Raw genomic sequence first — 57,293 nt, 5'->3', positions numbered from 1 at the left:
ATTCGGATCGTGTGGAGAGCAGTGAGCAGAGCGGCGTTCCGTACGCCGGCCCCGCGCTTGCAGCCGGCAAGCGCTACTTCTGGACGGTGCAGACGTTCGATGGCCTCGGCATCGCCTCCGCACGGTCGGAAGTCACCTGGTTCGGAACCGCACCAGGGGCTGCGTGGGAAGGCTCGCAAGCGATCTGGACCTCGAATCAACTCCCGGGCTCAGATGATGAGTCGACCCCGAACCCGTGGACCGATTACACCCTCACCGCTGACGTGACGGTGGCACAGACCGCTCTCGGGGTGTACTTCCGCGCAACCGGCACCGGTGAAAGCTACATGTGGCAGTTCCGTGCCGATACCAACGAACTGCGTCCGCACATATGGACCGGCGGAGCGTTTACGCAGCTCGACCCAATAGCTCTGCCCGCGGATGCGGTGCGCACGGGCGTCCCGTTCACCCTCGCAATCTCAACGTTGGGATCCACGATCACCACCTCGATCAACGGCACCGAAGTTGACCGCCGCGAACTCTCCGACCACGCCACCGGCACGATCGGGTTCCGCACCGGCCGCTCGGAAAGCGGCTCGGTGACCCACCTCTCGGTAGTCGGCACCGACGGCACCGCGCTCTTCTCGGATCCACTCACCGGGGCTAACCCGTTCCGTTGCGGCACCGTTGCCGGCGGCGTACTCCAGGTCGGCAATTCGACCGATTGCGCACTCCCCGCCGACCCCTGGGCCGATTACGCGCTCGATGCGAACATCACCATCGACCGTACGGCGCTCGGCGTGTACTTCCGCGCGGCGAGCGATCAGAACGCCTACATGTGGCAATTCCGCGCCGACACGAACACGCTCGTGCCGCACACCCGCATCAACGGAACGTTCACTGCGCTGCCATCCGTGGCTCTTCCGTCCGGCACGCTGCAGACCGGCAAGCAGACGGCCATTCGCATCTCGGCGACTGGCAATACGGTGACGACCGCAATCGGCGGCGTGCAGGTTGACACGCGCACCCTCTCAAACTTCGCCGCCGGTACTGTCGGATTCCGCACCGGCAACTCCGAGAGCGGGTGGGTGCACGACATGACGATCACCCGCGCTGGCGGCGGCGTTGTACTGGCCAACGATTTCTCCGCAACGCATCCATTCCCCTGCGGCACACTGAACAACGGTGCCTATATCGTGAGCACCGCCCAATCCTGCGTCATCGCCGCAGACGCGAGCGTTTCGACGGACTGGGCGTTCCTCCGTACCGAGATCTCCCTCCCAGCGAAAGAAATCGCTTCAGCAACGCTCTTCGCCACCGCAGGCGACTTCCGCGCGCACCTGCAATACGCCTACAAGGCCTACGTGAACGGGGCATTCGTCGGCCTCGGCCCGACCAATCGCATCCACTCCGAAAACCGCTACGACGGGTTCGATGTCACAGCACTCGTCACCGCGGGTGAAGCGAACGCGGTGTCGGCGCTCGCCTACACGAGCGGATCGAACCGTCAACGCTTCATCGCACAGCTACGGGTGGAGTACACCGACGGCTCCACCGATGTCTTCGGCTCAGGAGACTCATGGAAGGGAATGCCTGGCGCTCTTGCGTTCCCCGCAGCCGGCAGCATCGGCACCGGGTACTTCTCGGCTCCGAAAGAGAATTGGGACGCGCGCGCCTACCCCCACGGTTTCACCGAGGTCGGGTTCGACGATTCGAGCTGGGCACCGGCAGTACCCACAACGGCCTTCGCCGATCTACAGGCCACGCCGATGGCGAAGGTGGCGGAACAGACCCCCGCACCGGTGTCAATCGTCGATAAGGGCAACGGCAACTACTTCGTCGACTTCGGTCGCACCTGGGTCGGCGGCGTGCGGTACGACATCGCGAACGGTGTGTCGGGCGCGAAGGTCGACATCAGATTCGGTGAGGTGCCTTCGGCGGAAAACACCGTCAAGTACCAACTCAACACCGGCAACGTCTACCAAGACATCGCCACGCTCACTGATGGGCAGCAGACCCTCGAAACGTGGGGCATGCGCGTGTTCCGGTACGTCGAAATCGTCGGGGCACCGGAACCCGTCACTGTCGAGAACCTCTCGGCGCTCGCACTGGTCTACCCGTTCGACGCCGAGGATTCGACCTTCGTGTCATCGGATACGAACCTCAACCAGGTGTACCAGCTCTCAAAGAACACCATCGAGTCGCTGAATGTGAACTTCTATACCGACTCGTGGACCCGCGAACGCACCAACTACGAGGCGGACGCGTATCTGCAGCTGATGTCGACGCTGTACCTGATGGACGATCTCTCACTCGGTCGTTACTCGATGAACTATTTCGAGGCAAACCGAACCTGGCCCACTGAATGGCCGTTCTACGTGGTGCTCGCCGTGCACGATGCATGGCGCCAGACGGGTGATACCGAGCAAGTCGAGGCCTACTTCGACAACCTGGAAAGCAAGATGCCGACCAAGTGGATCGACGAGTCGACCGGACTCGTTCGAAAGACGAGCGGCTCGAACGGCTGCTCGAGCCAGACCGACTGCGACATCGTCGATTGGCCGACGAGCCAGCGCAACGGGTACCAGTTTCGACAGGTAAACACTGTCGTGAACGCGCTCTCATATCGCGCGATGCGCGACATGGCTGCAATGGCCGCGGAGATCGGGCGCGATGACCGCGCAGCCGCCTACACGGAGCAGGCCGATCGTCTGCGCGACGCGATGAATGAGCGACTGTACAACGCCGAGACTGGCGCGTACGACGACGGCATGGCCGCCGACGGCACGCTGACCGGCCACTCCGCGCTGCACGCGAGCGCATTCGCCCTCGCGTTCGGCATTCCCGAGGCCGATCAACAGTCGCTAGTCGCCGAGTACGTTGCGTCGAAGGGCATGGCATGCAGCGTCTACTGCGCTGGCTTCTCGATCACCGGCCTCTTCAATGGCGGCGCCGATGACGCCGCCGTGGCGCAGCTCACAGACACGGGTACCTCAAGCTGGATGAACATGATCGCGCTCGGTGCGGGATCGACTGCGGAGGCCTGGGATCCGTCGCAGAAGTCGAATCTGACCTACTCGCACCCGTGGGCCGCCTCGCCGGCGTTCCACGTTCCATCGGGACTCTTCGGCATCAAGCCGATCGATGCGGGGTACGCGACGTATTCCGTGCGCCCAGCGCCGGGCGGCGTCGACTTCGCTCGAATCACCGTACCGACGGTGAAGGGCAGCATCGGCGCCGCTTTCAGCCACGCGGCTGATGATGCGTCGTCGATGCGTCTGGTAGCTCAGGTGCCGGGCAACACGCGCGCCGACCTCTCGATCCAAGCCCCGGCCGGCACGACGACCGTATATCTGGATGGTGTCGCCCGCGAGGTCGAAGAAACGGGAGGGTACGTGACCGTACCTTCGGTGACCGCAGGGTGCCATCTCGTCACGCTGGATGATGGGAAGTCTGCACTCGCGGACACGAATCTCACTGCGCTGTGCACCCCGGCCCTGGTGAACGACGCTGAAGCCGAGTCAGAGGGTGCGGCCACCGCAGACGCCGATGCCGCGGGCGCGGGCGCTTCGACCGAGGGCAACGCGGGCGCTGGCGCAACGAGCGCTGACGGTACGGGAGCTGACGCAGACGCCGCGGCGACCGGTGCGGAAGCCGGTGCCGCAGGAGGCTCGAACGGCACCGCCGCTGGCGGATCCGGCGCCAATGCGAATGGTGCCGACGCAGGTGCGGTGAGCGGCGCGGATGGCACTGACTCCACCGCAACGGGCACCGCCGCCGAAGCAGGCGGCGGGAATCGCACCGATGCGCTGAGCCGCACCGGCAACAGTGCCGTGTGGGGATTCGGGGTGCTCGCACTCGTGCTCATCGTCGCCGGCCTGGGTGCACTGCACCGTACTCGGGGCGCCCGACGCCACTAGGCGAACCTCGATCAGGCCAACCGGGAGCGGAAATCTCACGCTCCCGGTTGGCCCGTTCGCGCGGGTTACGCCGCGCGCGCGATCCTGCCCATCACCCCGCCTGCCCGACGCGGTGCGTTGCCCTGACGCACCCCACGCACCAGCTCCACTACGGACGCCCGTGTGAGGGGACGCCCCTGTCGCACCAGCTGCCAGCACCCGTCGAGCACCTCGTCACGCTCCGCACGCGTGAGCGGGGTGAAGAGTTCTGGCCAGCGGGCCTCGATGTTCGTCTCTTGCATGAGCAGCACCTCTTTCTCCGGGGAGGCTCACGCTACGGGCAGCCACCGACATTGATGCGCTGGTGCCCGCAGAGCTGCCCGAAGCCGAAAGCCGCTACGAAAAGACGCTGAGACCGTAGAGCACGAACACGAAGAGGTGCGCGGCCCCGTGGAGCGCAGTCACGCGCCGGGCGCTGAAGGTTGTCAGGCTGAGCAGCAGGCTGACCCCGAGCAGCAGCAGATTCACCGGGCTTTCCGCGAGCACCACTGTCTGCCCGGTGAACAGCCCGATCGCGAGCACGACCGGCAGGGTGAGCCCCACGCACGACACCAGCGCACCGTGGGCGAGGTTGGTCACCCGCTGCGCTTCGCCCAGCCATGCGGCCCTGACCGTCGTGATCGCTTCGGGAAGGAACACGATGAGCGCAATAATGATGCCCGAGAGAGCGACCGGGGCGCCCAGGCGGTCGAGGGCGTCATCGAGAAACACCGCCATGTCGTGCGAGAGCAGCACGATCGGCGCGACCGTGACGAGCAAGACGAGCACGCGCGTGATGACCTCCGCGCGGTGCGCTCGCAACACATTGCCGATGCTTTCGCGCGCTGCGGGCGCACCGGCCGCGCCGCCCGTTGCTTCAGCCCCGACGACCTCCTGGAAGTCGGCGCTCTGGGCGCCGGTCTGCCGAACCAGGAAGAAGGCGTAGAGCAGGATCGTGAGTACCAGGATCGGTACCGCCTGGCCGGCCGTATACGCCCCGCCCTCGCCGATGACGGCGGGGAACGCGAAGGCGACTGCGATGAGCACGACCAGCAGGGAGAGGTACGACGAGACACCGGTGCGATTGACGCGCAGGGTGTTGTGTCGAAGGCCACCGACGAGCAGCGCGGCGCCGATCACAAGGGTGAGCACGATCATCGTGGCGGCCATGACCGAGTCGCGGGCGATCGTGGCGTGTTCGCCCGGGCCGAGCATCACCGCGGAGATCAGGATGACCTCGATGAGCACGATCGAGAGGGTGAGCACGAGCGTGCCGTAGGGATCGCCGAGTCGGTGCGCGAGATGCTCGGCCTGGGTGACGACGCCTCCGGCGCAGACAATGATCACCGCGACGATCGCCGCGAGCACGAGGAAGAGCACCGGAGTGGGCAGGTACCCGGCAAGCAGCGGCTGGGCGAGCGTCAGCGCGAGGAAGGCCGCCCAGCCGAGCACGATGCGGAAGACGACCGCGGGGGTGAGTACCGATCGCAATGAAGACGTGTGTGGCACAGAAGTGACCAGTTCTGCAGGGCCGTCCCGGCTTGTGAATTGATGTCGCACAGGTCGTCCAGGCGGCACGTTCAGACCTCGTCATCGTATCCGACTCTGCATTCTTTGGCGAGCGGATCCGCATGATTCCGCGGATGTTGGTGCCCGCGAAAACTTTTTCGAGCAATTTCCCATCCGCCTCGCACACGGCTCCGAAGACGTTCACAAGCCGCGGGAATCTGCGGAACATCATCTGAGGAGGAACCCCATGTTCACCAAGAAGAAGACCCTCGGCGCCGCATTCGCACTGACGCTGGTCGGCGCCGCCATGCTCACCGGTTGCTCGATGGGCGCCAACACCGCCGACTCGACTGCTGAGGATCAGACGACTGAGACGCAGGAGACGACGCCCAACGACGATTCGGCAATGGAGACGACTGATCCGGCAGCGAACCTCGTCGGCCCCGGTTGCGCGGCCTACGCTGAAGCAGTGCCGGATGGCGCGGGCTCGGTGCAGGGCATGTCGCAGGATCCGGTTGCGGTCGCCGCATCGAACAACCCGCTGCTCAAGACTCTCGTCTCGGCAGTGAGCGGCCAGCTCAACCCTGACGTCAACCTCGTCGACACCCTGAACGGTGACGAGTTCACCGTCTTCGCCCCGGTGGATGACGCCTTCGGCAAGATCGACGCCGCGACCATCGACACGCTGAAGACCGACAGCGATCTGCTCACCAAGATCCTGACCTACCACGTGGTCCCCGGCCAGATCGAACCCGCTGACATCGACGGCACGCACACAACCGTTGAGGGCCAGGACCTCGAGGTCACCGGTTCGGGCGACAACCTGAAGGTCAACGACGCCAACGTCATCTGCGGCGGCGTGCAGACCGCCAACGCGACCGTGTACCTGGTCGACTCGGTGCTGATGCCCCCGGCCGAGTAATCTCGCCGGCTGAATAACCCGGCGATCTCCCCGCATCGCAGCGGCCGATCGCCTGCACGACCAACGTGTCCGTCACTCGCACAGGGGTGGCGGGCACGTTGCTATACCGGAACACCCGCGACTTCACTCGGATGAGGGTCGCGGGTGTTTCGCTGTGCAGGGCGCGTCAGGCGCGGGATCGCACAGCGCTATCGGCTCAGACGCGCACGAGCATCTTGCCCGTGTTGGCGCCGCGCATCATGTCGAGGAACGCGTCGACGGTGTGCTCGATGCCGTCCACGATCGTCTCGTCGTACGCAATCTTGCCGGCGGCGAACCACTCGCCCATGTGCTGCTGGAACTCGGGGGCGAGCTGCAGGTGCTTGCCGATCGTGAATCCTTCGAGCTTGAGCCCACGGGTGATCAGGTTGGCCATGTTGTCGGGGCCGGGCACCGGCGCCGAGGTGTTGTAGCCGACGATGGCGCCGCACAGCGCCGCTCGCCCGCCGTCGTTGAAGGCGTCGAGCGCGGCTTCGAGGTGGTCGCCCCCGACGTTGTCGAAGAAGACATCGATGCCCTCGGGTGCTGCGGCGGCGAGCTGCCCGCGCACGTCGCCATCCTTGTAGTTGAACGCCGCGTCGTAGCCGTACTTCTCGGTGAGCAGCGCGACTTTCTCGGCGGATCCCGCAGACCCGATAACACGGCCCGCCCCCAGGAGTTTCGCGATCTGACCGGCGGCCGTGCCCACGGCGCCGGCGGCGCCCGAGATGAACACCGTCTCGCCGGGCTGCAGGGCGGCGATGGCGGTGAGGCCGGCGTACGCGGTGAGACCGGTCATGCCCATGATGTGCAGGCGCAACGACAGCGGTACCCCGTCGATCTCGGGCACCACGCGGAAGGTCGCAGCGTCGGCCTGCACGAGATCCGACCAGCCGTGCTGGTGCAGCACGACGGCCCCCTCCGGCACCTCTTCAGAAGCCGAGGCGATGACGCGGCCGATCGCGCCGCCCTGAATCTGCGCACCAAGCGCGTAGGGCGCGACGTAACTGCGCACGTCGTTCATGCGGCCGCGCATGTAGGGGTCGACCGACACGAACTCGTTGCGCACGCGCACCTCACCCGGCTGCAGTTCACCGAGCTCGACCTGCACCGTACGAAAGTCGTCGTGCGTCGGCCAGCCACTCGGGCGGGCGGCGAGGTGAATCTGGGTGCTGCTGGCTGCGGTCATGGGCTTCCTCCTAGGGTGTGGGCGATCCTGCGCCCCGGCGATCGACTCGTGGTCAAGCTTTCGGGAACGATCGTTCCAATATATACTGGAACGACCATTCCCGAAAGGCGCACCCATGGCACGCACAGCTTCGTTCGACCGCGACGCCGTCGTGGGCGCCGCCATGGATGTGTTCTGGAACGTCGGCTACGAGGCCGCCGCCATCCCCGACCTCGAGCAGGCGACGGGGTTGAGCCGATCCAGCATCTACAACAGCTTCGGGTCGAAACGCGGGCTCTTCGACGCCGCGGTGCAGCAGTACCTCGACACGGTCATTCGGCCGCGCCTGCAGCCGCTCCTCGCCGACCCCGTCGCCCCCGACGCGATCACCGAGTACCTCACCGGACTGCGCGACGCCCTGGCCGACCGCGCCACGCTCGCGGCCCGCAGCGGGTGCCTGCTGATCAACTCGGCCGGCTCGCCGATCGGCGAAGACTCCGCGGTCGCAGCGACCATCGCGAGCTACCGTGCCGGATTGCGGGCGACCATCGGGCGCGGCATCGGCGCACGACTGCCCAGGCTCGACACAGCGGTGGCGGATCGCCTGGCCGACGCCTGCACCGGCCAGGTCGTGGCCGCACTCGCCCTGGCCCGCATCGACGCGCCAAGCGCGGGTGCAGCGATCGACACGGCACTCGCGCTCATCGCCGCGGCGTAGGGCCGGCGGGCCCCGGCCGGCAGCACTGCGTTTGCTTGCGAGCGGGGTCACTTCTGGAGGGTGTTGTTGGCGCCACACCGTCCGAAAGCGACCCCGCTGCCATGGGGCGAGCGCCCTACAGCGGGCGCAGCGTCACCTGCTGGTCAGCGGCGAGCGCGAGCAGATCTTCGTCGTGACTGATGAGGATCACCACCGCCCCCTCCGCCGCCACGGCACGAATGTGCTCGGCGATCGACTGCAGGTGCCGGCGGTCGACGCCCGAGCTGGGCTCATCGAACACGACCACGCGCCGCCCGGCGACGCGAGCCGCCGCGATGACGAGCCGCTGCTGCTGCCCGCCCGAGAGCGAGAGCGGGTGGCGGTCGGCGAGTGCGTCGAGATCGAGGGATCGCAGCAGCGCGTCGAGCTCTGCAGCGTCGGGCGGGGAGCCGTCGCGCAGCTGCGCGGCCAGTTCGAGCTCGGCGGAGACGCTCTCGGTGAAGAGCTGCCGCTGCACGTCTTGCATGACGATCGCGCTCGCTCGCTGCCGGGCGCGGGCGCTGAGCACCCGCCCGTCGAGCGAGATGGTGCCGCTAGCCCGCTGCAGCCCGACGATGGCGCGCACGAGCGTCGACTTGCCCGAGCCGTTGATGCCGCGGAACGCGGTGACCGATCCTGCCGGAATCGCGAGCCGGTCGATGTCGAGCACGGTACGCGCACCGAAGCGCACGCGCACGTCGTCGAGCACGAGCGCGCCATCGGATTCGGGAGCGTCCGTGCCCACCGACGTGGTCGCGACGCTCCGACCCGACGCCGCAAGCACCGGAACCTCGGCGAAGCGCACACGCCCCCGCAGCCCCTCCGAGGCGAGCGTCTCGTCGGAGACAGCGCGGAACTCTGCGGCGCTCCACTGCGCGTCGATGCGTCCGGATCGCATCACGACGACGCGATCCACCAGCTCTTCGAGATAGCGCAGTCGGTGTTCGGCGACGACGATCGTGACCCCGCGCTGCTTCAGTTCGGCAAGGGTTGCCGCGAGGCGCGCCACCGCGTCGGTCGAGAGGTTCGCGCTGGGTTCGTCGAGCAACAGCATCTGCGGCGCGTGCGCCGTGGCGGCGACGACGGCGACCTGCTGCTGCTGACCTCCGGAGAGTCGCTGCAGGCGTTCGCCGACGGGCACGAACCCGTCGATGCGCGCGAGGGCGCGGCCGACACGCGTGCGAATCTCGGCGGGCGGAAAGCCGAAGTTCTCCATGGCGAACGCGATCTCTTCGGGCGCGGAGTCGGTGAAGAACTGGCGGCGCGGGTGCTGCAGCACGGTGCCGGTCACGAGGCCGATCGCGTCGAGCTCGACGGCGACCGTGTCGAGGCCCTGCACGGTGACCTCGCCGCTCAGCGCGCCCTCATCGTGGAAGTGGGGCACGAGCCCGTTGAGCAGGCGCAGCGCGGTCGACTTGCCCGATCCGCTGGCACCGCAGAGCACCACGAACTCTCCTGGGGTGATCTGCAGCGAGAGCCGGTCGAGCGAAGGGGTGTCGGCGTGCGGGTACGTCCACGTCGCCTCGGTGACCTCGGCGGCCGACGCGACTCCCGAAGCGGGCGCACTCATCGCGCACCTCCCGGAAGGCCGACGAGCGTTGCCGCGACGAGAGCTGCGACCACCAGCACCAGCACCGCATCCGCGATGCCGAACCGTGGCGGGTGCATCGCTGTCGGCGTACGACGCGAACCGAGGCCGCGCAGGATCGCCGACGCCGACAGGTCTTCGCTCGCCCGCAGACTCGCGGCGATCATCGGCACCGTGAACCGTTCGACGGCGCGCACCGGGTGGCGCACGAAGCCTGCGGCCCCGGCGAGCCCGCGCAGGCGCATCGCGTCGAGCACGGCGCGCGCTTCAGCAGCGACGAGCGGGAAGAACCGCAGCATGACGGCGAGCGTGACGGCCAACGCGCGCGGCGCGTGCCAGGCGCGGAGTGCGGCAGACAGTTCGGTTGGCGAGGTGGTCGCGATCAGGTGCATGCCGATGCCGGCGATCACCGTGAAGCGCAGGAAGTACGTGCCGCCGAAGGCGAAGATGGCGGTGACCGCGTTCGGCCACCACGCGGGCAGCCCCCAGCCGAGCACCGCGAGCACGGCGGCGGTCACCACGAGACTGAGTGCGCGTCGCCGCGCACCCTCCCAGAGGGCGAGGCCGACACCGAGCGCAAGAAACGCGGGCACGAAGCGCAGGCCGGCCGGGCTCATCGCGGTGATGCTCACGGCGACGACCAGCAGGATCTTCATGCGCGGGTCGAGGCCCCGTCGCTCGCCGCGCGCGGTGGCGCGATCGAGCGACGGGGCGACCGCGACCGGCGGCGAGGTGCGCAGCTCAGGCAAGACCGGCCTTGCGGAAATGCTTGCGCAGCACGGCACTGCCGAGCAGCCCGCCGAAGAACCCGAGCACCACGGTGGCGCCCCACATGATGAAGAGGGCCGGCAGCGACACGATCTGGTCGAACGCAGCGACGTACTCGGGGCCCATCTCGGTGAGGCCCGCCGACTGCAGGTACGCCGCACGGTCGAGAATGAGCGGGATCCACGGGCCCAGGAACCAGGCCGAGAATACGGTGTAGGTGCCGATCGCGGCCCACTTCGAGCGGTACTTGCCCGCTGCGAGCACGAACTCGGCGGCGACCGAGCACAGAATCGTGAAGAGCAGGCTCTGCCACGGGTGCCCCATCATGAAGTAGATGAGCGCGTTGACCGTGCCGAAGAGCGTCACCATGCCGGCGTGCTTCACGCGCGTCAGGAACAGCATGTACGGGATGCCTCCAGCAAGCGCGCAGAGCGGCACGATGATGAGCATCACGAGTGGGCTGATCGCTCCGATCATCGTGATCGCGACGATCACGATGAAGTAGATCACGACGAAGATCGCCACGTTGAGCAGGTCGCGCGCCGAGAAGCGGGCGCCGGTGCGGCGTGCGGCGGCCGGGCGATCCGGGGCCGCAGCAGCGGGCTGCGTTTCCGCCACAGGCTGCGCCGCAGGCGCTGCGGCAGTGGGTGAGATGGGTTCGGTCATGGAGTCGCTTTCTGGTGAGCGGTGATGGGGTCTGAATCTGGCGCGGGATCGCCGGCGAGCTGCCATCCCGAGGCGTCGACGCGCTCGTTCCAATAGCGCGCGTACGCCCCGCCGGCCTCGAGCAGTTCGGCGTGCGTGCCGGTCTCGCCGATGCCACCCGCGCCGTCGAGCATGACGATGCGGTCGGCGGTCATGATGGTCTGCAGACGATGCGCGACGACGACGAGGGTGCGGCCCGGACGAATCGAGTCGATGGCCTCGCCGATCGCGATCTCGTTGCCGATGTCGAGGGCGGCGGTCGCCTCGTCGAGCAGCACGATCGGCGCGTCCTTGAGCAGGGCGCGCGCGATCGACACGCGCTGGCGCTCACCGCCCGACAGGTTGGTGCCGCCCTCTCCGACGCGCGCATCCCACCCGCCGGGCAACCGCTCGACGATCTCGTCGACGCGCGCTCGAGAAGCAGCCGCGATCACCTCGTCGCGCGACAGGTCGGGGTTGCCGACCCACACGTTGTTGAGAATCGTGTCATCGAACAGGTACACGTCCTGGAACACCGGGGCGACCGCGGCCTCGACCGTGGCGGTGCCGAGTTCGGGAATGGGCACGCCGCCGATCGACACGGTGCCCGATTCCGCGTCGTAGAAACGCGCCATGAGCTTGGTGATCGTCGTCTTTCCCGACCCCGACGGCCCGATGATCGCGGTCATCTGACCCGGTTCTGCCGTGAAGGTGAGGCCGTCGAGCACCGGCGATCCGCCATACCCGAAGGTGACGTCGTCGAACGCGAACCCCCAGTCGGCAGGAACGGCGGGAGAGGCCGGCTCAGGCAGTCGGGTCTGCGACGCGAGATCGTCGAGCTGCTGCAGCGTCGTGCGCGCGACGGCGATGCCGCCGCCGAGGTCGCCCGCCGTGACGATGGGTTCGTTGAAGCGCACCCCCAGCACGAGCAGCGCGAGCAGTGTGGCAACGTCGATCGTGCCGCCGATCGCGAGCGTCGCTCCCACGATGAGCAGCACCGTGAGTGAGAGCTGCACGAGGCCGGCAAAGGTCGCGATGCCGGCACCGCCCGAGATGAGCATGCCCCGGTACGCGCGATGCTGATCTTGCAACGCCGTCTCGACCAATCGCTCAGCGATCGAATCATCACCCGCCGTGCGCAGCGCCGGCTGCACCCGCGCGAACTCGATGACGCGGTTCGACGCGTCGGCGACGGCATCGCTGTGCACCGCATCGCTGCGACCGATGCGCGCGCTCAGCCAGCGGTACCCGATGACGAGCACGGGCACCATCACGGTCATCGCCAGCGCGAGCCGCCAGTCGAAGAAGTACATGCCGACGAGCACTGTGCCCGGCGTCAGGAACCCGGTGATCACGGGGCGAATAAACGAGTAGGGCGTGTTCGAGACGAACATCGCGCCCTGCGTGGCGATGCCCGAGACCAGCCCGGTGCGGCTGCCGGCGAACCAGGCCACCGGAATATCGACGAGGCGCTGGCCCAGTGAGCCCAACAGCGAATCGAGAATCTCGGTGCTGGCGCGCATCGCGACCTGGCTCGCCGCCCAGAAGACCGCGGCGTACGCCACCGCGATGCCGGCGAGCCCGAGCAGCCAGCGGCCGGCGGTATCCGTGTCGCCGCCGAAGAGTGCGCGCAGCAGCGGCACGAGCACGAGGAAGGCGAGGCCCTGCAGAATCGCCGTGGCGACGATGCAGCTCAGCTCGACGACGAGCAGGCGGCGCGCTGATGGGGAGGCGTAGCTCCAGAGACGGCGGATCATGCGCGGGCTCCTTCGGGCAGTGAGCGGTCGTGATTCTGCTGATAGTCGTGCCACATGGTCGCGAACCGGCCGCCCTGGGCGACGAGCTCGTCGTGCGTGCCGCGCTCGATGACGCGGCCCTCGTCGAGCACTAGGATCTGGTCGGCGCCGACGATGGTGTGCAGTCGGTGCGCCACGACGAGCACGCTGCGCCCTGCGGCGAGCGTGCTGAGGGCGCGCTGGATCGCCGCCTCCGAGTCGGGGTCGGCGAACGCGGTGGCCTCGTCGAGCACGAGAATCGGCGCGTCGGCGAGCAGCGCCCGCGCGATCGTGACGCGCTGCGCCTCACCGCCCGAGAGGTTCGCGTCGTCGCCGACCACGGCGTCGTAGCCGCGCTCGAAGCGCAGAATACGATCGTGGATCTGCGCGGCGCGCGCCGCGGCCTCCACCTCCGCATCCGTCGCATCGGGGCGGGTCAGGCGGATGTTGTCGCGCAGGCTCGCGCGCAGCGTCTGCACCTCTTGGAACACGAACCCGACCTCGCGGTAGAGCGCGGTCGTCTCGACCTGCTGCACGTCGGCGCCACCGATTGCCACGGTGCCGGCGTCGGCGTCGTAGAAGCGCGGCACGAGCTTCGCGAGGGTCGACTTGCCCGAGCCAGATGCCCCGACGAGCGCGGTGACCGTTCCCGGAGCGCACTGCGCGGCGATCTCGTGCAGCACGGGGTGTTCGGGGTCGTAGCCGAACGTGACGTCGTCGAATGCGACGCCGTTGCCCTGCACCTGCTCCGGGGCCGCCGGCTGCGTCACCGTCGGCAGCGCGAAGAAGTCGGCGAGCGACTGCTGCGCCTTCGTCGCGTTGCGCAGGAACTGGCCCGACGAGCCGAGCTTCATGAGCGGTCCGGTCAGGCTGAGCCCGAGCAGAATGCCGGGCAGCAGGTCGATCGGCTGCGAAACTCCGGCGCCGACGAGCCACAGCCCCACGGCGAGAATCCAGAGCAGCACGATCACCGGCGAGGTGATGACCTCGATCACGGTGAACAGCAGACCCGTCTGGCGGGTCCAGTCGCCGACGAAGCGCACGTACGCGCCCGTCGCATCGCGATATCGCGCGTGGCTGCGGCCGACCTGACCGAAGCGCTTCACCACGGCGATGCCGTGCACGAACTCCACCGTCGCGCCCGCAAGCGCCGCCGTCGCCGCGTCGTACTGCGCGAACTTCTCGGCGCCGCCGCGCATCATGATCGGGTAGATGATGAGGGTCAGAATCAGCGGAACGAGTGCGGCGACCGCGAGCTGCCACTGCACCGTCCAGAGGTAGACGACGCAGATCACCGGCACGAGCACCGCGGTGATCACGTCTTGGATCGCGTGGGCGACGAGCTGGTGCAGGGCGACGACGTCGTTCTCGACGAGCTTGCGCACCGTGCCCGACGATTTCTGGTCGAACCATCCGAGGGGCAGACGCCGCAGGTGCCCGATGATGCGGCGCCGCAGCGAGAGCTGCAGCTCGGCATCCGCGAAGTGGCTCACCAGCGCCGAGAGGAACGCGGCGATGAAGCTCGCGAAGAGCGCGATCCCGGCGATGACCACGATGAGCCACACGCGGGCCGCGTCGACGGAGTTGCCGTCGAGTGCCGGCATGAGGGTGCGGGCGAGTTCGACGATGGCGATGTAGGGCACCACGCTGCCGACGGCGCCGACGACGCTCAGCGCGATGATCGCCGCGAGGCTGCCGCGTACGGGTGCGAAGAAGGACGGTGGGTTCGCCGCGGGTGCGGCGTCGGAATTCTGGCTCATCCCAGACCTTTCAGATCTTTAATGAGAATGATTATCACATACTCAAGCGAACGGTGTTCTAATGGAGATGCGAACGGTGTTCGAATCGAGCGCATCTGCATCTCAAGTTAGGCCACCCTGAGTTTAATCAGATGTTTGCCGTTCGCGCAGGACGAGTACGAAATTTCGCAGGAGAACCATGCCACAACCCACCGCGAGTGCCGGCCCCGACGCCATCGCGCCGGCCGCCGCGCCCGCCTTCCACGTCGGCCTCACCCCCGAGGCCGTCATCGACGCCGCTACCGAACTGACCCGCGAGTCGCACCTCTTCGTGTGGTCGATCCGCGACCTTGCGCGGCGCATCGGCGTCTCGCAATCGGTCGTTTACCACCACGTCGGCGGCAAGGATCTGCTGTGCCGCCGCGTCGTCGAGCGCGTGCTCGAGCGCGCCCCGCTGCCCGATGACGCGCTCGATTGGGAAGCCTGGTTCCGGGAGCTCCTCTACGACCTCGGCCCCCTTGCCCACGAGTTCCCAGGAGTCGCGAAGTGGGCGCTGATGCACGGGCCGACACTGCCGGTCATGCTGCCCATCCTTGAGCGTGGCATGGCTCACCTGCATCGGGCCGGCTTCGGCCCCCTCGCCCCTTCCGCCTATGCGGTGCTGCTCAACACCGCCACGCTCACCGTCTCGATCGCCGACGACCGCCTGCAGCACGAGGGCGACGGGCCGCGGGATCACGCGAGCATGATGCAGGAGTTCGAAACGATGCCGCAGGCCAGTCGCGCCGTGCGCGAGATGGGTCAGGAGTTCATGCGCCCGTTCGCCGAGGGCGGTGCTGCGGCGGAACGGGTGCGCAACGAGTACTACCGCTTCGCCATCGACACGGCGATCGCCGGCCTCGCCGTGCGCCTCGCCGACCACCTCGCCGCGAGCCCCGCGGCCGAACTTGACGTCACCGAACCCGAATGATCCCGCGCATGACCGCGACGCCCGCCGTCGACCCCGCCACCGGCCAGAATGCCGTCGTTGCCGACGCCGAGGCCGCTCCCGCACCCGCTCAGAAGCCGCAGATTCCGCTCGTGCTCGGCTCGGTGTTTCTCATCTACCTCGGCCAGATGACCCTCAACCCGATCATTGCACCGCTCTCGCGCGAGGTCGGGCTCGCCGAGTGGCAGATCGGCGTGACCATCAGCATCGCCGCGCTCATGGTCGTGCTCACCAGCCAGTTCTGGGGCCGTCGGTCGCAGTCGTGGGGCCGCAAGCCCGTGCTCGTCGCCGCCAGCGCGATCGCCGCGTCGACCATGGCACTGTTCGCCGGTCTGGCGCAGCTCGGCATGGCCGGCATCGTCACCGGAGCCACGCTGTTCGTGCTCTTCATCGTGCTGCGCGGCATCGGATTCGGCACCGCGATGGCCGCCGTACCGCCCACCGCTCAAGCGTACATCGCCGACGTCACCACCGACGAGGCCGCTCGGGTGAAGGGCATGGCGGGGGTCGGTGCCGTGCAGGGCGTCGCCATGGTCGCGGGCGCCGTGCTCGGCGGAGTGCTGGCCACGGCCGGGCTCATGGCTCCCCTCATCGCCGTGCCGCTGCTGCTCACGGCCGGGCTGATCCTCGTCGCATTTCGTCTGCGCCGCGAGCCGCGCACCGCGCTGATCGACGAGCCCGTGCACGTGCGGGCCTTCGACACACGCGTCTGGCCGTTTCTGCTCGCCGGCTTCGGCATGTTCACGGCACTCGGGTTCATCCAGGTGATCACGGGCTTCATCGTGCAGGATCGCCTGCACCTCGACGCCCGCACCACCGGGCTGGTCACCGGCGGGGCGCTGCTCGCGGCCGGCCTCGGCATGGTCGTCGCTCAGGCCGTGATCGTGCCGCGCACCGGCTGGCAGCCGCGCACCCTGCTGCGCGTGGGGTCGCTGATCGCGCTCATCGGGTTCGGCGCACTGATCGCCGACGCCGGGGCGGTGCTGCTGTTCGTCTCGATTTTGCTCATCGGGCTCGGCCTCGGCATCGCGATGCCGGGGTACACCGCAGGCCCGTCACTGCTCATGGCGCGCGACGAGCAGGGCGGCCTCGCCGGGCTCATCGGCGCGACGAACGGCCTCACCTTCGTGATTGCACCGACGCTCGGCACCGCGCTCTATGGCGTGTGGGCGCCGCTGCCGGTCATTCTCGGGGCCGGCGTCATGGCAGTGGTCGCCGTGTTCGTGTTGCTGCACCCGCGCTTCCGCGCGACCCCTGCTGCTGGCCCCGCGCCCGCCGCTGGCTCCGCCCGCGCTTAATCGGATTGGGGTAACTTCGGACCAGTGCTGCGCGGATTATCGGGCCGCGCACTGGTCCGAAGTTACCCCAATCGCACCAGGTGCGCCTGCCTAGCGCGCTGCGACCGCCACTGGCTCCGCGCGAAGAGCGCCCCGACGGCGCCCAGCACCACGAGCGCACTGCCCACCACTGGGAGCCCGAACGCCGAACCCGCTACACCGGCCAGCGGATAGGTGACCAAGAAGCACGCGTGCGAGAGCGAGAACTGCGCCGCGAACACAGCCGGGCGGTGCGCCTCGTCGCTCGCGCGGCGCAGCAAGCGCGCCGAAGGCGTCAGAATCGTCGACGTCGCGGCTCCCAGCAGCAGCCACAGCACGAGCAGCGCGATCCAGCGCCATGCGGCATCGCCGCCGACCGGCACCGCAAGCACCCCCACGACCCCGAGCAGCAGCACGGGCAACACCATGCCGCCGCCGAGCATCACGCGGCGGTCGAGCAGCGACTCGAGCAGCTTCGGCATGCCAAGCGCAACGATCATCGACCCAGCACCGTACGCCGCGAGCAGCAGCGCGACATCGGCTTGGCTGCGACCGAGCTCGCCGCGCACCACGACGACCGTGTTCACGATGACCATCGCCGTCGTCGTGGCGACGACGAGGTTCAGGCCCATGAGTCCGCGCAGTTCGGCGCTCGCCCAGAACGCGCGCACGCCGCGCGTCAGCCGATCGATGAACGGTGCCGGGGCAGGCGCAACGATTACCGGGAATCGCGACAGCATCACGAGCACCGCAGACACCAGGAAGCCGATCACCGTGCCGACGAACAGGTCGTGATACGCCACGACCGTGAGCAGCGCCGCCGCCAGCACGGGGCTCACCAGCGATTCGAGATCGTAGGCGAGTCGCGACAGCGAGAGCGCCCGGGTGTAGTCGCGTTCGTCGGGCAGCACCGACGGAATCACCGCCTGAAACGTCGGCGTGAACGTCGCCGACGCCGACTGCAGCACGAAAATGAGCACGTAGATGTGCCACGCCTCGGTGACGAAGGGCAACGACACCGCGACGCCGGCGCGCAGCAGGTCGGAGGCGATGAGCACCGGCCGGCGCGGCAGACGCGACACGAGCGCGGTGGTGACCGGCGCGACCGCCACGTAGGCGACCATTTTGATGGTCATGGCGATCCCGAGCACGATGCCGGCATCGCCGCCGGCGATCTCGAATGCGAGCAGGCCGAGTGCGACAGTGAGCAGGCCGGTGCCGAGCAGCGCGATGATCTGCGCCGCGAACAGCTTGGCGTAGGTCGCGTTGCGCAGCACCGCAATCATGCGCGGCCGTCTACCGTGTGCGGGATCGCCTCACCCTGCGGCGCGTGATGGTGCGGGGGCAGTTGGCCGTTCGACACCGCGTGCTCGGCCTGCTTGATGGCTTCGGTGACGAGCGCGAGCGCGTGCTCATCGGTGAGCCGGTAGTACACGCTGGTGCCCTCTTGCCGGGTCGTGACCATGCGCGCCATGCGCAGTCGGGCGAGGTGCTGCGAGACTCCCGACGGCTTCTTGCCGACCGCTTCGGCGAGCGCGTTGACGGGAAGCTCATCCGCACCCCGCAAGGCGAGAATGATGCGGATGCGCGTGGGATCGGCCAGCAGCCCCAGCACCTCGGCGGCGAGGTCAACGAACTCCGAGCTGGGGTTCATGCCACATACTCTCTTATCCGCATTCATACGCAGATAGTAACACTATATCGCTCACCTTCGCCAGGGTGGCCCGAGGAGCGGCGCTCAGCTGCGATCAGCAGAAAATCTGCACCCAGAGGAATGGTTCAGCCTCGATCTGAGCCGCTGAGCGCAAATCCGCCGCTGAGGGTAACGCGTTAGCGGGCCGGGCGATCCGCCGCGTCAAGATACTGCGCCAGGAAGGTGCGCGCCGCGAGCTTCATCTCAGCGATGATCGCGTCATCGCGGTGCCCGGGGCGGAAGAACGCGAGTTCCATCCCCTTGTCGAGGATGCCGAGGTACAGGTGCATGACGGCGAGCGGGCTGGGCTGCATCGCGTCGAGCGCGCGCTGCGGCAGGCCGGAGATGAGGTGGTGGGCCATCCGCAGGTCGTGCTCGCGGTTCGTCGCGGCGATCTCGCCGGTGAGGGTCGAGGTGTACATCAGTGTGCGGAAGGCCAGCCCGGGGTCATCGGCGAACTCGATCATCACGTCGGCCCCGGCGTCAGCGCGTTCGGCCCAATCCGCGCCACCGAGCGAGTAGTCGGCTGCGGCGAGTCGGCGATCCAACTCGTCCAATTCGCGCCCCACCAGCACATTCAGCAGCCCCTCGCGGCTCGCGAAGAACCGGTAGATCGTGCCCACCGAGACGTCGGCCTCGGCGGCGATGCGCGTGGTCGTGGCGGCCTCGGCCCCGTCGGTGGTGATGATGCGCTGCGCCACCTCAAGCATGCGCGCCACCTTCGCCTCGCTGCGGGCCTGTGAGGGGAGCCGTCGAACGTGCGTCATCGCAGCTCCTCTCTGGGCCGGCGGCGAGCGCGGCCGGTTACGCCCACGCTACCAAGGCGCAACGCGGCTAGGCTGCTGCGCATGACGAGCAGCCGCGACGCGTACCCCGAGCCGGTGCACCTCGGCGACCTGCCGATGCGGTTCTGGCTCGGCGTCGTCTGCATGGTCGTGGGCGCGGCCGGCGCGACCTTCGCCGGTATGTTCGCTCACTTCGGCTTGCTGCCAGCGCTCGAAGCGCAGGTGAATCCGTTTTTCTCGGGCGCCCTCCTCTTTGGGCCGGCGATCATCTGCGTGGCGGCCGGCATCTGCGGCACGGTGCTGCTCGTCGAGCGGCAACGCGGCAGCTACGTGCCGCTCCTCGCGATTCCGCTCTACATCGTGAACTTCCACGTCTCGAGCTTCTTCCTCGCGCGGTAGTGCCGGGAGCACGCGGTCGGTGCTCGCATCGAGGGCTCGGAATTGCGCGTACGCGTCAGCTGCCCATGATGCGGCGCGACCCCCATCGCCGCATGGCGAAGACGCACGCGAACGCGACCACGGCACCGAACAGCACCGCCTCCACGCGCAGCACTCCGAGCGCCACCGCCGAGTATTCCGACGACGTGGTGAGCAGCACCGCCGGTGTCAGGAAGAGCACGAACCGCCGGTAGTCTCCCGCGTTCAGGAACGCGACGCAGAGCACCATGCAGACCACCGCGGCGATCAGAGGAACCGGTGCCGGCAGCTGGGCGAGCAACGTCGCGAGCACGGCGCCGACCACCGATCCGACGAGTCGAGCGTACCCGCGCTCCAGTCGCTGCTCGGGCGCGAACGAGAGCACCAGGGCGAACGTCAGCAGCGCCCACCCGGTGTACGGAAAATGCACGAGCTCGCCGACCACCGAGATGACGACCGCGCCCGCAGCCGTGGCGACGCCATAGGCGAGGCGATCCGACATCGATTTCGGATCGACCAGCCGCCGCTCGCGCGAACGCGTCACGAGTGAGAATCCGAGCACCACAACCGCGCCGATGCACGATCCGAGCACCACGCTCCAGAGCTGCGCACCCGACTGGCCCAGCGACGCGAACGCGAGCAGATTGACGGGCGAGCGGGTGAGCAGCGCCGTCTCCCCCACCGTCACGATGCCCTGCACGAGCGACACCACCACCAGCGCAACGAGCGTCGCCACGAGCCCGTGCCCGCCGACCATATACCCGAGCAGCGCAACCAGCACCGCCCACAGGGCCGCCTGCGCACGCACGCGCCAGCTCTCGGCGCGCATCACCGCGAGCAGCATGAGAATCGTCACGAAACCCGCCGCGGCGGTGTTCGGCCCGATAGCGAGTCGGCTCGCGCCGAGGATCGCCGCCGCGAGCGCAACCAGCGCGCACGCGACGAGCAGGTGCCTCGCCGTCACCGCGAGGGTTACTTCCCGGAGCCGACGAGTTGCTGCACCGCGCGTGCGATCGCCGCGAAATCATCGCGCTTCTTCGCGACATACTCGAGCGCGGTCACCCCGGTCGCGAGCACGCTCAGCGCGTCTTCGCCGACGTCGACGAACTGACCGCTGACGTTGCCGGTGAGCCCTCCCTCAAGCGCCAAGCGGCTGACCAGCTCGAGCTTGCGCGCTCCCGAGCCAGGAGCGAAGTCGAGCTCGTCGAGGTTGACCCAGACGATGCCCGGTCTCGTCGTCGACTCGAAGACGTAGCGCTTGTTCGTGAGGTCGAGCACGACCTGCCAGATCGTCTGCGAGGCGTCGGGTTTGCCCGGTTCGGGGGTGCGGAACGGCTGGGCCGCGTTGCGCATGATGCTGAACATCGCCGCGATCGCGTCGACCTGCGTCTTCGGCTGCACCTGGTGCTGCACGTAGTACGACGCCCGGGCGAAGCGATCAGTGGCGAGCGTCGAACCGGGCAGGGGGCGGTCGCCGCCGAGCCCCTCGTACTGACGCACGAGTTCGAGCTGCTGGTCAAAGGTCGGCGAATTCGTCATGACCTGGTAGTCGCGGCTGTGGTACACCCGCGGCGTGCCATCGGTGTACTCGATGATCGCGGAGTCACCCGTCGCGTCGTTGATCGCAAGGTGCAGCGTCGGCACGAGGTGGCCGGTCGGGTCGAAGAGCTGTGAGATCTGCACCTGCGACTCATTGGTCCAGGCAACCGCCTCGGCGACCGTCGCGAAGTTGTCGAGATAGTACTGCAGCCAGACCGCCTGGCTGAGCTGCGTCGCGCTCGCCCCCGGCGTGCCGTAGTCGGATTCGGCCAGCCACAGAATGTGACCGGCGAAGCCCGCCTCATTCATGCCGTCGGTCGCGACGAGGTCGAAGGCCGTCGCGACGATGCTGCCGTAGGTCGACGTCCACGTCAGCTCTCCGTCGACACCGTCAGTGCGCTCGATGCCGCGCGGATACTTCCACAGGTTGGTGAGCAGATCCATGTGGAAGTCCATGTTGCGGCCAACGATGACCGATCCGTTCGCGTCCGGCCAAACGACTCGTGTGCACATGCTCTGCCCCGGTTCTCTCGATGGACTCCATGCAACGCCCCTGAGACGCCGCTGTGCCGAGCCTATCCCGGGAGTTGGTCGGGGCACCAGATTTGGCGCGACAGTGGCGGGTGCGTTCGCGCTGCCCGACCCGCCACCGTCTGCGCTCAGAGGAAGATCTGCACTCAGCGGAACCCCGTAGGCCAGGTCGGTTCCGCTGAGCGCAGATCACCCGCTGAGTGTGGAGCCGGCCGAGCGCAGACCCTGCTTAGCGCAGATCCCGCTCAGCGCAGACCACCCCTACACCCCCAACCGCTCCTCGAGCGCCCCGAATGCTGCGTCGAGCGCGTCGAGCCCGAACTCGATGTCGTCGGCGGTCGAGCTGAGCGGCGGCGCGATCGTGAGCGTGTTCGCGGTGAACGTGAACGTGAGCATGTCGCGCTTCAGGCACTCCTCGGCGACGAACTCGGCGGCGTTGAAGGCGGGCGCCGCGTCGAGGCCGGGCACGAACCAGCGGTCGTGCGGCGAGAAGCGTTCACCCGCGGGAGAGGTGATGTCGATGCCCCAGCCGAATCCGCGCCCGCTGATGCTGGCAATGGTGGGGTGGCGATCCTGCATCTCGCGCAATCGCGCCTCGATGCGCGCTCCGAGCTCGGTGACGCGATCCAGAATCCGCTCATCGTTGACGGTTTCGATCGTCGCGGTGATCGCGGCCGTCGCGAGCGGGTGCCCCGAATTCGTCGACACCGAGTACCAGACCCCCGCGTTGAGCACGTCGCTGATCGCCCGCGAGACGAGCACCGCCCCGGCCGGCGCCGCCGAGCTGCCGATGCCCTTCGCGGTGACGAGCAGATCGGGTGCGACGCCGGTGTGCTGGTACGCCCACCACTTGCCCGAGCGCCCGGCGCCGGCGATCGCTTCGTCGTCGATCCAGAGGATGCCGAGCCGCGTCGTGAGTTCGCGGATGCCCTGCACGTAGGCGTCGGGCACGCGGAATCCGGCTGCGCCCTTGTAGATCTCGAACATGAACGCGGCGACCTGGTTGGGTCCCTGCGCGCGGATGAGCCGCTCGGTCTCAATCAGGCAGCGCGCCACCTCGGCGTCGTCGGCCAGCGGCCCGGGCGTCGGCGCGGCGAGGTAGGGCGGCTGGTCGGTCGGCACGCTGAGGTACGCATCGGGATCCGCAGCGTGGAAGATATTGCGCATGTGCGGCAGGGAGGTCGCGGCCGCCGAACTCGACGTCCACCCGTGGTAGCTGGCCTGCGCGACCACGATCCGTGGCCGCTGCGTCACCGTGCGGGCGATGAGGATCGCCATTTCGACCGCCTCCGACCCCGACGACACGAAGCGGCAGCCGCCCCAGTGCTCGGGGTCGCCGGTCTCCTGCGTGAGCAGCCGCGCCGCGGTGACTCGCGAGTCGTGCAGCATGATCTCGCTAACGTAGTCGATGCCGTCGACCGCGCGGTGCAGCGCCTCCGTGATGCGCGGGTGCTTGTGGCCGATGCCGACGCACATGTACTGACTGTGGAAGTCGAGGATGCGGCGACCATCCGCGAGGGTCAGCCAGGCGCCCTGCGCATCGACGACGCGCATCGGGTCGTAGTCGTCGCGGCGGGCCTCGATCGGAATGGCGTAGTCGTACTCGGCGAGTGCGGTTGCGACTGCGGGCGCGGTCTCGGCGGCGGAATGGGCGGCGGTGTCGCGGGTCATGCGGGTTCCTTTCGGGGTGCGGTCTGCAGTTCGGGTGCCGGATCACCGGAGGCCGGGCGATCCGCCCCACCCCGCAGCAGCAACCCGACAAGGCCCGCCACCGCCGGAACCGCCGCGATCACCACGCTCACCGGCACCGACAGCGCGGTGACCAGGGTGAACTGGCTGAGCACGATGATGAGGGTCGCGACGAGCACCAGCACGGCGATCGCGGGGATGATGCGCAACCGCCACAGATTGCGCCCGCGCGCCGCCGCCCCACGGAAGTACACCCACACGGCGATCGACGTCAGGATCATGAGCAGCAGGAATCCGACGGCCGCGACGCCGGCCATGAACCCGTAGATCTGGGCGATCGGGTTGAGGCCGATGAGCACGAGCGCGAGCAGCAGCACGGCGGCGCTGACCGACTGCGTGAGCGAGGCGGTCGAGGGCGAGCGGTGCTTCGCATGGATCGCGCCGACCCGCGCCGGCAGCAACCCGTTCTGGCTCATCGCGAGCAGGTAGCGGGCGATGACGTTGTGGAACGACAGCGCGCACGCGAAGAGCGACGTGATGAGCAGCACCTGCACGATGTGCCCCGTGGCCACGCCGAGGTACTGCTGCATCGAGTCGGTGAGCATCGTGCCGTCGCCGTTGATCGAGGTCACCGCGAGGTCGACCGCCTGCCCGGGGTGCACGGCCGCGATGAGCGCGAAGCCCGAGATCGCGTAGAAGCCGCCGATCAGCAGCACGGAGATGTACGTGGCGCGGGGCAGGGTGCGATCCGGATCGCGCGCCTCGTCGCGGAACACGACCGTGGCCTCGAACCCCATGAACCCGGCGATCGCGAAGGTGATGGCCGCGGCGACGCCGGGGTCGAAGACGGTGCTGAGCGGCGCGAAGGATCCCCCGACGTTCGCCCCACCGCTCGTCGCAAAGACGACCGCGTCGTACACGACGACGATCAAGATCTCTGCGGCGAGCGCGACGCCGAGCACCTTGGCGCTGAGCTCGATGTGGCGGTACCCAAGGAGAGCCGTGATCGCAATGAACAGGAATGAGTAGACCCACCAGGGAAGGTCGACGCCGACGTATCCGGAGACGAGGGAGTTGGTGGCGACCCCGAGGAAGCCCCACACCGCGCACTGGATGCATGTGTAGGCGACGAGCGCGATCGCCGCGGTCGCGTTGCCGGGGCGGCGACCGAGCCCGAGGGCGACGTACGAGAAGAACGCGCCACTGTTGGTGACGCGCGGTGACATCGCGACGAAGCCGACGGAGAAGAGCAGCAGCACGACGGCCGCGATGATGAAGGCGTAAGGGGCGCCATTGCCGTTGCCGAGCGCGATGGCGAGGGGAACGTTGCTGCTGACGACGGTGAGCGGGGCGGCCGCGGCGACGACCATCAGCACGATGCTCGTCACCCCCAGGCTGCCCTGCAGCCGGGGTAAGGCGGGGTCTGGAGTGTGAGTCATGGGGAGCTCCTGCACGAACGACGGTGTTGGTGGGGAGCGGGCACCAGCGCTGGCGTCCGCAAAACATGAAAGATATTCATGTTTTGCAATAGAGTACTCCTGCGGGCCGAGATGCACCAGTGCGGGTGCAGTGGAGGCGCACCCCTGCCCCCCGCCTGCGAGCGGGGTCACTTTGGGAGCGTGTCGCCGGCGGCGCACCGTCCCAAAGTGACCCCGCTCCGCGAGTCTCCCCTCAGCCGAGAAACTCCCCCACCACGTGCATGAACTCCTCGCGCTCCTCCCAGTGGGGCATGTGGCTCGACGCTTCGAAGCGCACCCAGCTCACCTGCGGAATCCGCTCGACGAACGGCTGCACCACGGCGTCGGTCGCTTCGTCGTAGGCTCCGTTGAGCACGAGCGTCGGCACTTCGATGCGGTCGAGCCGGTCGATCACACTCCAGTCGCGAAGCGAGCCGATCACCATGAACTCGCTCGGCCCGTTCATCGCGTGATAGACCGTCGGATCAGCGTCGAGCAGGTCGAACGTGCGCTGCACCGGCGCGGGCAGCGGCTGCACGCGGCAGACGTGGCGGGCGTAGAACACGTCTGAGGCGGCAAGGTACTCGGGTGCCGTGAAGTCGCCGATGGATTCGAAGTGCGCGATCGCGTCGCGCGTCGCTTCCGGCAGCTCGGCGCGCAGCCCGAGCGCCGCCTCGCGCCAGAGCGGCATCGATGCCGGCGAGTCGGCGATCACCAGGCGGCGCAGCCCGCGCGGTCGGCGCACCGCGTGCTCCGATCCGAGCATGCCGCCCCACGACTGCCCGAGCAGGTCGTATTGCTCGACACCGAGGTGCGCGAGCAAGGTGTCGAGTTCCTCGAGAAACAGCTCGGTCGTCCAGAAGTCGCGGGGCGCGTCGGGCAGGTGGGTGGAGCGCCCGCTGCCGAGCTGGTCGTAATAGACGACCGGGCGATCCTGCGCGAGATCGTCAAGGCTCAGCAGGTAGTCGTGCGTGCACCCGGGCCCGCCGTGCACAGCGATGAGCGGAACCTCGCCCGGGGCGATGCGTGCACCAGCCCCGGCGGTGGCGACGCCACGGGCGATGCGAAAGTAGGTTCTGCCCTCCCGCCACTCGCAAGTGCCCTCGGCAACCGTCACTTCGGTCGCGGTCGCGGTCGCGGTCGCGTCGGTCGGGTTCAGATCAGTCACGGTGCTCCCTTGCTCGCAGACGGCCCTCGGGCTCCGATGCGCCGAGGGCGGGGCCGGTGCGCGGCGCGATGTCGCGACCGGTCTGGGTTCAACGGTAGAGAAGAATCGCGCCCGCCCGCGATCACTTTTGCGTCAACGCGCGCTCGTTCGTGTGCACCCCGCTTCCGGGCCACCCCGCTTCACACCGCGGTGCGAAACTCCCGTTGCCGCGTCGCGAGCGCGGCAACCAGCGCGCATCCGGCGAAGATGATCAGCGCGGTGGCGAGCGACGCCGCAGACGTGCCGCCGGCGAGCAAGATCCCCGTGCCGAGCGCGACCGCGAGCGTCGCCGCCAAACGCTGAGTGAGCTGCAGAAACGATGCGGCCACCCCCGCCATGCCCTGCGGCGCTCGGGCGAGGGCAAGCACGCGAATCATGGGCTCGGAGACTCCGCTGCAGATGCCGAGGCCGACCTGCACCACGACGATGAGCACGAGCAATGGTGCGGGATCCAGCGCCAACGCACCGCCCGCAAGCAGCAGCATGCCCACGCTCTCCGCACCGACCCCGCCCGTCACCAGCGGCGCTCCCCACCGTGCGAATGCCCGGGCACTGTACCGGGCGGCGACGAGGCGAGCGGCGGCCCCGGGCAGCATCAGCGCGGCGAGCAGGAGCGCCGGGGTGCCGAGGTGCTGCAGCACGTAAATGGTGAGCACCGTGCTCGAGCCGAGCAGCGAACCGAACCAGAGCATCGCGACCGCATTGCCCGCGAGGAAGCCGCGCTCGCGCATGAGCGCCGGGGCGAAGAGCGGCAATCGACCACGGCGGCCGTAGCGGCGTTCCCAGAACACGAGCGCGATGGCGAGCACGACGACGATCGCGAAGATCCCGGCAGTGAGCGCGACGGGCAGCCCGGGGTCGATCACCGGCAGCGTGATGAGCACGACGATGCCGCCGAGCAGGGCGATGCCGGGCAGATCGAGCGCGATGGGGCCGCGCGCTCGCACCGGGTCGGCGGGCAGTTGACGCCAGACGATCCAGATCGTCGCGAAAATGGCGGGCACCGGCAGCAGCAGCACGATGCGCCAGGCAGGGTCGGGCGTGGCCAGCAGCAGCACCGCCCCGGCCAGCAGCGGTCCCGCCATGCCCGCCGCAGCACCGGCGGCGGTGTACGCCCCGAAGGCGCGAATCCGCTCCGTGCCGTGGAAGTGATCTTGGATCAGGCCGAGCACCTGAGCGCTCACCAGCCCGGCACCGAGTCCCTGCACGAGGCGCCCGGCGATGAGCGTGACGGCGACGGGGCCGAGGGCCGAGGTGCTCGCCCCGACGAGAATCAGCGCGAGGCCGAGCAGCAGCGGCCGACGGCGGCCGAGGGCATCGCCGATGCGCCCGCCCGGCACGAGCCCGAGGCCGAACGTCAGCGAGTACACGGCGAGAAACCACTGCACGGTGGCGGCTGAGGCGCCGGATCCCGAGACGAGTGCCGGCGCGGTGTAGGCGATGACGGCGGCGTCGAGCAGCGTGGCGAACCCCGCCCCGACGCAGCTGAGCAGGGCGGCCTTGCGGTGTTCCACGGGCTCCCTTTCCGGCTCCGGGCGGCCGGTTCCATTCGACGCGACGGCGGGATTCGAACCCGCTACTCCTCGGTATGACCCGCGCACCGGAACCATCCGGATCGCCGCGATGATGTCGAGGTTAGACGGGCCTCCAAGTTCGCGGGCGAGCATGACCGTTCGTGACGGTGTGCGACGCCGTGTGACGCGAGCGCCGCAGCACTCCGGCGATTGTCGGTGGCGCTCAGTAGCATCGTGCGCACGTCCCCGTGATCACCCGAACGGAGTTCTCGCATGACCGAATCGCTCTCGCAGCACCCGTTCGCGCTGGTGCCGGATCACCGGGCCGTCGATACGCTGCTCGAACCCTGGTTCGCAGCGGCGACCGACCCGGCACTGCCGCACCTGCGCCGGCATCGCGAGCCACTCGTGTTCGGCCCCACCCCGGTGCACCGACTCGATCGACTGCGCGACGCGCTCGGCGGCGGGCCGCGCCTCTGGATCAAGCGCGACGATCAGACCGGCCTCGCCCTCGGCGGCAACAAGGCGCGCAAGCTTGAGTACCTCATCGCCGAGGCGCGCGCGGCGGGGGCCGACACGCTCGTGACGGTCGGCGCCGTGCAGTCGAATCATGCCCGGCAGACCGCTGCGGCCGCAGCTCGCGCCGGCCTCGACGCGCTGCTCGTGCTGCGCGTGCCGGCCGGCATCTCGGTGGGGCGTCGCCGCTCGGGCAATGTGCTGCTCAACGAGTTGCTCGGCGCCGCGGTCGAGTACGTCGACGAGACCCCCGAAGACCCGCACCCCGAGCGCGCTGCCGCTGAAGCAGCACTCGAGCGACTGCGCGCGGCCGGGCGCACCCCATTCTTCATTCCGAGCGGTGGGTCGACCCCGACCGGCGCACTCGGCTACGTCGAATCGTTTGCCGAGATCGCCGCGCTCGCTATGCGCGGCCTCACGTTCGACGAGATCGTGGTCGCGTCGGGCAGCGGCGGCACCCAGGCCGGACTTCTGGCCGGGCGCGAGCTGTTTCCGGAAGCGGGCCGGCCTCGCGTGCACGGTGTCGCCGTGTCGCCCGGCGCTCCCGAACTCGCGGCCGGGGTCGAGGCGCACCGCGACGAGGTGCTCGCTCGCTTCGGTGCGGGTGCGGGTGCGGCTGTCGCTGGCTCTGCCCCTGCGAACGTGGAGGAGGCGTCGGCAGACCCGGCGATCCTGAGCCACGATCAGGTGGGCGACGCCTATGGAGCGCTGACGCCCGCCGCCATCGAAGCGATCGAGCTGTTCGCGCGCACCGAGGGCGTGCTCCTCGACCCGGTGTACACGGCGAAGGCGGCCGCCGCGCTCATCGCCGGGGTGCGGGCGGGGGCGTACGCTGCTGATGCCGACGTGCTGTTTCTACACACCGGCGGGGCTCCCGGGCTCTTTGCGTACGCCGAAGATCTGCCCCGCGCGAGCGCCGCTCCCGTCGATACCGGAGCGGGCGCGTGAGCGAGACGTTCGCCGCGTTCGAGCAGCTCACGGCCGACGAGCTCCTCGCGCGCGGCTCCTCGAAGTGGACCACCCACCCCGGAACGATCGGTTCGTTCATCGCCGAGAGCGACTTCGGCACCGCCCCCGCCGTCACCCGGGTGCTGCAGGAGCGCGTCGCTCACGGCACGCTCGGCTACTCGACGAAGCGCGAGAAAGAACTCGTCGCCGAATCCCTGTCTCGGTGGCTGCAGCACCGGCACGGGTGGGAGGTACCTGCCGAGCAGATCGGCGTGCTGCCCGAGGTGCTCACCGCCCTTGAGATCACGCTCGATCACTACACCGAGCCCGGCACCCCCGTTGTCGTGCCGACCCCGAACTACATGCCGTTCTTCACTCTGCTGCGCGATCACGGTCGCGAGGTCGTCGAGACGCCGCTGCTGCAGCGCGACGACACCTGGGAGTTCGACTACCAGCGCATCGACGACGCCTTCGCGGCGGGCGCGCGCCTGCTGGTCCTCGTGAACCCAGCGAACCCCACCGGCACGGTGTTCACCAGAGAACAGCTCCTGCCGCTCGTCGACATCGTCGAGCGGCACGGCGGGCGCGTGTGGGCCGATGAGATCCACGCCCCCATCATCTATGACGAACGCGAGCACGTTCCCTACGCCACCCTCTCGCCCGAGGCGGCGGCGCACACCATCACCGCGACCTCCGCGTCGAAGGGGTGGAACATTCCGGGCATCAAGTGCTCGCAGATCATCTTCTCGAACCCGGCCGACGCGAAGGCTTGGCCGCAGATCGGGAGGTGGCCGTCGCACACCACCGGCCATTTGGGCGTGCTCGGCACGATCGCCGCATTCGACGAGGGCCGCGACTGGCTCGACGACCTCGTCGCGCACCTCCAAGGCCATCGCGACCGCTTCGCCCGGCTCGCGGCCGAGCACCTGCCGCTCGCCCGTCTCGTGCCGGCGCAGGCGACCTACCTCGGCTGGCTCGACCTCCGCGCCTACGAGGTGCGCGAGAGCCTGCAACGGCTGCTGCTGCGCGACGCGAACGTGGCCGCGACCGACGGCCGGCACTGCGGGCGCGATTTCCGGGGCTTCCTGCGTCTCAACTTCGCGACGCCGGGCGCGATCCTCGACGACACCTTCGCGCGCATCGCGGCCGCGCTCCCCGCGGGGCCCACACCTCGATGAACCACTCACCCATCCCCACACCCCACGTGCTGCTTGCGCAGAGGGGATGGGTGGGAGTCTGAAGTCGACCGGCTCGGGGTTACCCGAATACTCCGGCCGACAAGTATCGCTCACCCGTGTCCGGGATCACCGCGACGATCGTCTTCCCCGCGTACTCGGGGAGGCGCGCGAGGCGCAGAGCCACGGTGAGCGTCGCCCCGGCCGACGAGCCGACGAAGAGCCCCTCTTCGCGCAGCACGGTGCGCGCGGTCGCATACGCTTCTTCGGCCTCGACCTGCTGAATCTCGTCGGGCACGGTCGCGTCGTAGTTCGGGGGCAGCTGATCTTCGTCGATCCCCTCGACCTGGTGCACGCCGTCGATCTCGGCGGGGTGGGTCTGCTCTGCGCTCGGCAGCGACGCCTCCCCCGGCTCCGCGACCACGACGCGAACGGAGGGGTTCTGCTCTTTCAAGTACCGGCCGGCGCCCGAGACGGTGCCCCCGGTGCCGACACCGGCGACGAACACGTCGATCTCACCGCGGGTATCGCGCCAGATCTCTGGCCCCGTCGTCTCGTAGTGGGTCTGCGGATTGACCGGGTTCGAGAGCTGGTTCGTAATGTATGCGTCCGGGTTCTCCTGCTCGATCTTCTCGAACAGTTCGGCGAGCCCATCGGGGTCGATGAAGATGCCGTTCGGCACCGAGACGAGTTCGACGCCGAGCGCCTCCAAAATCTTGCGCTTGTCGGGGCTCGTGTTGTCGCCGAGGTAGAACTTCGTCGGGTAGCCGCGTGCGGCGGCGATGGCGGCGAGCGCGATCCCGGTGTTGCCGCTCGTGATGTCGACGATCGTCTTCCCCGGCCGCAGATCGCCCTGCGCCTCGGCATCGCGAATGATGGCCCACGCGATGCGATCTTTCACACTCGACAACGGGTTGAAGAATTCGACCTTCGCCAGAATGCGCGCCTGCGCTCCCCCGCGCTCGGCGAATCGATGCAGTTCGAGCAGCGGCGTGTTGCCGATGAGCTCCGTGATGTCGTGCGCGATCGGGCGGGCAACGCTCGCTTCGACGGGAGCACTGCCGCGAACGCTGGCGGCTGCGTCGCCGACGGTGTCGACGGAATCGGCGGTCTCGATCGCGGTCATCTGTGCTCCTCACGGTGTGCCCCGCGGGGCTCCGCGGTGGGCCCACACTACGAGGCATTGCCCAGGCCCCGCGAGCATCGGCGTCACGCGGATTCACGCGGCGTCACACCCGGCAACATCATGAATCGTGATGAACGTCGGGCCGCCTGCACCGCCCGACGCCTTCCGTTCGACAGGAGAAATTGCGCCTTGCGGGCCCGACTCCCATCAACGCTCCGCACGACGCAATTTCTCCTGTCGGAGCAAAAGATGGCGGGAGCGTGTCGGAGCCCGGAGTGGGCCCGAGCAGGTTCACCGGTCGCCTCACACGGCCCCCGGGCGCCCCGCACCCGCACCTACGCGTCGCGCAGCAGATCGGCGGTCACGCGCGCGCAGAAGTGGATCGCGCTGACCGGCACGTGCTCGTCGGCGGCGTGGAACTGCCCGTACACGTCGAAGTCGAGGGGCACGCGCAGCGGGAAGAATCCGTAGCCGGCGATGCCGATCGATGAGAAGTGCTTGTTGTCGGTGCTCGCCGGCAGCAGGTAGGGAACGGCGACGGCAGCCGGATCCTGCACCGCGAGCGCTGCTCGGATCGCGTCGACGAGCGGGCCGTCGACCGGCGCCGTGTTGGCCGGCCACCACGGCCCCTCGGTCACCTCGACGTCGGGCCCGGCGAGTTCGGCCAGGCGCGCTCGCACCTCGTCGCCCTGCCCGGGTGCGATGCGGATGTCGAGCTGCGCCTGCGCGATGCCGGGAATGATGTTCACCTTCGATCCGGCCTGCAGCACGGTTGGCGTCGCGGTGCTGCGCGAGCTGGCCGCGACGGTCTCGCCCACGAAACCGAGCTCGGCGAGCGCACGCGTCAGCCCGTCTTCGGTCGCGGTCGCTTCGCCGGCGATGCCAAACGCCGTTAAGAACGCCTTGAGCGCCTCGCTCCGCACGAGCGGAAAACGGTACTCGCCGATGCGCGTCACCGCGCGAGCCAGAGCCAGCACGGCGTGGTCGGGTTCGGGGCGCGACCCGTGGCCGGCACGGCTGCGCGCGGTGAGCGTCGCCGACGCGACGCCCTTCTCGCCTACTGCCACGAGGTACGCACGCCGGGCGTCGCCCGACGCAACTGCGCCGCTCGCGTCGCGCACGGGCAGCGGCGCGGAGAACCCGCCGACTTCGCCCACCGACTCCGTCACCCCGGCGAACAATTCGGGGCGGTGCTGCACCAGCCATCCGGCGCCCCAGCGACCGCCGTTCTCCTCATCGGCCAGGAACGCGACGACCAGGTCGCGGCGCGGCTGGATCCCCTCACGTGCGAAGTGCCGCAGCACCGCGACGACGGCGCCGCCGAACGGCTTCATGTCGACGGCTCCGCGCCCGTAGAGCATGCCGTCGTGAATCTCGGCGCCGAACGGCGGGTGTGTCCAGTCTTGCCCCACGACCGGCACGACGTCGAGGTGGGCGTGCACGAGCAGCGCTCCGGCAGCCGGGTCCGTGCCGTGAATGCGCACGACGAATGATCCGCGCCCGGCCTTCGGCTCGATGAGTTCACCGGTGATGCCAACTTCGGCGAGGCGGTCGCGAATGAATTCTGCGGCGCGAGTCTCGCCGTCGCCGATCGTCGACGGGTCACCGGTGTTGACGCTGTCGATGCGAATCAGCTCGCGCGCATACTCCAGCGCCTCGGTTTCGAGAGTGGAGGGTGCGGCAGGCTGAGCGGGCTCGGTGACCTGCGGTTCTGCCTGGTGTTCGGACGTCGTCATGCGCGGGGTCCTTTCGCTCGGGGCACTCTCATTCTGGCAACCGACGAACACGGCCGGTCGTGCGGGTGTCACACGGAGAGATGCGACACCCGCACGATCGGCTGAGACGGTGCCGGATCACCCGGCGCCGGGGCGCCGCCGCGCACACACGCTACGCAGCGGGCTCCGACACCCGCCCGCCCCGCTGCGTCAGCGCCGCGATGACGGCGAGCAGTGCCGTGAGCCCGAAGGTCAGCAGCAGCTGCGTGCGCGCGGTGGTATCGAACATCACGAGCACCATGACCGCGAGCAGCAGTGCGAGCGTCGTGTACGACAGCCACGGGAACCCCCAGAAGCGGATGGGCAGTTCACGGCCCTCGCGATCGGCCCGGCGTCGCAGCACGATCTGCGACACCACGATGGACGTCCACACGATGAGCAGCGTCGACCCGACGACGTTGAGCAGCGCCGGCAGCACCGCGTCGGGCCACGCCCAGTTGAGGCCGACGGTGACGAAGCTGAAGAGCACCGACCCCGAGACGGCGGCCCACGGCACCCCGTTGCGGGTGATCGAGCGCACGACCCGCGGAGCCATGCCGCGCTCGCCGAGCGAGAACGCCATGCGCGAGGCCCCGTAGATGTTGGCGTTCATCGCCGAGAGCAGGGCCACCACCACGATGATCGACATCGCGAGGTCGACGCCGGGCAGTTTGAGTGCGCCGAGCACGGCGGCGAACGGCCCCGATTGCACGGCGGCGTCGTCCCAGGGCAGCACGGACACGATGACGAAGATGGAACCGATGTAGAAGATCAGGATGCGCACCATGACGGAGCGCATCGTGCGACGGATGTTGCCGCTCGGATCTTCGGATTCGGCCGCCGCGATCGACACGACCTCGGTGCCGCCGAAGGCGAACATCACAATGAGCAGCGCGCCGGCGATGCCGACGAAGCCGGTCGGTGCGAAGCCGCCGTGGGCGACGAGATTCTGCAGACCGAGCGGCTCATTGCCGGGAAGCAGGCCGACGATCGCGAGGATGCCGACGACGAGGAAGAGGAGGATCGCGCCGACCTTGATGAACGCGAACCAGTACTCGAATTTGCCGTAGTTCGCGACGCCCAGCAGGTTGATGGTGGTGAGCGCCACGATGAAGACGAGCACCCATACCCACTGCGGCACCACCGGGAACCAGGCGGCCACGATCGCCGCGGCGCCCGTCGCTTCGGCGGCGATGACGACGACGAGCTGGATCCAGTACAGCCACCCCACGGTGGCCCCCGCGGTACGCCCGAGCGCCCGGTGCGCGAAGGTGCTGAACGCCCCCGAGCTCGGGTACGCCGCCACCTGCTCGGCGAGCATTGCCATGACGAGCACCACGATGATGCCGGCGACGATGTAGCTGATCAGCACGGCGGGGCCGGCGATGTTGATCGCGCTGCCCGAGCCGACGAACAGGCCGGCGCCGATGGCGCCGCCGAGGCCCATCATGGAGACCTGGCGCCTCGTGAGCGTGGTGCGCAGTGTTCCCGTGTCGAGGAACTCGCGGTCGTCCGCCACCGTCGAGGGTGCACCCAGATCCTGCGCGCTCATCGCACGACCGCCTCGGCGTCGAGCTGCGCTGCAGCGTTCTGGCTCATCGTGCCTGCCGGTGCGAGCGCGGCGAGCACCCGATCCGTGTCGCTGGGGATGCCGCACGAGATGCGCACCCCCTCGCCCGGAAAGACGCGCGCAATGACGCCGCCCGACTCGAGCAGGTCGCCGATTTCTTCGGGTGTGCGCCCGTTCGTGGCCCCGGCTGCGACCCACACGAAATTCGCCTGCGAGCGCGCCGGGTCGTAGCCCCAGGCGTCGAGCGCCACGAAGAGCCGCTCGCGCTGGTCGGTCACCTCGGTGATGCGCGCGGCGAGCTCCTCCTCGGCCGCGAGCGATGCGACTGCGGCCGCCTGCGCGAGATTCGTCACGCCGAACGGCACGGCCACCTTGCGCAGCTCCTCGGCGATCTCGACGGGCGAAACCGCGTATCCGATGCGCAGGCCGGCCAGCCCGTAAGCCTTGGAGAACGTATGCAGTACGGCGACGTGCGGAAACTCGCGGAACAGCTCGAGCCCATTCGCCCGGTTCGGGGTGCGATCGAAGTGCACGTACGCTTCGTCGATCACCACGAGCACGTCACGCGGCACCGCGTCGACGAACGCGCGCAGCGCCTCCGCCGCAACGACGGTGCCGGTCGGGTTATTGGGGTTGCAGACGAAGATGAGGCGCGTGCGCGGGGTGATGGCGGCGAGCATCGCGTCGAGGTCGTGGCGCGCGTGCGCGTCGAGCGGCACCTCGACGGGCGTCGCGCCTGCGATGCGCACGAGCGACGGGTAGGCCTCGAAGGATCGCCACGCGAAGACGACCTCATCGCCCTCGCCCGCGGTGGCGTGGATCAGCTGCGACGCGACCTCGACGGATCCGGCGCCGACGGTCACGCTCTCGACGGGAACCCCGTGCCGCTCGGCGAGTGCTTCGCGCACCGCGCTCGCGCCCATATCGGGGTAGATCTGCACCCGATCGAGCTCCGCTGCGACGGCCGCGACGACGGAGGGCAGCGGCGGGTGCGGGGACTCATTGGACGACAGCTTGCTGGCGCCTGCGGGGGCCGGTCGCCCCTGGCGATAGGGCGGCACTGCGGCGAGGCTCGTACGACGATGTAGCGACATGATTCTCCTGTGAACATGAGCGGTCGGATGCGACCAGACACACGTTAGGGAATCGCAGAGCGCTAGACAATCGCACTCATTTTGACTGTACGTGTTGTGCAGAAATGCCGCGGGAACGCCGCTTTCACCTCACAACTTGTGCAGCATTACGCGGAAGGCGCGCTCGACGGCTGCGGCGCGCTGTGCACGAGCGGGAGCGTGCGGTTGGTGAAGTGAGTCGCGAGCGCGATGCGCGTGGAGACGCGAATCACCCCGTCGGTGTTCGAGATGAGGTCGAGCACACGCTGCAGATCGATGGTGGATCGCGACACGAACGACGCCATCATGTCGAAGTCACCGGTGATCGTGTGCAGTTCCGTGATCTCGGGAATGCGCGCGAGCCCCTCGGCAATGGTGGTGTGGCTCACGTCTTGCCGCACCTGAATCGTGCAGAAGGTGCGCAGTACGAAGCCGAGCGCGGAGGGGTCGATCGACGGCGCCTCCGACGAGATCACGCCGCTGGCGCGCAGCTTGTCGAGCCGGCTCTGCACCGTCGCGCGCGCCACCCCGAGTCGCCGCGCGCTCTCGATCACCGAGATGCCGGTGTCGGTGCACAGCAGCGTGATCAGGCGCACGTCAAGCGAGTCGATGTTCATCGGCACCATCATAGATCTGGCGCGCCTGCCTCATGCGACGAGCGAGAACGCGGATGTCGCGTGCGTCAGATCCCTCGTTCGGTCGCCGGCGTCCACCCCAGTGCGGGCCCGAGTCGCGTGGCGAGTGTCTCGACGAGGTGCTTCCATTCGGCGAACTCGAACTCGAACGGCAGATGCACCTGATAGTCGTCGGCGCGCTGGAACGACGCGTCGGCGCGGATCTCGTCGACGAGCTCGTCGACCGTGCCGATGAGGTCGTTCGAGATGATCGTCTTCGCGCCGTGCACACGGCCGACCCGATGCGCGCGACCCGCGACGTACTCGCGGTACTTCGCGACCTGGCTGGGCGTGGCCCCGTCGAGGGGCAGAATCACCCGAGACACGTTGACCCGCGCCGCGTCACCCAGGGGGTGCGCCGCACGGAAGGCATCGATCTGCAGGCTCTGCTCGCGCGCGAAGTCGGTGCCGCCGTCGTGCGTCGATGAGATGTTGCCGAGCAGCAACTGGAAACCCGCTTCGCCGGCCCAGGTCACCGACTCGAGCGATCCTGCGCCGTACCAGAGGCGGCTCGCAAGACCCGGGCTGTGCGGTTCCACGCGCGGGGAATCGATGTCGCCGCCGAAGCCGCCGTACGCCGCGACCTCGCGCACGGGCGCCCCCGAAACGAGCGACCGCAGCAGCTCCACTCGACCGCGGCCGTAGTCTTCGACACGCCAACCGGCGTCGTGCACCAGGTCGTTGACGGCGTCGGCGTAGCCCGGGGCGTGCAGGCTGAAGCCGGGCTGCAACCGCCCGCCCGAGAGCACGTCGGCGGTGCCCAGGTCTTCAGCAAGGCGGAACGGATTCTCGAACTCGAGCGGCGTCACCGCGGTGCCGAGGCCGATGCGCGACGTCGCCTGCGAGAGCGCACCGAAGTACACCGTGGAGGCGCCGAGTCCGGTCTGCAGGTGCCGCGTGCGCAGCCAGCCATCGTCGAGCCCGACCGCTTCGGCGATCGTGAACAGTCTGATCCCGTCGGCGAACGCTGCCGCCGGGGTCGTGTGCGAGAACGGGACGAGGTGATTGAAACTCAGGCGCTGCAGCGGGCGCGGGGCGACGGCGGTCATGCGGCCGGGGTCCAGCCGAGGGCGGGGCCGATGCGGGTCGCGAGCTGGTGCAGGATCTGCTTCCAGTCGTCCAGCTCGAACTCGAACGGCAGCTCGAACAGGTAATCGTCGGCCGCCTGGAACGCGATGTCGTGCTCGATGAAGTCGACGATCTCTTCAAGCGAGCCGAGCACGTCGAGCGCGATGATGGTGTTCTTGCCATGCACCTGCGTCGTGCGCGGGGTGCGCGCCTCGGCATACGCGCGGTACTTCGCCGCCTGCTCGGGGGTGGCGCCGTCGGTCGGCACGATGACGCGCGCGACGGAGACCCGGGCGTCATCACCACGCGGACTCGCCGCACGGAATGCGTCGATCTGATTGCGCTGCGCCTGCGAGAAGTCGGTGACGCCGTTCTCGGTCGAACTGATGTTGCTCACGAGCCAGTTGAGATCGGCCTGCCCGGCCCACTCGGCCGACCGCAACGATCCGCCGCCGTACCAGAGGCGCTCCGACAGCCCCGCGCTGAAGGGCTCGACCCGCGGCGAATCGAAGTCGCCGCCGATGCCGGTGTACGCCTCGACCTCGCGCACCGCGTCACCCGCGAGGAACGACCGCAGCCGCTCGATGCGACCGTACCCGTAATCTTCTTCGCGCCACCCGAAGTCGTGCACGAGATCGTTCACGGCGTCGTCGCCCGGCTTGGGCGGGTGCACGCTCAACCCCGCGTGCACGCGGCCGCCCGAGAGCACGTCGGCGGTCGCGAGGTCTTCGGCGAGACGGAACGGGTTCTCGTGCCCGACCGGAATCACCGCCGTGCCGAGGGCGATCCGCTCGGTCACCTGCGACAGCGCACCGAAGAAGACTGCCGGCGACGGGAGTCCGCGTTGCAGATGGCGGGTGCGCACCCACCCACCATTGAGGCCGAGCTCCTCGGCGTAGCGGAAGAGCTCGATCGCGTCGCGGAACCCACCCTCCGGCGCATCCGCGTCGAAGGGAACGAGATGGATGAAGCCAAGATGCCGCAGCGGCCTGCGTGCAGTGGTCATGGGGTGCTCCTTCGGATCGACCGGGCGTCGTCACAGCCGACGCGGTACTCAGCGTATGAAACGCCGCGCGGCTTCTCCCATTCCCGAATGGATGTGTGACCTTCCGTGACGCAGGGGCGACGGCTCGGGATCACCGCACATTGTCGGCGGCGAGTGTCAGAATGCCCGCATGCTCTCCACCTTCGCCGTCGCCGGGTACCGGTCGCTGGTCGACGTCATCGTGCCGCTCTCTCAGCTCACGGTCGTCTCCGGCGCCAACGGCACCGGAAAGTCGAATCTGTATCGCGCGCTTCGGCTGCTCGCCGCGGCAGGGGAGGGCCGCATCGTCGGGGCCATTGCGCGCGAGGGCGGTCTCGAGAGTGCGCTCTGGGCGGGCCCGGAAGTGCCGGGCGGGCAGGGCGGCTCGCGCTCGCGGCCCGTGTCGCTGCAGCTCGGGTACAGCTCGGACGAGTACGGCTACCTCACCGACCTTGGCCTGCCGCAGGTCGACCCCGAGCGCAGCTTCTTCCGGCGAGACCCGGAGGTGAAGCGTGAGCAAGTCTTCGTGGGCCCGTTCGCGCGGCCGGCCTCCGTGCTGGTCGACCGCACGCGCGCTGCGGTGCGCGTGCGCGACAACGGCAGCGGCTGGCGTGCGCTGCCGCAGATGCTCGGCCCCGGTCAAAGTGTGCTGCTCGATCTCGAAGATGCGACGGCGCTGCCCGACACTCTGCGCGTGCGGCACCGTATGGCGCAGTGGCGCTTCTACGATCACTTCCGCACCGACCCCGAGGCCCCCTCGCGCGCACCGCAGGTGGGTACGCGCACTCGGTGGCTCAGCGACGACGGCTCCGATCTCGCCGCTGTGTGGGCGACCGCGATCGAATCGGGGCAAGATCGCGACCTGAACGGTGCCGTCGCCGACGCATTCCCCGGCTCACGCGTCTCCATCGAGGTGTCGCACGGCGTCTTTCGTGTGCAGTTCGAGCAGCCGGGCCTGCTGCGCCCGATGACCACGGCTGAGCTTTCAGACGGCACGCTGCGCTACCTGCTGCTCTGCGCGGCGCTGCTGCCCACCGACCCGCCGCCCCTCATCGTCGTCAACGAGCCTGAAGCGTCCTTGCACGAAAGCCTGATTCCGGCCCTCGGCCAGCTCATCGCGATGGCCGCCCGGCGCACGCAGGTGATCGTCGTCACCCACTCGCGCGTGCTGCAGCGCTCGCTTGCCGAGGCAGGCATTGGTGCGGCATCCGCAGCCGGCGGTGAGGCACTGTCGATGATCGAACTGACCTCAGACGGCCTGGGCACTCAGGTCGCCGGCCAGGGGCTGCTCGATGTGCCCCGCTGGGAATGGCCGAAACGGTGACCGGCACCGACGCCCGCATCGCGTGGGCGCGCCTCACGATCGGCACGGCAGTCATCCTGGTTCTCGCGTACACGTATGCGCTCGGCACGGGTGGGGTCAACCCGTTCGACTTCTTCGGCTACTTCACCAACCTCACGAACCTGCTCACCGCCATACTGCTGATCACGACCGGACTCGTGACGCTGCGGCGCCCCGCCAAGCCCGCACCGCTCTGGTTGCGCACAGCTCGCGGTGTCGCCGTCGCGTGCATGCTCATCGTCGGCGTGATCTACAACGTAGTCGTGCCGGGCACCGGCTCGGCGCCGCCCTGGGTCAGCGTGACGCTGCACATCATCATGCCGGCGATCACGCTGCTCGACTGGGTGTGTGTCGGCGATCGCGGCGTGCTGCCGTGGCGGCACAGCTGGGCGGTGTTGCCGTACCCGCTGCTCTGGCTCGGCGTGGTGCTCGTGCGCGGCGCAACCGACGGCTGGGTGCCCTACGGCTTCCTGCTGCCCGCGCACGGAGCGGGTGCGCTGGCCGCCACGTGCGTCGGGCTGCTCGTCTCACTGGCGGTCAGCGGTGCCATCGTCTGGGGGCTGAGCCGATTCGGAGGGGTGATCTGCCGCGCTCCGCGCGATGCCTTGCAGTGAAACGCCAAATCAGTGGACGTCGATGCGTCAAGTCTCGTCGTCCAGATGCGAGTGGGGGTACATGCACCCCCACTCGCATCTCTCACCGCCGAGCTACTCCGACTTGTGATCGAACTCAGCCCGCTTACGACGGGATACGCTTCCCATCGCAATGACTGCTCCACCCACGACCAAACCCATGAGCGCACCCAGGAGGGAGCCTCCGACCATCGCGTCAGAAGCTTTGGGCCCAAGAACACACACATACGCCACCCAGCAGGCAACCGGAATAGTGGCAACAATTGCGCCGGATATCTTCGGGAGCAATCGAGATGTTGCTCCGCAGATCATTCCCAGTAGAAAACCGAACAGGATCATCGGGTGCCTTTCACACGAGTCATTCAAGCGGACTTAGCACTTCGGAAACGTCGGCCACCATCCACCAATTGCAGGGGGAACAGCAACGATATGAGCAGTCAAACATTTGCCTCCCGCAAGGTTTGCGGCGCTAATTGCAGCAAGTGTTCCGCAGCCAATCGAGAACGCCTTTCCTGCCGGGTGCTGTGACTTGCTCAGAAGTGTTGCGCAAGCTCCAATACAGATCGAATTCTCGACATTGAGTTTTCCTACCTGGCCGCCATTGGCCGTTGTTGATTGAATCAGGAACGCCAGACTAAAGCACAAGCACCCTAAAACATAAAAATATCAACAAGATTGCGTTTTTCATCCCGCCCACGGAATCGGGCCCCCGCTCGGCTCGCCGCCAAATCTTGGCGCGCATGGGCCGCGTCAATCGCCACCTTCACCCAGACCCCAGGGGAATAGTCGCAGCATCAAAACCCCTTGAAAGATACCCCCCATGGGTATATGGTGGCAGCGATGGAACACCTCCATCGTGCACCACAGCGAAGGGCGACACTCATGACCACCACCGAATTCACCGTCACCGGCATGACCTGCGGGCACTGTGAGCGCGCGGTGCGATCTGAAGTCTCCGAAATCACCGGGGTCACTGAGGTCACCGTCAGCGCATCCACCGGACACCTCGCCGTCACCACCACTGAAGGCCCCGTCGACGCAGCCGCAGTGCTCGCCGCCGTCGAAGAGGCCGGGTACACCGCGCAGGCGGCCTGATCATGCCGTCGACCACGCACCCCTACGAACTCGAGATCGGGGGCATGACCTGCGCCTCTTGCGCCATGCGCATCGAGAAGAAGCTGAACAAGCTCGACGGGGTCGAGGCGACGGTCAACTACGCCACCGAGAAGGCTCGCGTACAGGCGCCCGCGGACTTCGATCCCGCGCTGCTCATCGCCGAGGTCGAGAAGACCGGCTACACCGCAGCACTCCCGAAGCCGCCGGCTTCCGAGACCGCTGAGCAGCCCGCCGAGCGCTCAGACCCCGAACTCACGGCGCTGCGCCACCGACTCATCGGCGCGATTGTGCTGTCGGTCCCGGTGATCCTGCTCGCCATGATTCCTGCTCTGCAGTTCACCTACTGGCAGTGGGCATCGCTCGCGCTCGCCTCGCCCGTCATCGTCTGGGGTGCCTGGCCGTTCCACCGCGCCGCCTGGATCAACCTGCGCCACGGCGCCGCCACCATGGACACCCTGGTGTCGGTCGGCACGTCAGCCGCCTACCTGTGGTCGCTCTACGCGCTCTTCTTCGGCATGGCGGGCATGCCCGGCATGGTGCACGCGTTCGAGTTCACCGTGCAGCCGAGCGACGGGGCGAACAACATCTACCTCGAGGTCGCGGCCGGGGTCACCATGTTTCTGCTCGCGGGCCGCTACTTCGAGCAGCGCTCGAAGCGCCAAGCCGGCGCCGCGCTGCGGGCCCTGCTCGAGCTCGGCGCGAAAGACGTCGCCCTCCTGCGCGATGGCGTCGAGACCACCATCGGCATCGGCGACCTCGCCGTCGGCGACACCTTCGTGGTGCGCCCCGGCGAGAAGATCGCCACCGACGGCGTCATCGTTTCGGGTCACTCCGCGATCGACGCCTCCATGCTCACCGGCGAATCCGTACCCGTCGAGGCGGCCCCGGGCGACACCGTGACCGGCGCAACCGTGAACACGAGCGGTCGCCTCGTCGTGCGCGCCACGCGCGTCGGCTCGGACACGCAGCTCGCACAGATGGCCCGCCTGGTCGAAGACGCGCAGTCGGGCAAGGCCGAGGTGCAGCGTCTGGCCGATCGCATCTCGGGCGTCTTTGTGCCCATCGTGCTCGTCATCGCGATCGGCACGCTCGTGACCTGGTTCGCGCTCGGTTTCCCGGCGGCGAGCGCGTTCACGGCCGCCGTTGCGGTGCTCATCATCGCCTGCCCGTGCGCGCTGGGGCTCGCCACCCCGACGGCGCTGCTCGTCGGCACCGGGCGCGGGGCGCAGATCGGCGTGCTCATCACCGGCCCCGAGGTGCTCGAGTCGACCCGCCGCGTCGACACCGTCGTGCTCGACAAGACCGGCACGGTGACCACCGGGCGCATGTCGCTCGCCGACGTCATCCCCGGCGCGGGCACCGAGCGCGCCGAGCTGCTGCGCCTCGCCGGCGCGCTCGAAGATGCCTCAGAGCACCCGATCGCCCAGGCCATCGCGGCCGGTGCGACCTCCGAGCTCGGGGCAGTGCTCCCGCCCGTCGAGGGTTTCCAGAATATGGAGGGCCTCGGCGTCAGCGGCGTCGTCGACGGGCACGCAGTGCTCGTCGGTCGGCGCGCGCTCATGGAGAGCTGGGCAATCACCCCCGATGCGACACTCGTCGAGGCGATGGCGACTGCCGAGAGCGCCGGCCGCACCGCCGTGCTCGTGGCGTGGGACGGCGAGGTGCGCGGCGTGCTCTCCGTTGCCGACGCGGTGAAGCCGACCAGCGCCGAGGCGATCCGCCAGCTCACCGATCTCGGCCTCACGCCGATGCTGCTCACCGGCGACCACCGCACGGTCGCCGAACAGATCGCCGCCGAGGTGGGCATCACCGATGTGATCGCCGAGGTTCTGCCGCGCGACAAGGCCGACGTGATCTCGCGGCTGCAACGCGACGGCCGGGTTGTGGCGATGGTGGGCGACGGCGTCAACGACGCGGCTGCGCTCGCCCAGGCCGATCTCGGGCTCGCCATGGGCACGGGCACGGACGCCGCGATCGAGGCCTCAGACATCACACTCGTGCGCGGCGACCTGCGCAGCGCGGCCGACGCGATTCGGCTCTCGCGGCGCACGCTCTCCACGATCAAGGTCAACCTGTTCTGGGCCTTTGCCTACAACGTCGCCGCGATTCCACTCGCCGCACTCGGGCTGCTCAACCCGATGCTCGCCGGGGCCGCCATGGCGTTCTCGAGCGTCTTCGTGGTGGGCAACAGCCTGCGCCTGCGCTCGTTCCGCAGCCGAGCGGTGTAGTCGGCTCACACAAGCGGAATCGCGCCGTTCTCACACCGAGCCTGCGCCACCCTCCCAGGCCCGATCGCTACAGTTCCGGAAAGCACCGGGCGGCGGGCCCGTGCACGACCGCGCAGGAGACCCGATGCTTCCGATCGCCGACATCATCATGCTGGTGGTGCTGATCGCTGCCACGATCTCGGGCTTCCGCTCCGGCTTCTTCTCGGTGCTCGGCGCGCTCGCCGGGCTTGTCGTCGGGGCCGCACTGTCGCCCTGGCTGCTGCCCATCATTGCGCGCGAGATCCCCGAGAACGCGTGGCGCAGTGCGGCCGTAGTCGGCTCAGCAGTGCTGCTGCTCGCGGTCGGGGCCGGGCTCGGGTCGTTGGTCGGGTCATGGTTCAGGCGCGGTGCGGATCGCCTCAAGCTCCGCTTCGCCGAACGCCTGCTCGGCGGGGCGCTCGGCCTCGTCGCATCGGTCGTCGCGGTCTCGCTGATCGGCGCCGGCATCGCCTCGTCGGGGGTGCCCGTGGTGTCTTCGGCAGTCGCGTCTTCATCGGTGCTGCGCACACTGCAGCAGTGGACGCCGACTCCCCTGACTGACGCGGCCGCGCGCCTGCAGGCTGCGGTGCTCGACGACACGGTGATCCCGACCGTCGATGCCCTGCTCGACGGCGACCTCGGCGTCTCCCCCGACGTCGCCGCAATCGACACCGATGACCCCGCGCTCGCGCAGGCCGCGCAGTCTGTCGCGCGCATCTCAGGCGTCGCGTACGGCTGCTCGACGATGCCGACCGGCACGGGGTTCGTCGTCGCGGAGGATCGCGTGGTCACGAACGCGCACGTCGTCGCCGGCGTCGACACCCCGCTGGTCGAGCTGCCGGGTGAACCCGCCCGAGACGGGCAGGTCGTGTACTTCGATCCCATCGACGACCTCGCCGTCATCGCCGTCGACATCGATGCCGCGCCGCTGCCCATCGACGACACGTTGGTTCCCGGCAGCGCCGGCGCCGTCGAGGGCTACCCCTACGGCGGACCGTTCACGACCGTGGCGGCCGGCGTGCTGGCGACGCGCGACGCTCCGATCGCCGATATCTACAACTCGAGCACGTCGCCGCGTTCGATTCACGTGCTCTCGGCGAATGTGCGCCCCGGCAACTCGGGGGGTCCGCTGCTCACTGCCGAGGGCGGGGTCGCCGGCGTCGTCTTCGCGCGCGATACGCAGCGCGAGAACGTGGGATACGCGATGACCGTCGCCGAGCTGCTGCCGGTGCTCGCCACGCTCGACTCGGCCACCTCGCCCGTCTCGACCGGCGCCTGCATTCCGGGCTGACGCCGGGGAGCGGCCTGCTCCTTGCACGATCGCAGTTCAACCGATCGGTTGACGCACCCCGCTCCCGGGGTTTCTACCGTGGAATCATGCCTGCTCCCACCCGATTCCCCGCCCGCCTCACCTCCACGCTCGCCGCAGCCGCGATTGCCGCGATCGCCCTCTCGGGGTGCGCCCCCGAGCCCGAGGCGCCGGTTGATCCGACCCCCGCGAGCGAAACGAGCACCCCGCCCGCGACCTCGCCTGCTGCGCCCGAGCCCACCCCGGACCCGGCATCCGAGGTGCGCGCAGACCTGCAGGGCCTCAGCACCGCAGAACTGAACACCCGACTCATCGCAGCGGCGTGGGCCGACGACGTCGCGGAGGCGACCGACCTGATCACCGCCGGCGCCGATGTGAACGCGCAAGACGAGACCGTGCAGAGCGCCTACCTGATCGCGACGAGCGAGGGGTACGACGATCTGCTCGCACTGACGCTGGCGCACGGCGCCGACCTCGCGAGTCTCGATTCGTACCACGGCACCGGGCTCATCCGCGCGGCCGAGCGCGGCCACACCACCGTCGTCGGCACCCTCATTCAGCAGGGCATCAGCATCGACCACATCAACAACTACGGCTACGTCGCCCTCCACGAGGCACTCATTTACGCGAAGCCCGATCAGGTGCAGCAGTATCAGGACACGGCGCGCGTGCTCATCGCTGCAGGTGCCGACCTCAGCATCGCGACCGGCAACACCAGCCAGACCCCCTCGATGCTCGCCGAGCAGTACGGGCTCGGCCGGCAGGCGTCGCTCATCGCGCGCGCCATTCACTCCCCGATTCCGGGCGCAGATGCGCAGGCGACACTCTTCCGGGCGGCCTCGACCGGCGATCCCGATCTCACGGCACTCGCGTTGCGCGCCGGCGCTGCCATTTCGACACCCGACACCAACGGCCAGACTGCCCTCGCCCTCGCAACCGCGAACAACCATCCGGTCACCATCACGCTGCTCACCGCGCTCGGCGCGCAGTAGGCAGCACACCGGCCGGGTCGGCGTCCGCGGGCGCTACTCGACCGCGATGAAGTGCATCTGCTCGATGAGTCGCTGCGCGGCAACCGCGTCGCGCATGTCGATTGCATCGCTCAGCGCGGCAGCGGTGTCGCGCAGGCGCTCCCACTCGATGAGCTGCCCGGTGACGGTAACACTGAGGTGAAATCCCAGCGAGATGACCGACTCACCGACGATGCGCCGCAAGGTGGCGTTGGGGCAGAGCTCAACGAGCATCTCGTGCAGCCGCTGCAATGCCGCAATCGCTCGGTCCGCGTCTTCGGACGCCGCCGCTTGGCCGACCTCGCCGACTCGGCTCTGCAGGTGCGCTCGCGCCTCGCGATCGATCACGGGCACGACGAGACCGATGACTCCGGCCGACAGCGCCCCGACCGCCTGAATCTCCTCGATCGCACGATCCGGGTCGGGCAGCACGACCCGGGTGTGGCGCTGCGCCTCGGTTTCAATCAGCCCGTCGGCGGCGAGCAACGCGATCGCCTCGCGAATCGGGGTGCGTGAGATGCCGAGCCACTCCTGGAGCGCCGTGTCGTCCAGACGTTCCCCGGGCGTGAACGTGCCGTCGAGAATCGCCGCTTTCAAGGAGTCGTAGGCCACGTCACGCAGGGTGCGCCGTTTCTTCGTCGGCGTCAGGGGAACAGGAACCGGCATCGCATACCCTTCTCGAACCATGGCTCGGTGAAATTTGGATATGGCAATGGTAACGCCGGGCCACCACGAATCAGACGGGGAAATCCACGCGCACTTCGAGACCACCGCCCGGAAGAGCGCGTGCGGAGACGGTCGCGCGATGCGCTCGAGTGATCGATGCGACGATCGCCAGGCCGAGCCCCGCACCCTCTCCGGGGCGGTGCTGGCGCGGATGCAGTCGACGGAACGGCTCGAAGAGCCCCTCGACGAGCGCGGGGTCGATCTCGGCGCCCGTGTTCGACACCACGAGCGATGCACCGGCGGTCGTCGACCCGGCCGGCACCAGCGTCACCGACACCGATCCGTCGACCTCCCGGTTGTAGGCGATCGCGTTCTCGACAAGATTGCGTACGAGGTGCTTCAGCAGCACAGCGTCACCGACCACCTGCGTCGGGCCCGCAGGGGCGGATACCGTCAGCGCGATACCTCGGTCGGCGGCATCTCCGCATCGAGTCAGGCCCGACTGAACGACGAGCTCTCGGCGCTCGGCACGAATCTCTTGACCGCCGAGGCCGGCACCAATTTCGCCGGCAAGCAAGTGCCGCTACCGCACGACGCCGTGGGTCGGGTCGCCCGCATCGACGGCGTCGAGAGCGTCGGCAGCACCGCTCTGCTCGAGCAGAACGTGTATCGCAACCAGCTCGCCGACCCCGGCGCCACGGGCGGCATCGGTGTGCTGGCCGCGCACCTGTCGCTGCTCGATGTGGTCGGCGGCGACCTGCGTGCGGGCGCCTGGCTGAACGCGGCCACTGCCGAGTACCCCTCGGTGGTGCTCGGGGCGACCGCCGCCGAACGTCTCGGCATCAACTCCCCCGGTGCCCAGGTGTGGCTCGGTGGGCAATGGTTCACCGTCGTCGGCATTCTCGAACCGATCGCACTCGCACCCGAGCTCGACACCGCCGCGCTCATCGGCGAACCCGTCGCCGCCGAACTCTTCGGCTTCGACGGCAGCCCCACCACTCTCTACGAGCGCTCCGACGACGCGGCCGTCGGCCAGGTGCAGACGCAACTGGCTCCGACGCTGAACCCGCAGTCGCCCTCCGACGTCGAGGTCTCTCGTCCGTCAGATGCGCTTGCGGCGAAGCACGCCGCGGATCAAGCCTTCTCGGGGCTACTCGTGGGGCTCGGATCGATCGCACTGCTCGTCGGCGGCATCGGGGTGGCGAACACGATGATCATCTCGGTGCTCGAACGCAAGCGCGAGATCGGGCTGCGGCGCGCACTCGGCGCGACGCGGGCGCACATTCGACGCCAGTTCTTGGCCGAATCGTTGCTCCTGTCGCTGCTCGGCGGGCTGCTCGGGGCCGTCATCGGGGTTGCCGTCACCGCGGGCATGGCGCTCGCCAACGGTTGGCCCGTCGCGCTCTCGCCCGCGGTCATCGGCATCGGGGTGGGGTCGACCCTCGCCATTGGCGCCGTCGCCGGGCTCTACCCGGCGGTGCGCGCCGCGCGCACTCCGCCGACCGCGGCGCTCGCGGGCTGAGTCGCGCTCACGGGCTGAGCCAGGCTCACAGTGCGTGCCGAGGCCGCCCGAGCGCCGTGGTCGCCCGAGGTCATGAAGCGACATGCGCATTCGTCGCACGAGTAGCCTGGACGCAGGATCGCCACCCAAGGAGTCGCACCATGACCGCTGCCCGCCTCGGGCTCTTCACCCGCCTGCTCGAACCCGTCTCGGCCGCCGACCGCTACCGCTACGCACTCGAGCAGATCGATGCGGCCGAAGCCCACGGATTCGCCTCCGCTTGGGTGGCGCAGCACCACTTCGGGGAGCACGAGGGCGGCCTGCCCTCGCCGTTCGTGCTGCTCGCGGCAGCGGCCCGAGGCACGACGCGCATCGAGCTCGGCACCGGAGTCGTCACCCTGCCAATCGATGACCCGCTGCGCGTGGCCGAAGATGCCGCCGTGCTCGACGCCTTGAGCGGCGGGCGCGTGCAGCTCGGAATCGCCTCCGGCGGCACGCCCAGCTCGTTCGCACCGTTCGGTCACGACTTCGCGCGACGCCGCGAGATCTTTGACGAGCACCTCGCTGTGCTCGACGCCGCACTCGCGGGCGACGGGGTGCGCGGCACCGATGCACGTATCTACCCGGCCGCCGGCGACCTCGGGCGACGCATCTGGCAGGGCACCTTCTCGGCAGAGGGCGCCGCGCGTGCGGGGCGCCGAGGCGATGGACTCATGCTGTCGCGCACTCAGCCGCGCACGGCCGAGCGGCCGAATGCACCGCTGCACGAGATTCAGCAGCCCATCGTTGATGCGTACCGTGCGGCCCTTCCCGCAGACGCCCCTGAGCGCGTGCTCGCATCGCGCACCATCCTCGTTGTCGACGCCGCAGATCGGGATCGCGCGCTCGAGCTCGCCGACGCGGGCCTGCGCCGCCTCGCCCAGCAGATGCATGGCGCCGACGCGGATGCACTCTCGATCGAGGAGCTCGCACGCATCACAGACACGCACGTCGGCACTCCCGACGAAGTGATCGCCTCGCTGCGCGCCGACGAGATTCTCGGTCAGGCGACCGATGTCACCGCGCAGGTGCACTCGATCGATGCGACCCACGAACTCACGCTGCGCTCGATCGAGCTCCTCGCGACCGAGATCGCCCCCGCCCTCGGGTGGCAGGTGCACCCCGCCTGAGCGGTCACCCTGGCGCGGTCACCCTGGCGCGGTCACGCCCGACCCGCTCACGCCCTTCGCGATCGCGCCGCGGTGGCGGCGACGCCGAGCAGCACGAGCCCGCACGCCACGACGGTGATCCAGGCCGGCAGCGATGCCGCGACGAGGTGCGGCCCCGAGGCGTGCGCGACGAAACTCGCCGCGAGCGCGATACCGATGGCAGTGCCGACCTGTCGCGCGGTCGATGCGGTGCCGCTCGCGACGCCCGCGCGATCCGGCGCAAGCCCGTTCACTGCCGTGTTCGTGATCGGCGCGTTCGCGAACCCCACCCCGATGCCCACCGCGAGGTAGGCCGGAGCCCACCACACCGGACCGACTCCCCAGACAACGCCAAGAAAGAGCGCCCCTCCCAATGTCAGGGTGATCGCGGCGATCATCAGGGGCAGACGTGCCCCCGAGCGCCCAACGAGGTACCCGGCGACCGGAGCGCACACCGTCGACGCGATCGCCATCGGCAGCGAGGCGGCCCCGGCCGCGAGCGGGGTCCAGCCGAACGACTCCTGCAGCAAGAGCGTCGTCGTCAGCAGGGTGACGCTGAAGCCCACGAACACCGCGATCGCCCCGACGACTGCTCCGACGAAGCTCGGCACCCGAAACAGTGCGAGGTCGATCAGCGGTTGTGCCGTGCGGTGCTCGACCCACACGAAAGCCACCAGCATCACAACGAACGCGAGCGCGCCGCCGAGCACACCGGGGTGCCCCCACCCCACGCGCGGCCCCTCGATGAGCAATGCGACGCCGGTGCCGATCACCAGCATGAGCAGCACCTGACCCGGCACGTCGAGTCTGCGGGCGTGCTGCCCGCGCGACTCCGGCACGAAGAGAGCGACGAGAATCATCGCAACGGCGATTACCGGGGCGTTGATCCAGAACACTGCGCGCCAGTCGAATGCGGCGATCAGCGCGCCGCCGACGAGCGGCCCGGCAGCCATGCTCACGCCGAATACCGAGCCCCAGACCCCGATCGCCCGTGCGCGCTCGGTCGGGTCAGTCATCACCTGCACAACGATCGACAGCGCCACCGGGGTGAGCATCGACGCTCCCACCCCCTGCAGCACGCGCGCGGCGATGAGGGCCGCGGGATCCGACACGCACGCACAGACGATCGATGCCGCCCCGAAGACCAGCAACCCAATCTGGAACACGCGCCTGCGGCCGAACCGATCGGCCAACGCCCCGGCCGTCATGAGCAGGCTCGCGAACGGCACCGTGTAGGCGTCGACCACCCAGGCGAGGCTGCCGCTGCCGACCCCGAGCCCGGTGCCGATCGCGGGCAGCCCGACCGTCACGATCGTCGTGTCGAGACCGACCAGGAAGAGCGCAGACGCGCAGATCGCAAGGATCGTCCAGCGTTGACGGGCGGTGGTGGCAGTGGCTGTGGTGGTCGCTGCTGCGGAAGCGGGCGGTGGGGTGCGGGTCGCGGTCATCGACGGTACCGGTCTTTCTGGCTCGACGGCACACGATCGCGTGCCGAACAGCAGTCAGTGTCTCCCGGAGACCGCCGTCACGCCGAGGCTTTTTGCAGAATCTGCAAAAATATCGATATGGATTGCGATGTCGACGACACCATTGCCGCAATCGGCCCCCGAGTGCGCGAGCTGCGCCGCGCGCGGCTCTGGACGCTCGCCGAGCTCGCCGACCGCACGGGCCTCTCGATCAGCGCGCTCTCACGACTCGAGACCGGCCGCCGCCAGCCGACGCTCGATCTGCTGCTGCCGCTCGCCGCTGCATTCGCCATCGCCCTCGATCACCTGGTCTCGGCGCCGGCGACCGGCGATGCGCGCGTGCACCTCTCGCCGCGGCGGTCGCAGAGCGGTGGCGTCATCGTGCCGCTCACCGAGTCACCGGGCAACGTCAGAGTCTTCAAGCAGGTACTCGGACCACGCAAGGTACAGCTGCGATCGCACGCGGGGCATGCGTGGCTCTATGTGCTCGCCGGCACGCTGCGACTCATCTTGGACGACGTCGAGCATCTCGTTGCGCCCGGAGAAACCGCCGAATTCTCATCGCTGACGCCGCACTGGTTCGGCCCGGCCGATGATCACGCCGTCGAGATCTTGCACCTCTACGGGCCGCGCGGTGAGCGCGCGGTGCCGCGCATCGCCGCCGGATAGATCGACTTTGGGGGCGGAGTGCCGCTTGCCGCTCTCTGTTCGCTCGTTCGCGGTTACTGAGCGGGGCGCAGCAACCGCTGCACGAGTGGCAGCGCGCGCTCGATGCGTGCGGGCAAGGAAGCCCACCGGTCGGCCATGCCCGACATCATCTGCGCACCGATGTAGATCTCGGTGATGATCTCGGCGAGCAGCTCGGGAGCCTCGGTCGTCGTGATCGACCCGTCGGCGACGCCCTGCTCGATCAGCTCGAGCGTGGCCTGCTGCCAGCGGGTGTACGAATTGTGCCCGTGCTCCTTGAGCTCTTCGGGCAGCGAGTCGACCAGCTGCAGACCGGCCTGCACGAGCGTGTCGCCCGCCATGAGCTCGGCGAGGCGCGGCAGCATCACCAGGATGGTGTCGTAGGCCGCGCGGCCTACTTTGACCTCTTCTTCGAGCAGTGCGCTCATACGATCCTGCTGCACGGTGAGCACCGCTTCAGCAATGTCGTACTTGTTGCCGAAGTGGAAGTAGATCGAGCCCTGGCTCGCGCCGGCCTCGTCAGAAATGTCTTTCAACTTCGCCTGGTCATAGGTGAGTCGCGAAAACACGCGACCCGATGCCTCGAGCAGCGCCAGTCGGGTCTCGATTCCGCGCTGCTGCTTCGTGCCAGCGCCCTCAATATGTGGTGCCATCGGCGACTCCTCGGAACGTCTCGTCCCATCCGGTTCTGGTGGGCATAGGTCAAAGATAACGGCCCAGTTTTGGTTTTCGCCGCACATTGGCGCAATGGCGCACAATCCGTTCGAATTTATCGCATTTTGTGCACATGTGCTCACACGTTCCCAATCCCCTGTGAAACGTATGTCGCATTTTGCGCCAGCCTTGAGTGAGCTTGGCTCAATTTTTCTCGCGACAATGCCCACCATTACTGTCACCCATCGCCCCATCACGGCAGCCTTCTGCCGCGCAGGAGAAATTGCGCTGTGCGGCACCACGCCGGCAATTTCTCCCGCGTGACGCAATTTCTCCGATGCGACGGGAGTGATTGCGCGCACCAAACCCTGCCCCAGCCCATCAGGCAGCGATTGGCAGACGGCGGGGCGCCCGCCAAGCTGTGAGCGCGACGGTCAGGCGACCGGCGCAACCCCCGCGTGCGATTCCTGCAGCGCCCGCACGACGGGTGCGAGCTCGGGCTGCTCAGACGCTTCGGCGAGCGCCCGCTCGAGTGTCGCGTCGTGCAGCGGGTGCGCCCGATCGTAGAGCTGATGGCCGGCCGCGGTGAGCTCGGTATAGATGCCACGGCGGTCGTCGGCGCAGAGAATGCGCGTGAGCAGGCCGCGGTCTTCAAGACGCGTGACGAGGCGGGTGGTGGCGCTGGCACTGAGGGCCGTAGCCCGGGCAAGCTGCTGCATGCGCATGTGCCACCCGTCTTGACGATTGAGCGCGTCGAGCACGGTGTACTCGACTACCGAGAGCTCGACCGCTGCGGCGAGCGCGCGCTCCAGCTCCGCCTCGATCAGCGTGTGCAGCGCGGCGAGCGTGCGCCACCCGTGCGCGCGAATTTCGACGGCGTCGTCGGCAATGCCCATGATGTCTCCCGGTGCTCGGCGCGCAGGCGATCCGGCACACACTGCTGCGTGCACGGAGCGCGAGCGCATTCGTTGCTTGCGCCGATTAATTGCGTGTGCAATCATTATCTGCGCTGACGCAATATCCCGCGTCTGCAACTAGTTTACTCGGAAAGCTCAGGAACACCACATGCCATTGGGACTCATCGCCCTCGCACTCGGAGCCTTCGGAATCGGGCTCACCGAATTCGTCATCATGGGCCTGCTCCCCGAGGTCGCCACCGACTTCGGCGTCTCGGAAGCGGCCGCCGGGTGGCTCATCTCGGGCTACGCGCTGTCCGTCGTCGTCGGCGCGCTCGGCCTGACCGCCGCCACCACACGGCTGCCCCGCAAGCCCGTGCTGCTCGGCCTCATCGTGCTCTTCATCATCGGCAACGCGGTCACAGCCCTCGCGAGCGGATACGAGGTCGCCATGATCGGCCGCATCATCGCCGCGCTGAGCCACGGCGCCTTCTTCGGCATCGGCTCGGTCGTCGCGGCCTCCCTCGTCGCGCCCGGCAAGCAGGCCCGGGCGATCGCGATCATGTTTACCGGCCTCACCGCCGCGAACGTGTTCGGGGTTCCATTCGGCACGTTCATCGGCCAGCAGTTCGGCTGGCGATCCACGTTCTGGATCATCTCGGCCATCGGGATCGTCGCCTTCGCGGGGATCGCGATCCTCGTCCGAGCACCGCGCGACCATTCACCGACCGTCAGCCTCCGCACCGAGCTCGGGGCATTCCGGTCGGGCCAGGTTTGGCTCTCGCTCGCCGTCACCGTGCTCGGCTACGGCGGCATGTTCGGCGCATTCACCTACATCGCCTACACACTCACCGAGGTGACCGGCTTCGCCAGCTCGACCGTGCCCTGGCTGCTCGTGCTCTTCGGGCTCGGGCTCGTCGTCGGCAACTGGGCCGGCGGTCGCCTCGCCGATCGGTCGATCGACGGCAGCCTCATCGGCTTCATCGCCGCACTGACCGTGGTGCTCGTACTCTTCGGCCTGCTCGCGTCATCGCCGACCGCAACCATTGCGATTCTCGTGCTGATGGGCGGCTTCGGATTCGGCACGGTACCCGGCCTGCAAAGCCGTGTCATGCAGTACGCGGGCGGGGCACCGACGCTCGCATCGGGCGCCAACATCGGCGCGTTCAACGTCGGCAACGCGCTCGGCGCCTGGGCGGGCGGCGTCGGCATCACCCTGGGCTTCGGCTACACCTCCCCGATCTGGATCGGCGCCGCCCTCACCGCTATCGCGCTCGTCGTGATCATCGCGGCGGCAGCTGCCGCGAGGCGCAGCGCCGGCGCGAGTCGACCCGCCGCCAACCACCTCGCCGCGCAGCACTCAGCGGAAGATCTGCACTCAGCGGACTCCCTGCAGCCCGAACCCATCCGCTGAACGCAGATCTTCTGCTGAGCGCAGCTCGCCCGCTTCACCACCCACCGTTTCGACAGGAGACCCCATGACCATCCCCACCATCACCCTCAACTCGGGCATCGAGATGCCGCAGCTCGGCTTCGGCGTCTTCCAGGTTCCTGACGACGAGACGACCGCCGCCGTCACCGCGGCCCTCGAGACCGGGTACCGCAGCATCGACACCGCCGCGATCTACGGCAACGAAGTCGGCGTCGGCCGAGCCCTCGCCGCATCGGGCATCGCCCGCGACGAACTGTTCGTCACCTCGAAGGTCTGGATCGACGACCACGGCACCGACGCCGCCCTGCGCGCCTACGACGCGACGCTCGAGCGACTCGGCCTCGACGCGCTCGACCTCTACCTCATTCACTGGCCGACGCCGGCGCGCGGCACCTACGCAGATACCTGGCGCGCGCTCGAGCGGCTGCTCGCCGAAGGTCGCGTGCGGGCCATCGGCGTCTCCAATTTCGAGCCGGATCATCTCGACCACATCGCGAGCGCGCACGGCATCGTACCCGCCGTGAACCAGGTCGAACTGCACCCGGCGCTGCAAAATCGCGCGGTCGTCGCCGCGAACGCGGCGCGCGGGATCGCGACCGAGGCCTGGAGCCCGCTCGCCCAGGGCGCGGTGCTCGGTGAGCCGGCGATTCTCGACATCGCCGCCAGGCACGGCAAGACGCCCGCCCAGGTCGTGCTGCGCTGGCACCTGCAGCAGGGCCGCGTGGTGATTCCGAAGTCGACGACGCCCGCGCGCATCGCCGAGAACTTCGACGTGTTCGGGTTCGCGCTGACGGGCGAAGAGCTCGCGGCGATCGACGGCTTGGAGCGCGACGGTCGCACCGGGCCGCACCCGGCTCAGTTCAACGGCTGAGTCGGGCTTGCCGGGTTGGGGTCAGATCGGGCCTTCCGTGCGCACGGAGATCTTCAATCGCCGGCCATTCAGCACCACGCTAAAATTGCAGTTCAGATTCCAAGGGACTTGCGGTGTGAAGTCGCCCATTCAACTCAAGAAATCACTCACCGAGTATTGTCAGTCGCCCACCGTGAATCGTTCGACCCTCAAGCGGCTGCGTTGGGCGGTCATTTCCAGAGTGCAATGATGCGAGATCGTCAAGCTGCTCTTGTGAGATGGTGATCGGGGTAGAGAACACGGCCCATTTCACGTCTTCGGTACAGGGAGGCGTTGTCAAACTACCGTCATAGCCATAGAAGTTGAGACTCGAAGGCATCAGAGCCGCGATATCGATTGACAAGGGCGTTTCATTACCCTGCTCAAAAGCCTGAGCTGCATTCTCCCAGGCTTCTGATGCAGGGCCGACGTTAGCAAAGACGCTGACGACGAGGTGTTCCTTATCTTGTGACTGAAAAACAAAGTGAAATTCCGCGGCGGAATGAAGACCAGCAACTGTATGCTCCGACGGCATATGAGAATGCATTTGAACGAAGCCAAAGCTCTTGTTATCAAATACTGTCGTTGTTGTGCTGATCTCTGCAGTGAACTGCATCGCATGCCCTGAATCGGTCACGGTGCCGCTTGTGGCGCTATCGATTTCAAGGGCGACTTCCTCAGTGGATGTCGGAACTGCTTCTGGGAGATCGATGGGTGACTCCTGCTTCCCTGCCGAACAAGCTGAAAAGTCGTTGGAAAGGCTCGACCACTTGTCAGGCCCATCAGTTTTGCCATAGTCCCAATGTGGTTCTCGGGCTATCGTCGACTCTGGTTGAGTGTGGGGCAGAGAGCAACCACCCACCCCTATAAGGGCAATGAGCGTCGCGGCAGTAAGCGAAGCACGACGTCGTCTGAAGTTCATATTTTTAGCAGTGTCCACAAATCATGTTTTTGGCCATCGTATTGGCGAAACCATCTATACGTGGCGACATGGATCAGTTACTCGCCAGAAAGAAAAACAAGGATTTCGCGGGGGAAGCAGAGCGCGGACTCCATAGTCCGAGCCCGCGCTCTGCTTTTACAACCGGTCTAGTTGTTGAATGGCGTTTCTTCGACGTCTCGCTTACGGCGACGCGCCGTGAAGGCCAGGAGCCCCCCAAATGCAGCGAGTACAGTCGCGGCGAGAGCGGCAGTGATACTCATCGCACCATTGGCACCTGTCACTGCCAATCCCTTCGCACCGTTCCCCTTATGTCCGCCGGTGCTTGAGGCGCTGCCCTCAGCCGAAGCGCTCGCCTGCGCCGCTGTGTTTGCATCCGAAGACGAATCAGCC

50 protein-coding genes (1 of these 50 running past the window's edge) are annotated in these 57,293 nt (G+C 68.3%); 20 read left to right on the top strand and 30 right to left on the bottom strand.

Features of this window, described 5'->3' with window-relative positions; translation table 11 throughout:
• Positions 1–3,899 carry the 3' portion of a family 78 glycoside hydrolase catalytic domain gene (locus AMS67_RS03970; protein WP_053386210.1) on the top strand. It extends 286 nt beyond the left edge of the window, so the window shows 3,899 of its 4,185 coding nt (coding positions 287–4,185); the start codon falls outside the window, past its left edge; it ends in the stop codon at positions 3,897–3,899.
• A 65-nt stretch (positions 3,900–3,964) separates the two neighbouring features.
• Here the strand turns inward: AMS67_RS03970 and AMS67_RS03965 are convergent, their stop codons facing one another.
• Both AMS67_RS03965 and AMS67_RS03960 read right to left on the bottom strand, forming a co-directional pair.
• Complete coding sequence (locus AMS67_RS03965) at positions 3,965–4,180, bottom strand: hypothetical protein (RefSeq protein ID WP_156316519.1); 216 nt, start codon at positions 4,178–4,180, stop codon at positions 3,965–3,967.
• Positions 4,181–4,274: 94 nt separating this feature from the next.
• A complete protein-coding gene (locus tag AMS67_RS03960; protein WP_206541735.1) occupies positions 4,275–5,408 on the bottom strand; it encodes a calcium:cation antiporter in 1,134 nt (377 codons plus the stop codon).
• Positions 5,409–5,673: 265 nt separating this feature from the next.
• On the opposite strand from AMS67_RS03960, the gene AMS67_RS03955 reads away from it, so the two are divergent.
• Positions 5,674–6,348: a fasciclin domain-containing protein gene (locus AMS67_RS03955; RefSeq protein ID WP_053386208.1), complete on the top strand. Its 675-nt coding sequence runs from the start codon at positions 5,674–5,676 to the stop codon at positions 6,346–6,348.
• A gap of 196 nt (positions 6,349–6,544) precedes the next feature.
• Here the strand turns inward: AMS67_RS03955 and AMS67_RS03950 are convergent, their stop codons facing one another.
• Positions 6,545–7,555, bottom strand: coding sequence for an NADP-dependent oxidoreductase (locus tag AMS67_RS03950; protein WP_053386207.1), 1,011 nt, complete (start codon positions 7,553–7,555; stop codon positions 6,545–6,547).
• 115 nt (positions 7,556–7,670) lie between these two features.
• Between AMS67_RS03950 and AMS67_RS03945 the strand changes: the two genes are divergently transcribed.
• Positions 7,671–8,252 (top strand): TetR/AcrR family transcriptional regulator, encoded by a 582-nt coding sequence (locus AMS67_RS03945; RefSeq protein WP_053386206.1) that lies wholly within the window; start codon positions 7,671–7,673, stop codon positions 8,250–8,252.
• 115 nt (positions 8,253–8,367) lie between these two features.
• Here the strand turns inward: AMS67_RS03945 and AMS67_RS03940 are convergent, their stop codons facing one another.
• Genes AMS67_RS03940 through AMS67_RS03920 form a run of 5 tightly spaced genes read right to left on the bottom strand, consistent with a single transcriptional unit; the run spans position 8,368 to position 14,845 of the window.
• A complete protein-coding gene (locus AMS67_RS03940; RefSeq protein WP_053386205.1) occupies positions 8,368–9,840 on the bottom strand; it encodes an ABC transporter ATP-binding protein in 1,473 nt (490 codons plus the stop codon).
• Positions 9,837–10,607: an energy-coupling factor transporter transmembrane component T gene (locus AMS67_RS03935; protein WP_241487985.1), complete on the bottom strand. Its 771-nt coding sequence runs from the start codon at positions 10,605–10,607 to the stop codon at positions 9,837–9,839. Before AMS67_RS03935 ends, AMS67_RS03940 begins: the two co-directional genes overlap by 4 nt.
• Positions 10,600–11,292: an MptD family putative ECF transporter S component gene (locus AMS67_RS03930; protein WP_082305273.1), complete on the bottom strand. Its 693-nt coding sequence runs from the start codon at positions 11,290–11,292 to the stop codon at positions 10,600–10,602. The genes AMS67_RS03935 and AMS67_RS03930 overlap by 8 nt, the downstream gene beginning before the upstream one ends.
• Complete coding sequence (locus AMS67_RS03925) at positions 11,289–13,067, bottom strand: ABC transporter ATP-binding protein (protein ID WP_053386204.1); 1,779 nt, start codon at positions 13,065–13,067, stop codon at positions 11,289–11,291. The genes AMS67_RS03930 and AMS67_RS03925 overlap by 4 nt, the downstream gene beginning before the upstream one ends.
• Positions 13,064–14,845, bottom strand: coding sequence for an ABC transporter ATP-binding protein (locus AMS67_RS03920; protein ID WP_053386203.1), 1,782 nt, complete (start codon positions 14,843–14,845; stop codon positions 13,064–13,066). Before AMS67_RS03920 ends, AMS67_RS03925 begins: the two co-directional genes overlap by 4 nt.
• 178 nt (positions 14,846–15,023) lie before the next feature.
• Here AMS67_RS03920 and AMS67_RS03915 point away from each other — a divergent pair, with 178 nt between their 5' ends.
• A complete protein-coding gene (locus tag AMS67_RS03915) occupies positions 15,024–15,794 on the top strand; it encodes a TetR/AcrR family transcriptional regulator (protein ID WP_053386202.1) in 771 nt (256 codons plus the stop codon).
• An 8-nt stretch (positions 15,795–15,802) separates the two neighbouring features.
• A complete protein-coding gene (locus AMS67_RS03910) occupies positions 15,803–17,110 on the top strand; it encodes an MFS transporter (RefSeq protein ID WP_053386231.1) in 1,308 nt (435 codons plus the stop codon).
• A gap of 62 nt (positions 17,111–17,172) precedes the next feature.
• Here AMS67_RS03910 and AMS67_RS03905 read toward each other — a convergent pair whose 3' ends face one another.
• The 3 genes from AMS67_RS03905 to AMS67_RS03895 form a co-directional block, all read right to left on the bottom strand.
• Positions 17,173–18,414, bottom strand: a complete 1,242-nt coding sequence (locus AMS67_RS03905; protein WP_053386201.1) for an MFS transporter — start codon at positions 18,412–18,414, stop codon at positions 17,173–17,175.
• Complete coding sequence (locus AMS67_RS03900; RefSeq protein WP_053386200.1) at positions 18,411–18,782, bottom strand: ArsR/SmtB family transcription factor; 372 nt, start codon at positions 18,780–18,782, stop codon at positions 18,411–18,413. Before AMS67_RS03900 ends, AMS67_RS03905 begins: the two co-directional genes overlap by 4 nt.
• 176 nt (positions 18,783–18,958) lie before the next feature.
• Positions 18,959–19,588, bottom strand: a complete 630-nt coding sequence (locus tag AMS67_RS03895; RefSeq protein ID WP_053386199.1) for a TetR/AcrR family transcriptional regulator — start codon at positions 19,586–19,588, stop codon at positions 18,959–18,961.
• 81 nt (positions 19,589–19,669) lie between these two features.
• Between AMS67_RS03895 and AMS67_RS03890 the strand changes: the two genes are divergently transcribed.
• A complete protein-coding gene (locus AMS67_RS03890; RefSeq protein ID WP_053386198.1) occupies positions 19,670–20,005 on the top strand; it encodes a hypothetical protein in 336 nt (111 codons plus the stop codon).
• 55 nt (positions 20,006–20,060) lie between these two features.
• On the opposite strand, the gene AMS67_RS03885 is transcribed toward AMS67_RS03890, so the two are convergent.
• From AMS67_RS03885 to AMS67_RS03860, 6 genes are all read right to left on the bottom strand, one after another.
• On the bottom strand, positions 20,061–20,987 hold the full coding sequence (locus AMS67_RS03885) for an FUSC family protein (RefSeq protein ID WP_053386197.1): 927 nt from the start codon (positions 20,985–20,987) through the stop codon (positions 20,061–20,063).
• A gap of 8 nt (positions 20,988–20,995) precedes the next feature.
• The gene (locus AMS67_RS03880) at positions 20,996–22,075 is read right to left on the bottom strand and encodes a linear amide C-N hydrolase (protein ID WP_053386196.1); all 1,080 of its coding nucleotides are present in this window, start codon (positions 22,073–22,075) and stop codon (positions 20,996–20,998) included.
• A gap of 279 nt (positions 22,076–22,354) precedes the next feature.
• A complete protein-coding gene (locus AMS67_RS03875) occupies positions 22,355–23,764 on the bottom strand; it encodes a class-III pyridoxal-phosphate-dependent aminotransferase (RefSeq protein ID WP_053386195.1) in 1,410 nt (469 codons plus the stop codon).
• Positions 23,761–25,221 (bottom strand): APC family permease, encoded by a 1,461-nt coding sequence (locus AMS67_RS03870; protein WP_053386194.1) that lies wholly within the window; start codon positions 25,219–25,221, stop codon positions 23,761–23,763. Before AMS67_RS03870 ends, AMS67_RS03875 begins: the two co-directional genes overlap by 4 nt.
• Before the next feature lie 232 nt (positions 25,222–25,453).
• Complete coding sequence (locus AMS67_RS03865; RefSeq protein WP_241487984.1) at positions 25,454–26,407, bottom strand: proline iminopeptidase-family hydrolase; 954 nt, start codon at positions 26,405–26,407, stop codon at positions 25,454–25,456.
• A 179-nt stretch (positions 26,408–26,586) separates the two neighbouring features.
• Positions 26,587–27,960: an MFS transporter gene (locus AMS67_RS03860; protein WP_053386193.1), complete on the bottom strand. Its 1,374-nt coding sequence runs from the start codon at positions 27,958–27,960 to the stop codon at positions 26,587–26,589.
• 273 nt (positions 27,961–28,233) lie between these two features.
• On the opposite strand from AMS67_RS03860, the gene AMS67_RS03855 reads away from it, so the two are divergent.
• Positions 28,234–29,424 carry a pyridoxal-phosphate dependent enzyme gene (locus tag AMS67_RS03855; RefSeq protein ID WP_053386192.1) on the top strand — a complete coding sequence of 397 codons (1,191 nt, stop codon included), beginning with the start codon at positions 28,234–28,236 and terminating at the stop codon, positions 29,422–29,424.
• Positions 29,421–30,602, top strand: coding sequence for a MalY/PatB family protein (locus tag AMS67_RS03850; protein WP_053386191.1), 1,182 nt, complete (start codon positions 29,421–29,423; stop codon positions 30,600–30,602). Before AMS67_RS03855 ends, AMS67_RS03850 begins: the two co-directional genes overlap by 4 nt.
• A gap of 79 nt (positions 30,603–30,681) precedes the next feature.
• Here the strand turns inward: AMS67_RS03850 and AMS67_RS03845 are convergent, their stop codons facing one another.
• The 7 genes from AMS67_RS03845 to AMS67_RS03815 all read right to left on the bottom strand — a co-directional run bounded on the left by AMS67_RS03845 (position 30,682) and on the right by AMS67_RS03815 (position 38,909).
• Positions 30,682–31,725: a PLP-dependent cysteine synthase family protein gene (locus tag AMS67_RS03845; RefSeq protein WP_082305271.1), complete on the bottom strand. Its 1,044-nt coding sequence runs from the start codon at positions 31,723–31,725 to the stop codon at positions 30,682–30,684.
• A gap of 335 nt (positions 31,726–32,060) precedes the next feature.
• A complete protein-coding gene (locus tag AMS67_RS03840) occupies positions 32,061–33,461 on the bottom strand; it encodes a M20/M25/M40 family metallo-hydrolase (RefSeq protein WP_075201217.1) in 1,401 nt (466 codons plus the stop codon).
• 151 nt (positions 33,462–33,612) lie between these two features.
• Positions 33,613–35,031 carry an amino acid permease gene (locus AMS67_RS03835; protein ID WP_082305270.1) on the bottom strand — a complete coding sequence of 473 codons (1,419 nt, stop codon included), beginning with the start codon at positions 35,029–35,031 and terminating at the stop codon, positions 33,613–33,615.
• A complete protein-coding gene (gene hisC / locus AMS67_RS03830; protein WP_053386190.1) occupies positions 35,028–36,143 on the bottom strand; it encodes a histidinol-phosphate transaminase in 1,116 nt (371 codons plus the stop codon). The genes AMS67_RS03835 and hisC overlap by 4 nt, the downstream gene beginning before the upstream one ends.
• A gap of 146 nt (positions 36,144–36,289) precedes the next feature.
• Entirely contained in the window at positions 36,290–36,778 is a 489-nt protein-coding gene (locus AMS67_RS03825) for an Lrp/AsnC family transcriptional regulator (protein ID WP_053386226.1), read from the bottom strand.
• A 65-nt stretch (positions 36,779–36,843) separates the two neighbouring features.
• A complete protein-coding gene (locus tag AMS67_RS03820) occupies positions 36,844–37,884 on the bottom strand; it encodes an LLM class flavin-dependent oxidoreductase (protein WP_053386189.1) in 1,041 nt (346 codons plus the stop codon).
• Positions 37,881–38,909 (bottom strand): LLM class flavin-dependent oxidoreductase, encoded by a 1,029-nt coding sequence (locus tag AMS67_RS03815; protein WP_053386188.1) that lies wholly within the window; start codon positions 38,907–38,909, stop codon positions 37,881–37,883. The genes AMS67_RS03820 and AMS67_RS03815 overlap by 4 nt, the downstream gene beginning before the upstream one ends.
• Before the next feature lie 169 nt (positions 38,910–39,078).
• On the opposite strand from AMS67_RS03815, the gene AMS67_RS03810 reads away from it, so the two are divergent.
• The 6 genes from AMS67_RS03810 to AMS67_RS03785 all read left to right on the top strand — a co-directional run bounded on the left by AMS67_RS03810 (position 39,079) and on the right by AMS67_RS03785 (position 46,564).
• Positions 39,079–40,251 carry an AAA family ATPase gene (locus AMS67_RS03810; RefSeq protein WP_053386187.1) on the top strand — a complete coding sequence of 391 codons (1,173 nt, stop codon included), beginning with the start codon at positions 39,079–39,081 and terminating at the stop codon, positions 40,249–40,251.
• Positions 40,236–40,883 carry a Pr6Pr family membrane protein gene (locus AMS67_RS03805; RefSeq protein WP_053386186.1) on the top strand — a complete coding sequence of 216 codons (648 nt, stop codon included), beginning with the start codon at positions 40,236–40,238 and terminating at the stop codon, positions 40,881–40,883. Before AMS67_RS03810 ends, AMS67_RS03805 begins: the two co-directional genes overlap by 16 nt.
• Positions 40,884–41,783: 900 nt before the next feature.
• On the top strand, positions 41,784–41,996 hold the full coding sequence (locus AMS67_RS03800) for a heavy-metal-associated domain-containing protein (RefSeq protein WP_053353657.1): 213 nt from the start codon (positions 41,784–41,786) through the stop codon (positions 41,994–41,996).
• A 2-nt stretch (positions 41,997–41,998) separates the two neighbouring features.
• On the top strand, positions 41,999–44,245 hold the full coding sequence (locus tag AMS67_RS03795; RefSeq protein ID WP_053386185.1) for a heavy metal translocating P-type ATPase: 2,247 nt from the start codon (positions 41,999–42,001) through the stop codon (positions 44,243–44,245).
• Positions 44,246–44,369: 124 nt separating this feature from the next.
• The gene (locus tag AMS67_RS03790; protein WP_053386184.1) at positions 44,370–45,554 is read left to right on the top strand and encodes a MarP family serine protease; all 1,185 of its coding nucleotides are present in this window, start codon (positions 44,370–44,372) and stop codon (positions 45,552–45,554) included.
• Between the two features lie 86 nt (positions 45,555–45,640).
• Positions 45,641–46,564: an ankyrin repeat domain-containing protein gene (locus tag AMS67_RS03785; protein ID WP_053386183.1), complete on the top strand. Its 924-nt coding sequence runs from the start codon at positions 45,641–45,643 to the stop codon at positions 46,562–46,564.
• A gap of 33 nt (positions 46,565–46,597) precedes the next feature.
• Here AMS67_RS03785 and AMS67_RS17605 read toward each other — a convergent pair whose 3' ends face one another.
• Positions 46,598–47,248: a GntR family transcriptional regulator gene (locus AMS67_RS17605; protein WP_162230809.1), complete on the bottom strand. Its 651-nt coding sequence runs from the start codon at positions 47,246–47,248 to the stop codon at positions 46,598–46,600.
• Positions 47,249–47,318: 70 nt separating this feature from the next.
• Positions 47,319–47,657 carry a sensor histidine kinase gene (locus AMS67_RS17805; RefSeq protein ID WP_206541733.1) on the bottom strand — a complete coding sequence of 113 codons (339 nt, stop codon included), beginning with the start codon at positions 47,655–47,657 and terminating at the stop codon, positions 47,319–47,321.
• Between AMS67_RS17805 and AMS67_RS03770 the strand changes: the two genes are divergently transcribed.
• Together AMS67_RS03770 and AMS67_RS03765 are read left to right on the top strand one after the other, a co-directional pair.
• Positions 47,643–48,770, top strand: a complete 1,128-nt coding sequence (locus AMS67_RS03770; protein ID WP_053386180.1) for an ABC transporter permease — start codon at positions 47,643–47,645, stop codon at positions 48,768–48,770. The genes AMS67_RS17805 and AMS67_RS03770 overlap by 15 nt on opposite strands.
• Before the next feature lie 140 nt (positions 48,771–48,910).
• The gene (locus tag AMS67_RS03765) at positions 48,911–49,918 is read left to right on the top strand and encodes a putative FMN-dependent luciferase-like monooxygenase (protein ID WP_053386179.1); all 1,008 of its coding nucleotides are present in this window, start codon (positions 48,911–48,913) and stop codon (positions 49,916–49,918) included.
• Positions 49,919–49,965: 47 nt separating this feature from the next.
• On the opposite strand, the gene AMS67_RS03760 is transcribed toward AMS67_RS03765, so the two are convergent.
• On the bottom strand, positions 49,966–51,384 hold the full coding sequence (locus tag AMS67_RS03760; protein WP_082305269.1) for a DHA2 family efflux MFS transporter permease subunit: 1,419 nt from the start codon (positions 51,382–51,384) through the stop codon (positions 49,966–49,968).
• A 117-nt stretch (positions 51,385–51,501) separates the two neighbouring features.
• Between AMS67_RS03760 and AMS67_RS03755 the strand changes: the two genes are divergently transcribed.
• Positions 51,502–52,071, top strand: a complete 570-nt coding sequence (locus AMS67_RS03755) for a helix-turn-helix domain-containing protein (protein WP_053386178.1) — start codon at positions 51,502–51,504, stop codon at positions 52,069–52,071.
• 53 nt (positions 52,072–52,124) lie between these two features.
• Here the strand turns inward: AMS67_RS03755 and AMS67_RS17050 are convergent, their stop codons facing one another.
• Positions 52,125–52,742, bottom strand: a complete 618-nt coding sequence (locus AMS67_RS17050) for a TetR family transcriptional regulator (protein WP_053386177.1) — start codon at positions 52,740–52,742, stop codon at positions 52,125–52,127.
• A gap of 94 nt (positions 52,743–52,836) precedes the next feature.
• On the opposite strand from AMS67_RS17050, the gene AMS67_RS17600 reads away from it, so the two are divergent.
• On the top strand, positions 52,837–53,067 hold the full coding sequence (locus AMS67_RS17600; RefSeq protein ID WP_162230808.1) for a hypothetical protein: 231 nt from the start codon (positions 52,837–52,839) through the stop codon (positions 53,065–53,067).
• A gap of 110 nt (positions 53,068–53,177) precedes the next feature.
• Here the strand turns inward: AMS67_RS17600 and AMS67_RS03745 are convergent, their stop codons facing one another.
• The gene (locus AMS67_RS03745; protein WP_053353751.1) at positions 53,178–53,639 is read right to left on the bottom strand and encodes a MarR family winged helix-turn-helix transcriptional regulator; all 462 of its coding nucleotides are present in this window, start codon (positions 53,637–53,639) and stop codon (positions 53,178–53,180) included.
• Positions 53,640–53,808: 169 nt separating this feature from the next.
• On the opposite strand from AMS67_RS03745, the gene AMS67_RS03740 reads away from it, so the two are divergent.
• Positions 53,809–55,053: an MFS transporter gene (locus AMS67_RS03740; protein WP_082305267.1), complete on the top strand. Its 1,245-nt coding sequence runs from the start codon at positions 53,809–53,811 to the stop codon at positions 55,051–55,053.
• Positions 55,054–55,117: 64 nt separating this feature from the next.
• Positions 55,118–55,942: an aldo/keto reductase gene (locus tag AMS67_RS03735; RefSeq protein ID WP_053386176.1), complete on the top strand. Its 825-nt coding sequence runs from the start codon at positions 55,118–55,120 to the stop codon at positions 55,940–55,942.
• A 142-nt stretch (positions 55,943–56,084) separates the two neighbouring features.
• Here AMS67_RS03735 and AMS67_RS16730 read toward each other — a convergent pair whose 3' ends face one another.
• Positions 56,085–56,900 (bottom strand): carbonic anhydrase, encoded by an 816-nt coding sequence (locus AMS67_RS16730; RefSeq protein ID WP_206541732.1) that lies wholly within the window; start codon positions 56,898–56,900, stop codon positions 56,085–56,087.
• Positions 56,901–57,293: the final 393 nt, after the last annotated feature.

Origin of the sequence: Leucobacter japonicus, from assembly GCF_001273855.1 — a bacterium.
GTDB lineage: Bacteria > Actinomycetota > Actinomycetes > Actinomycetales > Microbacteriaceae > Leucobacter > Leucobacter japonicus.
This window is presented reverse-complemented; position numbering and strand designations above follow the sequence as displayed.

What these genes read in the sequence shown, in the direction of transcription:
- AMS67_RS03905 (WP_053386201.1), bottom strand. Translation starts at nt 18,414, where the DNA reads ATGATTGCGGTGCTGCGCAACGCGACCTACGCCAAGCTGTTCGCGGCG.
- AMS67_RS03870 (WP_053386194.1), bottom strand. Translation starts at nt 25,221, where the DNA reads ATGACTCACACTCCAGACCCCGCCTTACCCCGGCTGCAGGGCAGCCTG.
- AMS67_RS03915 (WP_053386202.1), top strand. Translation starts at nt 15,024, where the DNA reads ATGCCACAACCCACCGCGAGTGCCGGCCCCGACGCCATCGCGCCGGCC.
- AMS67_RS03805 (WP_053386186.1), top strand. Translation starts at nt 40,236, where the DNA reads ATGGCCGAAACGGTGACCGGCACCGACGCCCGCATCGCGTGGGCGCGC.
- AMS67_RS03790 (WP_053386184.1), top strand. Translation starts at nt 44,370, where the DNA reads ATGCTTCCGATCGCCGACATCATCATGCTGGTGGTGCTGATCGCTGCC.
- AMS67_RS03755 (WP_053386178.1), top strand. Translation starts at nt 51,502, where the DNA reads ATGGATTGCGATGTCGACGACACCATTGCCGCAATCGGCCCCCGAGTG.
- AMS67_RS03945 (WP_053386206.1), top strand. Translation starts at nt 7,671, where the DNA reads ATGGCACGCACAGCTTCGTTCGACCGCGACGCCGTCGTGGGCGCCGCC.
- AMS67_RS03820 (WP_053386189.1), bottom strand. Translation starts at nt 37,884, where the DNA reads ATGACCGCCGTCGCCCCGCGCCCGCTGCAGCGCCTGAGTTTCAATCAC.
- AMS67_RS17605 (WP_162230809.1), bottom strand. Translation starts at nt 47,248, where the DNA reads ATGCCGGTTCCTGTTCCCCTGACGCCGACGAAGAAACGGCGCACCCTG.
- AMS67_RS03800 (WP_053353657.1), top strand. Translation starts at nt 41,784, where the DNA reads ATGACCACCACCGAATTCACCGTCACCGGCATGACCTGCGGGCACTGT.
- AMS67_RS03925 (WP_053386204.1), bottom strand. Translation starts at nt 13,067, where the DNA reads ATGATCCGCCGTCTCTGGAGCTACGCCTCCCCATCAGCGCGCCGCCTG.
- AMS67_RS03900 (WP_053386200.1), bottom strand. Translation starts at nt 18,782, where the DNA reads ATGAACCCCAGCTCGGAGTTCGTTGACCTCGCCGCCGAGGTGCTGGGG.
- AMS67_RS03910 (WP_053386231.1), top strand. Translation starts at nt 15,803, where the DNA reads ATGACCGCGACGCCCGCCGTCGACCCCGCCACCGGCCAGAATGCCGTC.
- AMS67_RS17050 (WP_053386177.1), bottom strand. Translation starts at nt 52,742, where the DNA reads ATGGCACCACATATTGAGGGCGCTGGCACGAAGCAGCAGCGCGGAATC.
- AMS67_RS03795 (WP_053386185.1), top strand. Translation starts at nt 41,999, where the DNA reads ATGCCGTCGACCACGCACCCCTACGAACTCGAGATCGGGGGCATGACC.
- AMS67_RS03940 (WP_053386205.1), bottom strand. Translation starts at nt 9,840, where the DNA reads ATGAGTGCGCCCGCTTCGGGAGTCGCGTCGGCCGCCGAGGTCACCGAG.
- AMS67_RS03765 (WP_053386179.1), top strand. Translation starts at nt 48,911, where the DNA reads ATGACCGCTGCCCGCCTCGGGCTCTTCACCCGCCTGCTCGAACCCGTC.
- AMS67_RS03965 (WP_156316519.1), bottom strand. Translation starts at nt 4,180, where the DNA reads ATGCAAGAGACGAACATCGAGGCCCGCTGGCCAGAACTCTTCACCCCG.
- AMS67_RS03785 (WP_053386183.1), top strand. Translation starts at nt 45,641, where the DNA reads ATGCCTGCTCCCACCCGATTCCCCGCCCGCCTCACCTCCACGCTCGCC.
- AMS67_RS03810 (WP_053386187.1), top strand. Translation starts at nt 39,079, where the DNA reads ATGCTCTCCACCTTCGCCGTCGCCGGGTACCGGTCGCTGGTCGACGTC.
- AMS67_RS03895 (WP_053386199.1), bottom strand. Translation starts at nt 19,588, where the DNA reads ATGACGCACGTTCGACGGCTCCCCTCACAGGCCCGCAGCGAGGCGAAG.
- AMS67_RS03815 (WP_053386188.1), bottom strand. Translation starts at nt 38,909, where the DNA reads ATGACCACTGCACGCAGGCCGCTGCGGCATCTTGGCTTCATCCATCTC.
- AMS67_RS03890 (WP_053386198.1), top strand. Translation starts at nt 19,670, where the DNA reads ATGACGAGCAGCCGCGACGCGTACCCCGAGCCGGTGCACCTCGGCGAC.
- AMS67_RS03745 (WP_053353751.1), bottom strand. Translation starts at nt 53,639, where the DNA reads ATGGGCATTGCCGACGACGCCGTCGAAATTCGCGCGCACGGGTGGCGC.
- AMS67_RS17600 (WP_162230808.1), top strand. Translation starts at nt 52,837, where the DNA reads ATGGCGCACAATCCGTTCGAATTTATCGCATTTTGTGCACATGTGCTC.
- AMS67_RS03875 (WP_053386195.1), bottom strand. Translation starts at nt 23,764, where the DNA reads ATGACCCGCGACACCGCCGCCCATTCCGCCGCCGAGACCGCGCCCGCA.
- hisC (WP_053386190.1), bottom strand. Translation starts at nt 36,143, where the DNA reads ATGTCGCTACATCGTCGTACGAGCCTCGCCGCAGTGCCGCCCTATCGC.
- AMS67_RS03955 (WP_053386208.1), top strand. Translation starts at nt 5,674, where the DNA reads ATGTTCACCAAGAAGAAGACCCTCGGCGCCGCATTCGCACTGACGCTG.
- AMS67_RS03840 (WP_075201217.1), bottom strand. Translation starts at nt 33,461, where the DNA reads ATGACGACGTCCGAACACCAGGCAGAACCGCAGGTCACCGAGCCCGCT.
- AMS67_RS03835 (WP_082305270.1), bottom strand. Translation starts at nt 35,031, where the DNA reads ATGAGCGCGCAGGATCTGGGTGCACCCTCGACGGTGGCGGACGACCGC.
- AMS67_RS03845 (WP_082305271.1), bottom strand. Translation starts at nt 31,725, where the DNA reads ATGACCGCGATCGAGACCGCCGATTCCGTCGACACCGTCGGCGACGCA.
- AMS67_RS03950 (WP_053386207.1), bottom strand. Translation starts at nt 7,555, where the DNA reads ATGACCGCAGCCAGCAGCACCCAGATTCACCTCGCCGCCCGCCCGAGT.
- AMS67_RS03740 (WP_082305267.1), top strand. Translation starts at nt 53,809, where the DNA reads ATGCCATTGGGACTCATCGCCCTCGCACTCGGAGCCTTCGGAATCGGG.
- AMS67_RS03880 (WP_053386196.1), bottom strand. Translation starts at nt 22,075, where the DNA reads ATGTGCACACGAGTCGTTTGGCCGGACGCGAACGGATCGGTCATCGTT.
- AMS67_RS03855 (WP_053386192.1), top strand. Translation starts at nt 28,234, where the DNA reads ATGACCGAATCGCTCTCGCAGCACCCGTTCGCGCTGGTGCCGGATCAC.
- AMS67_RS03825 (WP_053386226.1), bottom strand. Translation starts at nt 36,778, where the DNA reads ATGAACATCGACTCGCTTGACGTGCGCCTGATCACGCTGCTGTGCACC.
- AMS67_RS03930 (WP_082305273.1), bottom strand. Translation starts at nt 11,292, where the DNA reads ATGACCGAACCCATCTCACCCACTGCCGCAGCGCCTGCGGCGCAGCCT.
- AMS67_RS03760 (WP_082305269.1), bottom strand. Translation starts at nt 51,384, where the DNA reads ATGACCGCGACCCGCACCCCACCGCCCGCTTCCGCAGCAGCGACCACC.
- AMS67_RS03920 (WP_053386203.1), bottom strand. Translation starts at nt 14,845, where the DNA reads ATGAGCCAGAATTCCGACGCCGCACCCGCGGCGAACCCACCGTCCTTC.
- AMS67_RS03735 (WP_053386176.1), top strand. Translation starts at nt 55,118, where the DNA reads ATGACCATCCCCACCATCACCCTCAACTCGGGCATCGAGATGCCGCAG.